A 56,201-nucleotide genomic window follows, 5' to 3' on the forward strand; every position below is an offset into this window, starting at 1 on the left:
TAGACAAGCCCTCCCCCGCCCGCCATGTCCCATTCCTTGATCTCCGACGTCTTTTGCGACAGCTACTACGCGCTGATCGGCTTTGTGGCGCGGCGCACCGGCAACCGGCAGACGGCGCAGGATCTGGTGCATGACGCCTGGCTGCGGCTGGCCGAGCGCGAGCGGCGTGGCGATGAAGGGAGCGAAACGGCATCGCGCGCCTATCTCTATACAGTGGCCGACAACCTCGCCATCGATCACCTGCGGCGCGCCGGGCGCACGGCCGAGCGCTTTGAAGGCAGCGGCAACATCGATGTGCCGGCTGCGGCGGCCGTGCGCGATATCGCCGACGGCCATCTGCACCGCGAGGCGCTGGCCGCCATCGATGCAGCGCTGGCGGCCTTGCCCGAGCGCCGCCGGGCGATCTTTCTGGCCGATAGGCTCGATGGCACGGCGCATGCGGTGCTGGCGCAGCAGCATGGCGTATCGGTCAAGACCATTGAACGCGAAGTGATGCGCGCGCTCGACGCGGTCGAGGCCGCGCTGCACCGCTGGCGCGGCGATGGCACGGCGCAGCGGCGCGGGCGCCGGCGCGCGCTGTCCACGCTGCTGGGCGTGGGCGGCCTGGGTCTTTTCGGCAGCACGGCCTGGCAGGCCTGGCGGCATCTGGTGCCGGGCTGGCAGATGGTGGTGGCGACAGCGCGCGGCCAGCAGCTGGAGCAGCCCTTGCCCGACGGCAGCCGCATCGCGCTCGATGCGCAAGGGCGCGCCGAAGTGCGTTACTACGCGGCGCGGCGCGAAGTGGCGCTGCTTGCGGGCACGGCCTTCTTCAACGTCACGGCCGACGCCGAGCGGCCGTTCATCGTCGAGGCCCTGGGCGCGCGCATCACCGTGGTGGGCACGCGTTTCGAGGTGGCCGTGGGCGACAGCGGCGATCTGCGCGTGATGGTGGAGCAAGGCCATGTGCGGGTGCAGCCGCCGGGCGCCGCGCAGCACGATCTGCATGCCGGCGACGCGCTGCGCTGGTCGCCTGACGACGGCGTGCAGCGCGCGCAGTCGCAGGGCGAAGTCGCGCCCTGGCGCAGCGGCTGGCTGGACTTTCGCCATGTGCCGCTGCATGAGGCCGTGCAGCGCCTGGCGCGCTACAGCCCGTTCGCGCTGCGCGTCGCGCCCGATGCGGCGGACCTCACGGTCTTCGGCCGCGTGCGCATCGCCGAGGCCGGCGCCTGGCTCAGGCTGCTGCCCGGCAGTCTGCCGGTGACGGTGCGCGAAGAGGGGCGCGGAGCTGAGCGCGCGCTGCTGATCACGCGGCGCTGAGGCCTTTTGCAGGCGATTGCCTGCGACGCCAGGGATTTTCGAAAAAGCGTGAGGGAAGTTGCGCGGTCGTTCGTTTCTACCTTGGAAGCCGCTTGTGTGCGCCCCAGGGCGCAACGCGGCCCCTTCGCTTCTTTCACCAAGGTTGTTCTTCGTATGCCACTGCATTCACTCCAAGCCCGCCACCACCTGATCGCCGCGGCAATCCTGGCGCTGGCCGCGCCCGCTGCCTGGGCCCAGCCCGCGGCCGCAGCGCCTGCCGCCACGGCGGCGCGCGCCTTCGACATTGCCGCCCAGCCGCTGGACGCGGCGCTGTCCGAACTCGCCCGCCAGGCCGGCGTGCAATTGCTGGCCCCGGCCGAGCTGGTGCAGGGCCGCGCGGCGCCTGCCCTGCGCGGCACGCTGGCGCCCGCAGCGGCCGTTGAGCGCTTGCTCGACGGCAGCGGCCTTGCCGCGCGCATCAATGGTTCCACCCTGGTGATCGAGCGCGCCGGCCCCACCGCTTCACTGGCCGAAGTGCGCGTGGCCGCGCGCCGCGCCAGCGACGGCACGACCGAGGGCACGGGCCTGTACACCAGCCGCGTGACCAGCATTGCCTCGAAGACCGACCAGTCGTTCCGGGAAATTCCGCAGTCGGTGTCGGTGGTCACGCGCCAGCAGCTCGATGATCAGTTGCTGCTCAACGTCAACGATGCGCTCAAGCAGATGCCGGGCATCACCGTCAATCGCGCCAATTTCAGCGCGTTTGACTTCTATGCGCGCGGTTTCCAGGTCACGAGCATGCAAATTGACGGCGGCGCTCCGCTGGCCCTGGGCTCCTACACCTACGAGCCGCAACAGGACATGGCGTTCTACGACCGTGTCGAAGTGATGCGCGGCGCTTCGGGCCTGCTGGGCGGCATGGGCGACCCTGGCGGCATCGTCAACCTGGCGCGCAAAAAGCCGTTGGCCGAGAACAAGCTGGTGTTCGAGCAGTCCGTGGGCCGCTGGGACAGCAACCGCACCATGCTCGACGCCACTGGCGCGCTGGGGTTCGACGGCCGGGTGCGCGGGCGCGCTGTCGCGGTCTATGAGAATCGCAACTATCACCTGCAGGACCGCAGCCAGGAAAAGCCCGCGATCTATGGCGTGCTGGAGGCCGACCTCACAGCCAACACGCTGCTCACGGTGGGCGCCAGCTACGGCAAGCAGCATGAAAACGGCTATGGCGACGGCATGCCGCGCTACAGCGATGGCCGACCGCTGGGCCTGGCGCGCAACACCAGCCTGACCCAGCCCTGGGCTTTCTGGGACACCAGGCACAGCGAACTGTTTGCCCAACTCGAGCACCGCTTCGCCAATGGCTGGAAACTCAAGACCAATCTGACGCAAGTGAAGGCCAACGCCAACTCGACCACGGCGTTCGTCGACGGCGCCATCGACCCGCAGACCCGCGAGGGAGCGTACTGGGGCGGCGGCCGGTATGCGACGTCCAGCCAGCAGGACATCGTGGATGTCAATCTGAGCGGCACTTTTGGTCTGCTCGGCCGAACCCACGAATTGCTGCTGGGTGCGGACTGGCAGCGCGCGCAGGGCAGCTGGGCAACAGGCAAACCGGTCGACAACTGGGCGGTTCCCGCAGACCTGTTCTCGGGCAATGCCTGGAACCCCGACATGAACATCCCGCTCAATTCGATCTTCGACCCCTGGAATCAGCAGCAAAAAGGCGCCTATGGCGTGCTGCGACTGCACCCTTCGGATCGCCTGCATGTAATCGCCGGCGCCCGGCTCAGCCGCTATGACTTTCTGCAGCAGATCTCGAGCGCCGATGCCGCGGGTAACCGCACCGTGACCTCGCGCACCGACTTCGGCGAGCCGACCAAGGTCACACCCTACGGTGGCGTGATCTATGACTTGGACTCCCAGTGGTCCACTTACGTCAGCTATGCCTCGATCTACAAGCCCCAGGCGCTGCTCAAGGCCGGCCCGCAACCCGGGACTTCTCTGTCGCCCGTCAAGGGAAAGAGCTATGAAGCCGGCTTCAAGGGCGAATTGCTCGACGGCCGTCTGAACGCCACCTTCAGCGTATTCAACGTGGAGCGCACCGGCACCGGCGTGGTCGATGGCCGCTATCCCACCAGCCGCGATCCCTGGGCGGGCAATTGCTGCTATCTGCCCCAGGGCAAGGTGACCAGCCGTGGCTTTGACGCCGAGATCGGTGGCGAAGTGCAGACTGGCTGGCAACTTGCCGCAGGCTACACCTTCAACCAGACCAGGGACCGGAGCACGGCCACCAGCTACAGCACCATCACGCCCAGGCATTTGCTCAAGCTGTCCACCGCCTATCGCCTCACTGGCGAATGGTCGAACTGGCAGGTGGGGAGTTCGGCTCATATCCAGAGCAAGACGTCGGTCAAGGGCTCGCTGTATGACGCCAACTTCAATGCTTCGCCCTACACCTTTGCGGAAAGTGGCTACGCAGTGGTGAACGCCATGGTGCAGTACCGCATCGATCCCCGGTGGACCTTGTCGTTGAACCTCAACAATCTGTTGGACAAGGTGTATTACGAGCGTGTGGGCACGGCATCTGGCGGCAACTGGTACGGCACGCCGCGCAATGCGGTGTTGACGCTGCGCGGGCAGTTCTGACGGCAGTCCTTGCTGCCAGGGCCGCGCGGCATTCATCCCCGTGGCCCCGGGCGTCATGACGCTCTCAAACGCCCGGGAGCGCGCACCCAGGCTACAAAACGAAAGCGAGCCCGCCCCCGGCGCCAGCCGGTCAGCGAGCGGGTTCGCCCCAAATCGCCAAAGCGCACCGCCTGAAGCAGCCCAGGGCGCCGTATGCCGATCCGGCGCAAAGGCGTACGGGCGTGCTCAGGAGCCTGAGCACGCCTTCCGAACGCACAGGCGGCCAGACGCAAGCCGCTGCTGCATGCTGCTTGTATCACCGTAAGTTCTGTATCGCAACGTTACAAAGCCTGCTACGCTCTTGTGAAATAGAAAGAACGTCCAAGGGCAACCACAGGCACCGCCCGCAATCATTGCCTGCAACCAAGGATATCCGGATGAAGCAATATGTCCGCCTCTGGGCGCCCCTGATCCTGGCGGCCATGGCCCCGTATGCCAACGCCGATGAAAGAATCGTCAACTTCTGGCGGCCGGGCCAGATGGGCAGCATGGCCGCGGTTCCTGCCGCGCCGGGCTGGAGCCTTCCGGTCGTCTACGTGAACATGGCTGTCGACACCACCGACTCGCGCAATCTCGCCCCCGGTATACGCCTCGACACGGACCTGAAATCGCGTGCCAATCTGGTCTTCCTCGCGCCCAACTACACGTTCGAACGCTCCCTGTGGGGCGGCAGGCCATCGATAGGCCTGGGCATTGGCGCCGGCCGCACGCGCACCACGGTCGATGCAGCGCTGCATATGCCTGGGGGCATCACCATCACGGGCATGGAGCGCGACGCGCTCACGGCACTTGCCGATGTCTTTCCGATCGGGAACGTCAAATGGAACGACGGTGCCCACAACTACATGGCCTATGTGTCAGGCGTGGTTCCCGTGGGATCCTATCGCCAGACCCGGCTGGCCAACACCGGCGCCAACCGCTGGGCCGTGGATGCGGGCGGCGCCTATACCTATTTCGACCTGAAGAAGCGCATGGAGTTTTCCATCGTTGGCGGGTTGAGCTACAAAGGCCGCAACGCGGACATCGACTACCGCAGCGGCACTGAAGCACACATCGACTGGACCACCTCGTATTTCATCTTGCCCAACGTGCATGCGGGACTGGCAGGCTACTTCTACCGCCAGCTGAAAGCCGACTCGGGCAGCGGCGCGCTGGTGCACGACGTCAAGTCGCGCGTCAATGGCATAGGCCCGCAGGCCGGCATGTACTTTCCGGTCGGCGGGCACATGTACTACCTCAACGCCAAGGCCTTCCACGAGTGGGGCGCGAAAAACCGCGGAGAAGGCTGGAACTTCTGGCTGTCCCTGATCGTGCCTCTCACCGGGAAATAAGCATGTGCCGCCGCAGGCACACCTGACGCGGCTTGCCCGCTTGCAGTCCGCAAGCCTGACGGCAAGCCCCAACCCAAAGATGCATCGCGGCCTCTGACGCCGGCCTTCAGACGGCCCGCACCGTCCCCATCTCGCGCAGCAGCATGGCGCCCAGTTCGGCGCGCCGCGCGGGCAGCATGCGCGGCTGTATCGAGGCGATGGAAATCGCCGCGAACGGCGTGCCGTCGGGGTGCGGAATCGCCATGCCCACGCCGCCCACGCCCGCGGTGATGGTGTCGAGCAGTTCGGAGTAGCCCGTGCGGCGCGTGCGGGCGACGGCGCGCGAGAACGCCGCCCCGCCCAGGCCGGCGGCGTCGAAGGCTTCGGCATGCTGGGCGTGGATGCGCTGTACGTCTTCATCGGCCAGTCCCGCAAGAATCGCCATGCCGCCCACACCTATGCCCAGCACGCGCGCATCGCCCACGCGCGTGCTGAACACTTTCACGGGATAGGGCCCGTCTTCGCGGTGCAGGCAGATGGTGTAGTCGCCCTGGCGCACCAGCAGGTATACGGTGTCGCCCGAAGTGCGTGCCAGGCGCTGCATCAGCGACTGGTATGACGCGACCAGTGGCGCGCGCCGCAGCGAGGCCAGGCCCATCTGCATGGCGTCGATTCCCAGGCGGTAGCGGCGCGTGAGCGGGTCGCGCTCGGCGAAGCGCTCTTCGACCAGGCAGGTCAGCAGCCGGTGCGCGGTCGAGCGCTCGAGCTGCGTCTGCGCGATGACATCGGTGACGCTGATGCCCTCTTCCTGATACCGGCCCAGCACGCGCAGCACCAACAGGGAGCGGCGCATATTCTGCGCCCCCGGAGTTTCACTAGTTTTGCTCACAATGTAGGATTTCCTGGTGATTAATCTCGCGAAGTGGACATCTTATCGAGATCATCGCGGCTCCACTAGCAGGATTCGCCATGAGCACAACCACCCTTTTGACCGAACAGATTGGCCCGGTCCACCGCATCACCCTCGACCGCGCCGAGATGCGCAATGCCCAGAGCCAGCAGATGCTCGACGAGCTCGACGCGGCGTTCGAAGCCGCGCGGCTCGACAGCGCGACGCGCGTGGTGGTGCTCGCGGCCAACGGCCCGCATTTCTCGGCCGGCCATGACCTCAAGCAGGCCCAGGCAGAGCGCGCCGAGTTCACCGTCGAAGAGCGCTGGGCCTATGAAGAGCAGCGCTACTTCGGCTACTGCATGCGCATCTGGGACTTCCCCAAGCCGACGATCGCCCAGGTGCAAGGCGGCTGCATCGCCGCAGGCCTGATGCTGGCCAATATGTGCGATCTGATCGTCGCTTCCGAAGACGCGTTCTTCTCCGACCCCGTGACCCACACCATGGGCGCGGCCTCGCTCGAAGTGCTGATCCACCCCTGGGTGCTGGGGCTGCGCCAGGCCAAGGAGATGCTGTTCACGGGCGAGCGCATCAGCGCCCAGCAGGCCAGGGAGTTCGGCATGGTGAATCGCGTGGTGCCGCGCGAGCGCCTTGAAAGCGACACCGAGGCACTGGCCCAGCGCATTGCCAAGGCGCCGCCGTTTGCCATGCAGTTGCTGAAGAAATCGCTGAACCGTTCGATGGACGTGCAAGGCATGCGCCAGGCGCTGTCGGCGCATTTCGACGTGCACCAGCTGAGCCATGTGACCGAGGAATACCGCCGCACCAAGGAGGCCGGCCTGGCCACCGCGATCCAGGGAGCCAAGGCATGAGCCACGCACTGACTCCCCTGCTCGCGCCGCGTTCGATCACGCTGATAGGCGCCAGCAGCAACCCAGGGCGCATCGGCGGCATGCCGCTCGATCTGCTGCAGCGCTTTGGCTATGCGGGCAAGGTGTTTCCCATCAACCCGAAGTACACGGAAATCTTCGGCAACCGCTGCTATGCCGATGTCGAGGCGCTGCCCGAAGTGCCCGATCTTGCGGTGCTGGCGATCGCCGCCGATGAAGTCGTGGCCATGCTCGAGCGCTGCCATGCGCGCGGCATAGGCGCGGCCATCGTCTACGCCGCGGGTTTCGCCGAAGCCGGCGAAAATGGCGCGGCGCTGCAGCGCGCACTCGTGGCCTTCGTGCAGCGCACCGGCATGTGCGTGGCCGGGCCCAACTGCATGGGCTTTGCCAACCTGAATCTGCACGCCTACACGGCGTTTGCCTCCATCTTCGTCAACGTGCCGCCGCAGACCGCGCCGGGCCGCGTGAGCGTCCTCACGCAAAGCGGCAATGTCTGCTCGGCGGTGTTCGGCCTGGTGCGCCGGCGCGGCGTGCCCGTGAGCCATTTCATCAACACCGGCAACGAGGCCACGCTGGAATATGCGCAGTACCTCGAATACCTCGCGCAGGACCCAACGACCGACTGCGTGCTCGGCTATGTCGAGCAGTTGCGCGACGGCGCGCGCTTCATTGACGCCGCGCTGGCGTTTGCCGCGCAGCGCAAGCCCCTGGTCATCTACAAGGCCGGCGAAACCGAGAAAGGCTCCGAGGCCGTGCAGTCCCACACCTCGGCGCTGGCCGGCGACCTGGCCATCTACCGCGCGGGCTTCGAGCAGCTCAATGTGATACGCGGCCAGGACTTCGCGCACATGGCCGACCTCGGGTATCTGAGCGGCTTTCGCCAGCGCCAGGGCGGCAGGCGCGTGGCCATCGTCACCATGTCGGGCGCGGTCGGCGCGATTCTGGCCGACAAGCTCACGCTCGCGGGCCTGGAAGTGCCTACGCTGCCCGCCGATCTGCAAGCCCTGCTGCGCGCGGGCGTGCCCGACTACGGCATGGTCAGCAACCCCGTGGACGTGACCGGCAACATCGTCAACGCGCCCGGCTTCGTGCGCACCGTGTTCGAGGCGCTGGCCCGCTGCGACGGCATAGACACCGTGGTGGTGGCCGCGCCCGGCTATCTGCTGGACCGCATGGCCGAGCCGCTGCTTGAAGTCTGCGCACAATACCCGCGGCTGTTTGTCGCCCTCGATACCGGCGAAGCCCAGTGCCGCCAGCGCCTGGCCGATGCCGGCGTGCCGGTGTTCGACGACCTCGCGCGCTGCACCCAGGCGCTCGCGCCGTTCTGCGTCTGGCTATCGCGCCAGGAGGCCACCGCACGCTGGGCCGCAATGCGCCAACGGCCACGAAGCACAGTCGCCGCGCCCGCCCTGCCCGCGCGCCTCAACGAGTACGACACCAAGCAACTGCTGGCGGCCCATGGCGTGCCTTCGCTCACGGGCCAGGTGGCGCGCGATGCCGACGCGGCCGCAGCCGCTGCCGCGCAGATCGGCTACCCGGTGGCGCTCAAGATACTCAGCGCCGACATCGCCCACAAGACCGAGGCCGGCGGCGTGCACCTGGAGCTGACTGACGAAGCCGCGCTGCGCAGGGCGGCCGCCAGCATTCTGTCGTCGGCCAAGGCCTATGACGCCAGCGCGCGCATCGACGGCCTGCTGGTACAGCCCATGGCCACGGGCGGCGTGGCCGAGCTGATTGCGGGCGTCACGCGCGACCCGGTGTTCGGCCCGGCGCTCACCGTGGGCCTGGGCGGCGTGCTGACCGAAATCTACCGCGACGTCGCCCACAGTCTGCTGCCCGTGGACGCCGGCATGGTGCGGCAGATGCTCGAATCGCTCAAGGCCTGGCCATTGCTCGATGGCTTTCGCGGCCGCCCCCGGGCCGACGTGGACGCCGCCTGCAACGCCATCGCCGCGCTGGCCGATGCCGTTACGGCCCTGGGCGAACAGGTGCTTGAAGCCGAGATCAACCCGCTGCAGGTGCGCGCACTAGGCCAGGGCACCGCCGCGCTCGATGCGCTGGTCCTGGTGAAGCCACAGCCCGAACCGGCCACCGCGCCGGCCACAGAATCCCATCCACAAGAGGAGACAGCATGAAAACCACCGTTTCTATCCGCCGCCTGGTCACCGCCGCGCTGGCCGCTGCCACCATGGCCAGCTTTGCGCCGGGCCTGGCCCAGGCCCAGGACTTCCCGTCCAAGCCCGTGCGCATGGTGCTGCCCTTCCCTCCAGGCGGCGTGACCGACCTGCTGGCGCGCGCGCTCGCCGAGAAAATGGCGACCCGCCTGGGCCAGCCGGTGATCGTCGACAACCGGCCCGGGGCGGGCACGGTGCTGGCCTCCGACACCGTCGCACGCGCGCCGGCCGACGGCTATACGCTGCTGATGGCCGCGTCGTCCATAGGCACGGCGCCGCTGCTCTACGACAAGGTCAACTACGACGCGATCAAGAGCTTCGCGCCCGTGACCCAGGTGGCTTCGGTGGTGCACATTCTGGCGGTGAATCCCAAGCTGCCGGTCAAGAACGTCGGCGAGCTGCTGGCCTATGCGCGCCAGAACCCGGGCAAGCTCAACTACGGATCCACCGGCATGGGCACCTCGACCCACCTTGAAATGGAATTGCTCAAGAACATGGGCCAGGCCTTCCTGGTGCATATCCCCTACAAGGGCAGCGGCCCGGCGCTGATCGACATGGTCGCGGGCCAGGTCGATGTGATGTTCGACGCCTGGGGCTCGTCGGGCCCCTTCGTCAAGTCGGGCAAGCTGCGCGCGCTGGCCGTGACCACGGCCCAGCGTTCGGCCGCGCTGCCCGACCTGCCCACGGTCGCCGAGTCCGGCCTCAAGGGCTACGAAGCCATGCCCTGGCTGGGCCTGATGGCGCCGGCCGGCACGCCGGCTCCGGCAGTCAACCGCATCCACCGCGAAGTCGCCGAAATCCTCAAGGAACCCGAGATGCAGGAGAAGTTCAGGAACTGGGGGCTGGACATCATTGGCAACACGCCCGCGGAATTCGCGAGCTTTCTGCGCAAGGACATCGCCCAGTGGGACAAGGTCATCAAGAGCGCAGGCATCAAAGCAGATTGATCACGGCATGGACTTCGCACTGACCGAAGAGCAGCAGATGATCGCCGACAGCGCAAGCGACTGGCTGCTGCACCACTACGACCTGCGCCAGCGCGCGGCCAGCCTGCAGCGCGACGGCGGCAACCCCGCGGTCTGGCAGGCCATGGCCGAACTCGGCTGGCTGGGCCTGCTATTGCCTGAAGACGCGGGCGGCATGGAACTGGGCGCGCTCGAAGCCGGTCTGCTGGCCCAGGCGATGGGCCGGCATCTGGTGGTCGAGCCCGTGCTCGACGGCTGCCTTGAAGCCGCACGGCTGCTGGCGCTCGCCGGGTCGCCAGCGCAGCAGGCCGACTGGCTGCCGGGCGTGGTCGCGGGCACGCAGCGCCTGGCGCTGGCCCATGCCGAAGGCAGCCGCCTGCCCTGGGATGCACCGCAACTGCGCGCGCGCGCCAATGGCGCGGGCTGGGTGCTCGACGGCAGCAAGCGCTGCATTGCATCGGCGCCCGGCGCGGCGCGCTGGATTGTCTCGGCAGTGCTGGCCGATGGCAGCACCGCGCTGTTTCTTGTCGATCCGCAGACACCGGGCATATGCATGGACGCCTATGACACCAGCAACGGCGGGCGCGCTGCTGACATAGCGTTCGACGCGGTGCACGTCGACGCTGCGAGCCGCCTGAACACTGGCAATGTACAGGCTGCACTGCAGCGCGTGCTCGCCGAAGGCCTGGTCGCGCGCTGCTGGGCCGCCACGGGCTGCATGCAGGCCATGCTGGCGCAGACCAGCGACCATGTGCAGCAACGCCAGCAATTCGGCCAGCCGCTGGCGCGCTTTCAGGTGGTGCAGCACCGGCTTGCCGAAATGGCCGTGCTGTGCGCCGAGGCCCAGGCCGCGTGCGAACTTGCATCGCTTTCGCTGGCCGGTGCAGACGCTGCAGACGCTGCACAAGGCCGCGGCCTCGCCAGTCTGTTGAAGAACAAGGTCGGCCGTGCCGCGCGCACGGTCGCCCAGGAAGGCGTGCAACTGCACGGTGCCATGGGCGTGTGCGAAGAGCTGCCCATCGCCAGCGCGTTTCGCGCATTGATGGCCTTTGCCCAATGGGGCGGCGACGGCGCCAGCCACGCGCTCGATGCCGGGAGCGCACTGCTTGCCGATGGCAGCTTCGCGCAAAGCCGCACACTGGGCCCTGCGCCCACCCACCTTGCCGCCCAAGAACCCGAGACCGTCGCATGAACCTCGCACTGAGCCCCGCCGACCAGGCCTTTCGCGCCGAAGTGCGCAGCTTTCTCGCCACCCACCTGACGGACACGCTGCGCGCCGGCCAGGCCGCCACCAGCGCCATGTACCCCGAGCCGGAAATCTCCGGGCCATGGCAGCAGGCACTGCAGGCGCGCGGCTGGCTGGTGCCGCTGTGGCCGCGCGAATGGGGCGGCACCGGCTGGACGGCGCTGCAACGCTTCATCTTCGAGACCGAATGCGCGCTCGCCGGCGCGCCGCTGGTCCACCCCATGGGCGCGCGGCTGGTCGGCCCGGTGATACTGCGCTACGGCACCGAAGCACAAAAGAAGTTCTACCTGCCGCGCATCCTGTCGGGCGCCGACTACTGGTGCCAGGGCTTTTCCGAGCCCAACGCCGGCTCGGACCTTGCCGCGCTGCAGATGCGCGCCGTACCCGATGGCGCCGACTATGTGCTCAACGGCACCAAGATCTGGACCACCCATGCCCACCACGCCAACCGCATGTTCGCGCTGGTGCGCACCAGCAGCGAAGGCAAGCGCCAGCAGGGCATCAGCTTTTTGCTGATCGACATGGCGCTGCCGGGCATCACGGTGCGGCCCATCGTCACCATTGGCGGCGACCACGACGTCAACGAAGTGCATTTCGAGAACGTGCGCGTACCGCAATCCGATCGCATAGGCGAAGAGAACGCGGGCTGGGAATGCGCCAAGTACCTGCTCGAATTCGAACGCGGCGCCGGCATCTTCAGCCCGCGCCTGCGCTCCCAGCTCAAGCGCGTGGCCGACGCGTTTGGCGCGCAGCAGGACCTGCCCGACGACCTGGTGCGGCGTTTTGGCGAAGTCGTCGCCGATATCGACACCTTCGAATGGCTGGAGCTGCGCACCATGGGCGGCCTGGCGCCCGGCGCCAACCCCGGCCCGGTGTCGTCCATACTCAAGCTGCGCGCCAGCCGGCTCAAGCAGGCGATTGCGGAACTGGGCGTCGATGTGCTGGGCCAGGCCGGCCTGCGCTGGCGCAGTGACGCGGCCGGCAGCGCGCTTCGGCCCAGTGTGCTGGTGCCCGAATACTGCAATAGCCGGGCGTTCACCATCTTTGGCGGCGCGGCCGAGGTGCAGTTGGGGTTGATTGCCCACACGGTGCTGGGCAGACAAGCGGCCATATCACCCCGATGATGGCAAGCGGTCTGGCATGGGCCTTGGCCGGCGCATGGCACATGCGGCCGGCCAGGGCCATCAGGCCACGGCAACCGGCTTTCCGTAGGTGTCGCGCAATACGTTCTTCATCACCTTGCCCATGGCGTTGCGGGGCAGCTCGGGCACGAAATGGACATGCTTGGGAACCTTGTAGTTGGCCAGCTGGCCCTTGAGGGCCTTGATGATCTGCTCGCCCGTGGGGCCGTCGTCCTTGCGCACGACCACGGCGGTCACGGCCTCGCCGAAATCCCGATCGGGAATGCCGATCACGGCGGACTCGCCCACGCCAGGCAAGGCATCGATGGCCATTTCCACCTCCTTGGGATAGACGTTGTAGCCCCCCGAGATCACCAGATCCTTGGCGCGGCCGACGATGGTCAGGTAGCCGTCGCTGCTGAGCGTTCCCTGGTCACCGGTGCGAAACCAGCCATCGGCGGTGAACTCCTCGACGGTTTTTTCCGGCTTGCGCCAGTAGCCCATGAAGACTCCCACCGCTAAACAGGCGTTATAGCGGGGGTTTCTTGGGTCAAAGACCAGTGCGCCGGCGTGTTGCCACCCCGGCGACTTACCCCAGTCTCACCAAGCGTAGGATGCATTTGAGCACCCGGTTCGGAGCCTTCCGCCCCTACCTTCTGTCTTGCGATCCGGCAGGTCTTCTTCTCCTTTTCGGCACTCTTGCCCGCCAGCAATTGCCTGACCCCGCGCCAGGCGATGACGCTTGCCGCGTTGTGGTCGGCATGTGCAGTGTGTCCACAGCTTTGACAGACAAACCCGGATTGGGAAACCCGGTTGCCCTGGTGAATGTGGCCGCAAGCGCCGCATTCCTGCGAAGAATAAAACGCCGGCACTTCTATCACCAGCTTGCCCTGGCGGCGCGCCTTGTATTGCAAAAACACTTTGGTCTGGCCCCAGGCAGAGGCCAGAATCGCTTTGTTGAGCCCGGACTTGGCCGCAGCCCCATTGCGCAGCCAACGGCCTTGCGCGTCCTGTTGGGGCTTGGCCTTTTGGGTCATGTTCTTGACCTTGAGCGCCTCAAAGACAAACAGCTTGTAGCGCGTGTCTGTCGCCAGGACATGACTGGTCTGGTGCGCCAACTCCCGGCGCACATCAGCGCCATAGCGCTGGTAGCGCGCCACCTTGCGCCTGGCCTTGACCCAGTTGCTGGAGCCCCTGGTTCTGCGGGCCTGGCGCTTTTGCCAGCGCTTTCTGTGTTTTTCCTGCGCTGCCAGCCGTTGGACCTGGACGGGCAAAAAGGAAAATTGCTGGCCGTCGCTGCCCGCCAGTGGCAGGGCCACGCCACGATCGAGCCCCAGGGTCATGGCGAGCAGCTCTGGCGCATCGAACTGCCTGAGCCAGGCCGTGGTTTCCTTGTCGCTGGGCTCCATCAGGCCATCGTCGCCATTGAACGAGACATGCCATTGGCCGGCATGGATGCTGATGTGCAATGAAGCGGGAGGCTGGTAGGCCCGGTGCGCCTTGAATGCCAGCACGCCCACGGGATGTTTTCTGGTGCCTATGCAGAGTTGGTGGCCGGTGATTTCTCCCGTAGCCCTGTCCACGACAGGCTTGAACTCGAACAGCTCGGACGTCAGCCAGACAGCCTGTCTGCCGTGTTTTTTGTGCATCGTGGGCCGGCCGCCGAGTTTTCGGAAATAACGGCTGTAGGCCTGCTTCCACAGCACCGCGCCATTGCGCAGAATCTGGCTGGGCACTTCGGACAGCCAAGGTGTGAGCTCGGTCTTGAAATGGCTGTACTGCTGATCGATGGGCGCGAACTGACCCGTGTGTGCCAGGGACTTGCGTGCAAAACGCCTGAAATACCGGTCTTCGCCCACCTTGGCGTTGTAGATGAAACGCTGGCAGCCTATCCATTGCAGCAGGATCTGTGCCTGCGCAGGCGTGGGATAGCAGCGAAAACGATGGCCGATCTGCATGTCGCCATGCTCGTGGAGAAATCAGTAAGGCGCCAGCATGAAAAGTAACAATCCTTAGAACGTGTTCACGATCTCAACGCGTCGCGTTGGGACGCAATCGGGATGAGTTCGAAGCGCTGGGGCGCAGCTTGCACCGGGGTGCAAGCAAGCTGCAGCGCGAAGAAATCGCCCGATTTCGTCCCAACCCTTCGGGACAGTGCCTTGGCGGGCGGTCTGCGTCGTTGCAGATCCTCGCAATAGCAGGGCTATTGCTGCGGTACTGCGCCTAGCATCCCATCCCGCCAAGGCGCTGTCGCGGCGCGAAGAGTTCGTGAACACGTTCTGAGCTCTCCCGCTGTTTTTAACATCGAGCTACACATCGTTTTTGTGACGAAATACCGGCACAAGACGCTCTCGCCCCAAGTGCTTGAGCTGATATTTCGGTGCTGATCAACAACCTCAAGACAGCCAGTGCCCGGCGCACCAGAAATCGCTTTGCCGCACATTTGGCGCATTTCTATAGCAAGCCCTTGTTTTGGCACCGGGCCTACTTTGTGGGGAGCGTGGGAGGCGCTACGGGCCTATGTGAACGCGCAGGGGACAGAAGAACATGCCCGCAAGTCTGCGGCAAAGGCTGGGGCTTTTACAAGAACCGACAGTCTGCGCTAGACCCCCTCCTAACGATTCTGCTTTGCCTTGATGCCGCTTCGCCTGGCAGGGGGAATGCGCGGATTTGGTGTTCATGCCCGGCAGGTCGGGAAACAGCGGCGAGCGCTCGGCCGGGGTCACCGCCAGCGGCCTGAGCTTGCCGGCCTGGACCAAGGGCATGACAGAAGGGGGGGCCGAAGGTCATGTCCATGTCGCCCGCGGCCACCGCCTGGATCGACGGCGCACCGCCCTTATACGGCACATGCAGCATGTCGATGTCCGCCGCGTGGGCAAAGGCAGCGCCGGCCAGATGCGTCATCACCCCTGCACGAAGCTGGCCTGCCGTGCGAAATCCGCTTCGAGGCCAGTTCAACGGCCTTGCTGTTCGCGGCGGTGATGGCGCAGCTGGGCGTGACTATCCTGCCCTGGAGCGCCGCGCATATCGAACTCAATGAGCGCAAGCTCAAGCTGGCCAAGGTCGACCACCGCCTGTTCTCGCGCGAGCTGTCGCTGTGCTGGCGCGATACGGCATTGCTGAGCAACGCCGTGCAAAAGGTCAAGGCGACCCTGCTCGAACTATTCGATGGCCCCGGAAAATGGCCGGAATGGGTGGCCTCGGATTAGCTTGAATAGCCGGGCGTTCACCATCTTTGGCGGCGCGGCGGAAGTGCAGTTGGACAACACCAATCCCGATACCTACGGTTCGATATTTCTTTCATCACGTATTTCACGATCCATACGAATCCTGCAGTGGTGAGAAATATAGATAGCAATAGACCCATGGAACATCGCATGCCGCCGAATCGGAAGAACGAAATTTCTCATTGGGCCATTTCCTTGCCTATCTCCTGCAGCCCCGCAGAATTAGGATATCGAAGAATCAATTCCTGCGCCCTCGCTTGGACTGCATTCCACTGGAGTTCTGCTTTCTGCGATTCATCAAGATTTTTTGCATAACCGCTAATTAGAAATGCCACCGATGCCCTTGGATCGGTGGCTGGATCAAGCAGCTTGCGCCCCATGAAATGCTCCACACTGACCCCACCGGATTGATGCTGCAAACGCGAAACCGCAATCAGCCACTGGCTATACATAATCGCATCAAAATAACCAAATGCGTCTGCAGCACCGCCAAATATGGGCTGATTGGTGTTCAAAAAACCCTGAAAATCGGCCACCTCCTGAGCCGAAAGCTGAATATCATCTTCATAGGCAATTCCCCCGGCAACAATATCCACCGCATATCTATTATGACTCCTTGAAATTTCATTGACGATCTCCCGCCTAACGTCGGGAGGCGTTTCCGGATAGAGATGCGCCAGCTCTCCGTAATAGTCATCAAAAGAAAGTACCTTGCGCTCGTAGGCACCCCTCAGATTAGGCAGCGTATTTTCATCGAAATAAAGTCTCGAATGACTCAAGGCAATTGCCCTTGCAACCTGCAGATCCTTCTCATGCAAAAGCGATAGAGTCAGAGCATCGGATATTTTCTTTTGAATATCCGCTGATCGAGAGTCGAAATACGCCTCATTGAGTTCCCGGGCTATCCGGATTCTCTCCTCCGCCCCTATCTCATCTTGAGTGGAATGCTCCAATTGACGAATGAGAGACTCAATCTTCTCCGTTCTCTGGCCCAAAGGCTCCTGCAAACGGGCAACAGCGCCATCGCGACGAGCCGCCGAATTGCTATCTTTCGAGGCCAGATGGCCTTCGGCAAGCGGCGCTTCATTGGGATCGCTGGCCACATACACCCAAAGAGCTATCGCCCATAACAAAGCAAAGAGCAAAAGAAAAAAAGGATTTTTCATCAGAAATTTCTAATTTTTTCCATTACCTTGGAGGGAAGCATTGTTGTAAAGCCATACAAACTCGAAACTTTACTCCGCCAGGAATGGTCCATTCCATAAATTTCTCGATAAGGAAAAATACCGGCGTTATCAATATCCGTGCTCGCACGAAATGCATCATAAACAAATGTATCGCACCGATACTTACCCCTGATAGCCTTCCTTCTCCACCTAGGATCGTTGTAGTCTTTCATAACTGGTTCGGCAGTAGTAAATCCTGCTGTTATGGTGTAGTCCGCTCCTATCATATAGACTTGAGTAGCTCTGTAGACAACAGCTTGTTGCGCAGAAACTTTCATCCCCGCGAAACGACTCTGATTTACATCACAATCATTAATCCAGCATGTTTTTATCATATGCCCAGGATATTTCGGATGAACAGTATCCCAGGCTTTCGAGCGAGACTTGAAGTTCTCCCAGCTATTTTTATAAACTTTATTATAACCTCGTTCATCAAGCACTTCTATTACAGAAGACCCATCCCACACACCTATATGCCCAGCCCAACCTAGAGACACATAATTTAAATCACGACCAACAATATCCCCAATATTTCTCGGGGGATTAACACCATCAGAAACACTTGAGAAATTTGCTGGAAAAGTACGGAGCGGAGTGGAGTTTCCGTTGTGATCAATGGAATACAAGATGACTTCGTGGACCTTACCATCTACCCATTCGGGCTTGCGTTCAATGTCCAGTTGAAAGCCATGAAACTGATGCGGACTGGCACATGTGGCGGGGACAGGGGTCTTGGAAGAACGATCTGCTATAACTCTGCCCAGAAACACTCCATCGTCACGCCTGGCCTGGACTTCATTTTGGTATCCAGGGGCAGAAGGATTACAGGCCCAACCTGAATAAGTCCATGCAGAAGTTGAATCGACACCCCCCATACCCAGTGCGTACGCACTGACAGGAGACACCATGAGCAATGACAAGAAAACCTTTCCAAATAGAATTTTGGTCGCTTCGGGGTTGCAATCAACACTTCGACGAACAAGGGGAACCAGGGAGGCCGATGCGGGGCTACCCGCCAAAGGCTTACGCCCAATCGTCTGGAATCTGCACTGCTCACGGCCTCGTCCGCGGGCATCGCTATGAAAATTGGAGGCTGTAAGCCTCAACGGACATTCTGATATCTGATACATGATGTTCTCCTTTGCTCTCATAAAGCACAGACAAGAAACAACTGGCATCGACCGGAACACATGGAAGATAATGTCAACCCGTCCCTTGACGATGCCGCGATCTGCGTGACCAGATACGGTTCCATGATAATTCCGGGAGCACCGCATTCATCCAGAAGACCATGTCACGGCGGATGGATCACTCTGGCGATTTAGTCTGCAAATATTTCATGCGTATCCGGGGCAAGAAACAGATAATTCTTTTTCATTCATTGACAGAAGCATTCATTCCCGGTCCGCGGGCCCGCCAGCGCCCGCTGGACGACACCCGCTACACACTCGACCACTTCCAGACCAAACTTTTGCGCCTGGCCGATGGCTTTCAGACCGCCGAAGGCGCACGCCGCGCGGCCCTGCGCCAGCAGCGCCTGCGCAACTTCTACGAAGCGTTTCCCAGCGATCTGGAGCATGGCTGAACGCGACATTTCCCAGTGCTGTTGTGAAATAACTTTTCCTCATCTCTGAGCAACCAAGTGGAAGGACTGAAAGCCGAAATTCCCCGCATCATTGGCCCAACTACCCAGAGGCCAGTCACACCATGAATTTCGAACTTTCCGAAGAACACCAGGCATTTGCCGATAGCGTCGCCCGTTTTGCCCAGGACAAGCTTGCGCCCGGGGCGCTCGAACGAGCCCATGCCAAGCACTACCCTTGGGAGACTGCGCAGTTGCTGGCCGAGCAGGGTCTGCTGGGCATTGCGTTTCCCGAAGAAGACGGCGGCCAGGGCGGTACGCTGATGCATGCGGTGCTCGCGATCCAGCAGATTGCGCTGGCCTGCCCGAAAAGCGCGGACATCGTTCAGGCCGGCAATTTCGGGCCCATCCGCACGTTTGTCGAATACGCGACGCCGGAGCAGAAGGCGCGTTTCCTGCCCGACCTGCTCGCCGGAAAAAAGCTCATTTCTCTGGGCATGAGCGAGCCCGATGCGGGTTCGGCCGCGACCGAACTCAAGACCAGTGCCGTGGAAGACGGCGACAGCTATGTGATCAACGGCTCCAAGGTGTTCTCCACCCACAGTCCCGAGGCCGAGCTGTTTCTGGTCTATGTGCGCTTTGGCCCGGGCGTCGGCGGCATCGGTTCGGTGCTGGTCGAGAAAGGCACGCCGGGCTTTGTCGTCGGCACGCCATCGGGCTTCATGAACGGCGAGCAATGGTCGCAGCTGTACTTCGAGAACTGCCGCATCCCCAAGGCCAATCTGCTGCTGGGCCCGGGCGGGTTCAAGAAGCAGATTTCGGGCTTCAATGTCGAGCGTCTGGGCAATTCGGCGCGCGCGCTGGCCCTGGGCCGCTATGCGTTCAACCAGGCGCGCGAGCATGCGCTGATCCGCAAGCAGTTCGGCCGCGAGCTGTGCGAGTTCCAGGGCTTGCAGTGGAAGTTCGCCGAGATGTGGATGAAGCTGGAGCAGGCGCAACTGCTACTCTACAAGGCGGCGCTCGAAGGCGAGCATGGCCTGCCTAGCGCGCAGAGCACGGCCATGGCCAAGCTGGCCTGTAATCTCGCGGGCTGGGAAGCGTCGAACGAGGCCATGCAGGTCATGGGCGGCATGGGCTTCAGCCAGGAAGCGCTGGTCGAGTACTGCGTGCGCCGCACCCGCGGCTGGATGATTGCCGGCGGCTCGATCGAGATGCTCAAGAACCGCATCGCCGAGGGCGTGTTCGGCCGGACTTTCTCCCAGCGCCCCGCAAAGGCCTGAACATGTACGCAGCGTCCGCCCCAGCCGTTCCCATCCCCCACAAGAAATCCGACATGCCTTTGCCTTCTTCCTCCTCCGCCTCCATATGCCAGGCACTGCTGTATCCCAAGAGCATTGCGCTGGTCGGCGCTTCCGATGACGTGAAGAAGACCGGCGGGCGGCCGCTGCAGTTCATGCGCCGCTCGGGCTTCGCGGGCACGATCTATCCGATCAACCCCAACCGCGCGCAGGTACAGGGAGAGAAAGCCTGGCCCAGCCTGGCCGCTCTGCCCGAAGTGCCAGAGCATGTGTTCGTGCTCTCGCCCACCGACTCCGTCGTGCCCACGGTGCAGGAATGCGCTGACCTGGGCGTGAAGCTGGTGACCATCCTGGCCAGCGGTTTTTCGGAGTCGGGTGCCGAAGGCGTGGCGCGTGAAGACGCGCTGCGCGCCATCGCCCGGAAATCCGGCATACGCATCCTGGGCCCGAGCAGCCTGGGCGTCGTGAACCCGGGCAATGGCCTGATGCTCACGGCCAACGCGGCGTTTGCCGAACCCGACATGCCCAGGGGCAATGTGTTTGTCGCCTCGCACAGCGGCAGCATGATTGGCGCGCTGGTGTCGCGCGGCAAGGCGCGGGGCGTGGGCTTTGCGGGCCTGGTGTCGGTAGGCAGCGAAGTCGATCTGAGCGTGGGCGAAATCTGCGCGGCCACGCTCGACGACCCGGCGATCCAGGGCTATGTGCTGTTTCTCGAAAGCCTGCGCCATGGCGATGCGATCCAGGCGTTTGCGCGCGAAGCCGCGAAACGCGGCAAGCCCGTGGTCGCCTACAAGCTGGGGCGCTCGAGCGCCGCCGCCGAAATGGCCGCGACGCACACCGGCGCGCTGGCGGGTGAAGACGATATCGCCGACGCTTTCCTCAAGGACCTGGGCGTGGTGCGCGTGGAAATGCTCGAAACCCTGTTCGAGGTGTTTCCGCTGGCACGCAAGATCCCTCTGGCGCAAAAAACCGGCAAGCGCGTGGGCGTGGTGACCACGACCGGCGGCGGCGCGGCGATGGTGGTCGACCAGCTCGGCATTCGCGATGTCACGGTGCAGCCGGTCTCGGCCGCAACGCTGGCCAAGCTCCAGGCGGCCAACATCCCCGGCAGCGCGGGCCGCGTGCTCGACCTGACGCTGGCCGGCACCAAGTACGAAGTCATGAAGAAGGCGCTCGACATCCTGCTCGAGGCACCCGAGTTCGACATGGTCGTGGCGGTCGTGGGATCGTCGGCGCGCTTCAACCCCGACCTGGCCGTCAAGCCCATCATGGACAGCGCCCACCACGCCAAGCCGCTGCTGGCCATGCTGGTGCCCGATGCGCCCGAGGCGCTGGCCCAGCTCACGCAGGCGCAAATCCCCTGCTTCCGTTCGCCCGAAGCCTGCGCCGACGCAATCGCTTCGGTGTTCGCGCGCCGCATGCCGGGCACACCAGCCACGGTGCGCGCGCCGGCAGGCCACGGCCAGACGCCCGCCCCGGCGCTGAACGAAGCCCAGGCCTACGAGCTGCTCGACACGCTGGACGTGCCGCATGCGCCCGCGGCGACGTTCGACATCGCCTCGCCGCCGGCCACGCTGGCGTTCGACTACCCCGTGGTCGCCAAGGTCTGCTCGGCGCAGATTCCGCACAAGACCGAAGTCGGCGGCGTGGTGCTGGGCATTCAGAACGCGCAGCAGCTGGCCGAAGCGTTTGCCACGCTGCGGCGCAACCTCGCCGAACGTGCACCGGGAATCCCCTGCGACCAGGTGCTGGTGCAGCCCATGCGCCGCGGCCTGACCGAAGTGCTGGTCGGCTACCGCGTCGACGCCGATGCGGGCCCCATCATCATGCTGGCCGCGGGCGGCATCTGGGCCGAAGTCATGCGCGACCGCAGCATACGCCTGGCGCCCGTGAGCGTGGCGACGGCGCGCGAGATGATAGGCGAAGTCAAGATGCTGCAGACGGTGTCGGGCCTGCGCGGCAAGGCCAGGGGCGACCTGGAAGCCCTGGCCCAGGCCATCGCCAACTTGTCCCAGCTCGCGCTGCGGCCCGAACTGCAGGTCAGCGAAGCCGAAGTCAACCCGCTGATGCTCATGCCCGAAGGCCAGGGCGTGATGGCCGTGGATGCATTGATCCTCAAGCACTGAGAGAAGGCCCTGCTGCGATGAACTTTCCTCCCGCTGAAGTCGAAGCCGCCGCCGCGCTGATCGCCGAGTGCGACAGCCGCGCAACCCACCATGTGCTCCAGCTGGGCGGCTGCGAAACGCGCTGGCGGATCTGGGGAGAAGGCACGCCGCTGCTGCTGATCCACGGCGGCCATGGCGCATGGACGCACTGGATACGCAATATCGAAGCGCTGTCAGCCCGGTTCCGCGTGATCGTGCCCGACCTTGCGGGCTTTGGCGACTCTGCGGACTTCGCCCAAGCCGCCCATGCGCCCGAACGCACGGAGCTGCTGATCGAAAGCCTGCGTCTGGGCGTGGAGCATCTCGTGCCCGAAGGTGGGATGCATCTCGCGGGCTTTTCGTTTGGCGGCGCCGTCGCCGGCCTGCTCGCGCCGCGCCTGCCCCGGCTGCAGCGCCTGGCCTTGCTCGGCTGCGGCGGCCACGGCGGCGCACGCCGCGAAAAAGCGCCCTTGCGCGACTGGCGCGCCCACGAAGGTGTGCCGCGCTGGCAGGCGCTGCAGCAGAACGTCGAGGCCTTCATGCTGTCGGGCCCCGCCGATGCGCTCGCGCTGTACGTGCATGGCCACGCCTGCGAGCGCACGCGCTTTCGCAGCAAGGCGATTTCGCGCAGCCCGCTGCTGCTGCAGGCATTGCAGGACTTCGACAAGCCGGTGCTGATGGTCTGGGGCGAGGACGATGTCACCGCCGTTCCAGCCGAAGCCGCGCAGACGCTGGCCCAGCACAAGCCCGCGCGCGACTGGACCATTCTTGCGGGCGCAGGCCACTGGGTGCAGTATGAACGGTCCGATGCGATCAACACGCTGCTGGCCAGCTGGCTACCCCGCATTCATTCGCCGTCGGGCACAGGACTCGATTCGCGCTGCACATAGTCCAGAAAATCCGCCTCCGAAAGCGGCTTGGCAAACAGGTAGCCCTGAAAGTGCCGGCACCGTTTCGCGAGCAGGGATTCATGCTGCGCGCTCGTTTCAATGCCTTCCGCGAGCACCTGCAGACCCAGGCTTTCACCCAGGGAAATAATCGTCGCGACAATCGATGCATCGAAGGTGCTCGTCACCACGTCGCGAATGAAGGATTGATCGATCTTGAGCTGGTCCAGCGGCAGGCGCTTGAGGTAATTCAGCGAGGAGTAGCCGGTGCCAAAATCATCCAGAGAAAAGTAGACTCCCATGGACTTGAGCGCTCCCATCTTTTCGGCAATTTCATCCGCATCCTGCGCGAAAATGCTTTCCGTGATTTCCAGCTCGAGCATGAACGGATTGATATGACTCGACTCGATGATGGCGATGGTCTGCGCGAGAAAATCAGGATGGTGAAACTGCTTTGCGCTGACATTCGCGGCCAGCCGCAGCTGTGACAGCTTCGCATCCTTGCTCCAGGCATGCAGGGTCTCGCAGGTACGCTGCAGAACCCATTGTCCGAGCTGAAAAATGAAGCCGCTTTTCTCGGCGATATCAATGAATACCGAAGGCGGGATCAGGCCCTTCTCCGGATGCCGCCAGCGGCACAACGCTTCGGCGCCTGTGACGCGGCCATGCATGTCGACCTGCGGCTGGTACACCAGATAAAACTCATCCGAGTACAGCCCGACACGCATATCGTGCTCCAGCCCCACACGCTCGGCAATCACTTTCTGCAACTGCCGATCAAAGAATTTATAGGTATTTCGTCCATCGTTCTTGGCGTGGAACATCGCGGAGTCGGCACCACTGACGATCTCATCCATGGACTTCTTGCTGGCATCGAAGAATGCGACACCGATGCTCGCGGAAACATAATGCTCGCGCGATGCAAACGACATGGGCGCGGAAATCTCGCGCAAAATGCGCTGGCAAATCCTCTCCGCCGCATTTCGGGCCAGCTCGAAATCCGTGCCCAGCCGGTTCAGGACGACGACCAGTTCATCGCCACCGAATCTCGCCACCATATGTTGCGGGCCTATGGCCTGGCTGGTCCGCGACGCCACGTGTTTGAGCACCTCGTCACCGCATTGATGACCCCAATGGTCATTGATGAGTTTCAGGTTGTCGATATCGATCATCAGCACCGCACCAAATCCGTCGAGCGCGCTGCATTGTTCTATCAGTCGCGGAGCGACCTCGAGGAAATTGCCGCGATTGGGCAGGCCGGTCAACACATCGAAATACGCCAGCTGATGGACCTGCTGCTCGGCGCGCGTTCGCTCGGTGATATCGCGCGACAAGACAATGAAATTGGGCGGCATTCCAGCCACGCGCTGCTTGCGCGCAACGGACAACTCGAAGCAGCGCGTGTCGCCGCCAACGTCTATCTTGATGCGATTGCCGGTACTGCGCCCCATCAAGTGCGCCTCCCGGATCGAGTCGTACAGCATTTTCGCGGCCTTGGGCGGCAGCACGTCCCAGACGGTCTTGTCCAGCACGTCGTCCACAGGCATGTTCAGGCTGGCCTGGTTGCTGGTCCGGACCGCGAGGTAGCGGGCATCGAGATCCATCTCGAACAACAGATCGGGAATGGCATCGAGCGTATCGTTGAGGTCCGCCGTGATTCCGCGCAGGTTGGCCGTCATTTCAACGGCCAGTGCCTTGGCACGCTCGCGCGACGTCAACAGCAAAAACAAGATGACGCCCAGAGAAAAGCTCAGAAGAATGCCGGTCGAAGCGATCCAGTGGTGGGTCGAAGTCTGGTTCCTGGCGACGTAGGCTTGCGTTGGCGTGATCCTGAAATACCATTTCCGCCCGCCGAAGTCGACGTAATCTGCCCGCGAAAATCTGGTTTCCTCGAGATGCCGGCCCTCGAGCATCGCGCCGTTGAGAAAGCGATGGGCGATCGCCGCGTCATCGAAGGCTTCCTTTTCGTAGAAAGCCAGCTCCAAACCCGGTGCGAGGTTTTTCGCGATGGGCTGGAACACATCGACCAGGCGAAACGGAAGGTCTACCCAGCCGCGCACCATCTCCTCGCTGCCGATGTCCATTCGGCCCGGCATGTAGATGGCCAGGTAAAGAACGAATCCCGCCACATTCTTGCCCGGCGCATCCTGCACCAGCGTCAATTTCTGCGAGGCGATCAGGTCCCCGGTCTCGCCGGCCAGCTTGGCGGAGTTCCTGGCCTCCTCCACGGAAAAAATATCAAATCCAATGGTTTTCTCATTGCCCTCCCTGGGCTCCATGAAGATGATGGGTGCATACACCGCCCTGGACCCCAGGGGTTTTATTTGGTAGGAATTGCTGCCTTGCTCGCTACGCAGCAGCGCCTTGGCGCGTGCTTCAGCGTTTTTTCCCGTGACCAGCCTGGCAAATCCGACGCCTTGCAGACCCGGGGAAATGGAGTGCAGATTCAAGGATGTCACGAAAATCTTGAATTCGTCCGAAGTGACATTTTCGGATCCATCGATAAATCCCTTGACGCTTCGGGCGATCAATTCAAAGCTGTTGAATTGATTTTCGAGCAGGTATTTGATGTGGCTGCTTTCGAGCGTGATCGCCGAACGCAGATCCTGATTGACCAGCTGATTTCTTGACAGCCAATAAAGCGCAGGAATAAGCGCCGCCACCAATGCCGCGAACACCGCGACAGCCAGCGCCTTGGCATTGAAAGCAGGACGGGTTTCGAAGAAATCCCCCCGGTCATTCTTTTTTTCGGCCCCCCTGTGTCTGGAAGCTGCTGCGCGAGATTTCACTGAGGGCATCCTCCCTGGTCAGACGATGGCTTCATGGCACCCGGCATGGCCCAATGTTTTCCGTGAAGCTCCATGTTAAGGGAATCCACCATATGTCCGTCATTTTGTTGGTGGCTTCTCGCTATCGGAGAATGATTTCTCATGCTTCAGGTAGTAGCCTGCACAACGTTGGTGCACGGCTTCACCGGATCGGCTTCAGATTGACCAGTTCCTGGGCGCGCAATGCCGTCATCCGCAGGTGGCATGCATTGGCCGCGACGCGCGCCAGGCTGCCGCCGTCCGGGTCGTGGTAGAAGTCGCAATTCGCGTCGCGGTACTGGATCCACAGCCGCTGTGCGGACTGCAGCTGTTTCCTGCGCGCCGGTGTGAGGTCTGACACCAGTGCCTGAAAAGCCGCATTGAGGCGCCGGTCCTGGCGGCCATGCTCGGCCACGATGCACTCGATCATCGGCAGCGTGACGCCGCCGGCCTTTTCCATGCAGGCCGCATATTGGGGGGACAGCTCGGGGTCTTGTGCCAGCGCGGGGAGTGCGCCGGCCGCACTGGCGAGCGCCGCAACGAGGAGGCGCAGTAAAGACAAGGTGGATCGCATAGGTAGCCCCAGTTTGACGGATATCCTGACCGCGCGCTGCAAGACATTGGCGCAAAATGCGCGGCAGGAACGCTGCGCTTCACGGCGGCGTCAGCGTGGCTTCGTGCACTTCGACGCGGTTGCGGCCCTGGCGCTTGGCCTGGTAGAGCAGTTCATCGGCAATTTTCAGCACCCGCGCAACATCCGGTGAGCTGCCGGGCCAGTGGGCGATGCCGGCCGAAATCGTCACATGGTGGACCGGCACCATATCGGCGCGCTCGACCTGCTGGCGCAGGCGCTGCGCGACCTGCTGCGCAACGAACAGTCCCGTGCGCGGCAGAAGAATCAGGAACTCTTCGCCGCCGACGCGGCAAAAGACATCGTCTTCGCGCGCGCATTCCCGCATGTGCTGCGCGAGCTGGCGCAGCACGCCGTCGCCGACGTCATGCCCGAAGCTGTCGTTGACCTGCTTGAAAAAGTCCACGTCCACGCTCACCACCGAGAACGGCGTTTTCTCCATCTCCCAGGTCTGCAACGCATTCTCCAGCGTGCGGCGGTTGCCCAGCCCGGTCAGCGGATCGGTATGCGCATCCTGGCGCAAGCGGTTGATGTTCTTCTGCAAAAGCCCTATGCCCAGCAGCATGGCTTTCTTCAGTTCCGCGGACTCGTAATACCAGGACCGCACGCGCTGGATTTCGTCCGCCGTCGCCGGGTTGTCCATGGTCCTCGCGCCACTGGCCAGTTGCTTGAGCGGGCGCGCAATCATGCGCGCACACCACAAGATCAGCAGCAGCGAAATCGCCGCCACCGGCAGGGAATTGAGCAAGACCCGCCACATCAGGACGTCGAGCGCTGCGAGCGTCGCCTGCTTGGGCCTCTGGGCCACGATGCCCCAGCCGCTCGAGGGAACGACGGCGTAGCCGGCGAGCATTTCCACGTTCCGGCTGTTCAAGACCTGCTTCTTGCCCGAAACGCCGCTGATGACTTCCTCTATCGCGGCGTTGCCTTCAACCACCGTTCCCACTCTCTCGTTGAGTGGGTGATAGATCAGGCGCCGGTGCTGGTCCACCACATAGAGGTAGGAGCCGTCCTGGTAGAAGTGCGAAGCGAGCAGGCGGTTGAGGAAGTTCTCGTGCTTGAGATAAATGGTGCCGGCAATCGCTCCGAGGTAGTTTCCATGGACATCGCTGACCGGGTGCGAAATGAAGACCACCAGATTGCCGGCGGTTGAAAGATAGGGCTGGCTGATCAGCGGCTTGCGGCTGGTGATGGCTTCGGTCGCGCCCAGCGTCTGCAACTGCTTGCCCACCAGATTCAGGGTTTGCGGCGAGGTCGCGAGCACCTCGGCCCGGCTGTCGATGACGGCGATCGAATTGAAGCTGTCGGTCTGCAGGAAAAGCCGCTCGGTCTCGGCCGCGAGAAAGGCCATATTGGTGAAATCCGCGGAGATCACCTGCGCGGCATAGCCCAGTTGCTGCTGCACCGAATCAAAGAAATCCTCGGTGCTCGCGGCAAGCTTGGTCGCATAGGCGTGGTTGCGCTCGAGCGCAGCGTCAATCAGTTGCTGGCGTTGTACCTGGTAGCTGGCGTAGAGCGTATTGGCCAGTGAAATGAGCGCGCTTGCAATCGTCAGGGCAAGAATCAGGCGCCTCAGATCCATTTTGGCGATGGATTTGAAATTCATTGGCAAGGGCTTGATCGGGGCGGAAGGGGGAAATTCAGCATGGTTCTGGCGCGGTTCTGGGCGCTGTGTCGGCATATCGGGTCCGGCGCACGCGCAGCCGCGATTGTCGGGCCACTTGCGCCGGATTGGTGCGCCAAAAACAACACCGGCGCCACGCAGCCCCGGCACCCCGACGACGACGCCGCTGCCGGGCGTCTGCGCCGTACCGTGTAGAGAGTCTCTTTGCTCATGACGAAGGCAGCGGATCGCGCCGTCGATGAGCGTTGAACTTGACGGAATTTAGCCATGTCAAGTCAATAGCATCAACCCCATGAGACATTCCAAAAATTCATAACCAGAAGAGCAAATATCCAGGCCTGCAGCCCACCTTCTCGATAAATTCGATGCCAGATAAAAGGAGACAAAATGAAGATCGGATTTATTGGTTTGGGTCGAATGGGCTTTGCACTGGCCCGTTCGCTGCTGAAGAACCAGCGCCAAGTGGTGGTCTATGACACCAACGCCGAAGTGATGCGCCAGCTCGAAAAGCAAGGCGCGGTCGTGGCGCAGGATGTGGCCAGCCTGTGCCAGCAGGTCGACATGGTGTTCACCATGCTGCCCGGCCCGGCCCAGGTCAAGGCCGTCGCGCTCGGAGAAAACGGCATCATCGCCCACCTCAGGCCCGGCGCGATCTATATCGACATGAGCACCGTTGATGTCGACACCGTCGATCTGCTGGGCGAATCCTTTGCCCGGGCAAACATCATTTTCGGCGATGCGCCGGTGGGCCGGCTCGCGATGCACGCCGACAAAGGTGAATCGCTGTTCATGCTGGGCATCGATGTTCAGCATCTTCCCCAGGTCGAGCCCATTCTCTACCGCATGGGCACGACCATCCACCATTGCGGCCCGGCCGGCAGCGGCACGCGCACCAAGATCATCAACAACATGATGGTGCTGTGCTACTGCCAGATCAATTCCGAAGCGCTGGTGCTCGCAAAATCGCTGGGGCTGGACATCCAGAAAACGTTCGATGTACTCACCAGCACCACGGCCAGCAACGGCCAGCTCAAGGAGAAATGGCCCAAGAAGGTGCTGGCCGGGGATCTGACGCCGGGCTTCGACATCACGCTGGGCTACAAGGACATTTCGCTGGCCGCCAATGCCGGCGCCGCACGGCAGATCGCGCTGCCGGTCTGCGACACCACGAAGAACATCTTCCGCATGGCCCTGGCCGCGGGCAAGGCCGGTCAGGACACATCGTGCCTCACCGACTTCTGGGCCGAAGCCAACGCCATCGAAAAAATCCGACTCTGAGGACACGACATGCCAATCCAACGCCGCTTCGCCCTGAATTGCGCCGCCGCCCTGCTGGGCGCCAGCAGCCTGCTGACCGCACCGCTGGCTTTTGCCGCCGGCTACCCGACCAAGCCCGTCACCATCTACGTGGGTTTTGCCGCGGGTGGCCCGACCGACGTGGTCGCGCGCATCCTCGCCGACAAGCTCGGCCAGAAACTCGGCCAGAGCTTCATCATCGAGAACCGCGCGGGCGCCAGCGGCGCCGTCGCCGCGGCGCTGGTCAAGAAGGCGCCGGCCGATGGCTACACCTTGATGATAGGCAGCAGCAGCACGCTGTCCATCCTGCCCCATGTGCAAAAAGGCCTGCAGTACGACGCGATCAAGGACTTCACGCCCATCGGCCTGGTCGCGAGCTATCCCTACTACCTCGTCGTTCCCGCGAGCTCGAGCTTCAAGAAATACGATGACCTCATCGCCTATGGCCGCGAAAAGGACAAGAGCCTGAGCTATGCCTCGGCGGGCAATGGCGCCGTCAACCACCTCGCGGGCGAGTGGTTCAAAAGCGAAACCCGCATCAACGCGCTGCACGTGCCCTACAAGGGCGACTCCGCCGCGGTAAGCGACCTGATCGCGGGCCGTGTCGATTTCGCGTTTCTCGCCGGCGTGGTCGCGATTCCACAGGATGCCGCTGGAAAGATGCGCATCCTTGCTTCGGCAGGCTCGTCGGCCGACAAGAGCCTCAAGGGCGCGATGGTGATCGGCCAGGAAAAGCTGCCCGGATTCTCGGCCGAACCCTGGAACGGTCTGATGGGCCCGGCCGGCATCGCGCCCGACATCGTCGCGAAACTCAACACCGCACTCAACGAGATCATGACCGCGCCCGACGTCAAGGCCAGGCTGCTGACACTGGACCAGTACCCATTCACGCGCACGCCCGAGCAGTTCAAGGAACATATCCAGAAGCAATCCGCGAACTGGGCCGGGATCATCAAGACCGCCAACATCGTTCTCGAATAAGGCCAGGCAGACAATGAAGTACTCCCAATTCATCGCCGGCGAATTCGCCGACGGCAGTTCCGCGCAGCGCCTGCAGGTGCTCTCGCCCTCGACGGGCGAATCCCTGGGCGACTACGCCATGGCGTCCAGCGACGATGTGCAGCGCGCGATCGCCGCCGCCCAAAAAGCTTTCGGCCTCTGGAAGCAAAGCGGCGCCCTGCAGCGCTCGGACCTGCTGCGCCGCATCGCCAGCGAAATGCGCGCCGACCGCGACGCCATCGCCCGGCAGATCAGCGCCGAACTCGGCAAGCCCCATGGCGAAGCGCAAAAGGAAGTCGATACCGCGGCCGAAATGTTCGAGTGGTCGGCCGAGGAAGCGCGGCGCCTCTATGGCCGCGTGATTCCCGCACGCTCCCCCGGCATACGCCAGACCGCGCAGTTCGAGCCCTGCGGCGTGGTCGCAGGGTTCTCCGGCTGGAATGCACCGGCGATCACGCCGTCGCGCAAGATCAGCGCGGCGCTGGCCGCGGGCTGCACCATCGTCATCAAGCCGTCCGAGGAAACCGCGGGCGTGGCGCTCTTGATCGCCCAGGCCATCCAGCGCGCGGGCGCGCCGGCCGGCGCCGTGAACATGCTGTTTGGCGACCCCGCGCAGATTGCCGACCAGCTGTGCCAGTCGCCCGATATCGCGATGATCACATTCACCGGCGGCACCGAAGTCGGCCGCCAGCTCGGCGCCAAGGCCGCCGCGACCATGAAGCGCGCCACGCTGGAGCTCGGCGGCCATGCGCCGGTGATCGTCTGGAACGATGTCGACATCGACCAGGTCGCGGCGAACTGCGTCGCCACCAAGTACCGCAATGCGGGCCAGGTCTGCACTTCGCCCACGCGTTTCCTGATCCACGAAAGCATCTACGCCGACTTCTGCGCCAGGTTTGTCGAGCACACGCAAAAACTGCGCGTGCGCGACCCGTTCGATGCGCAGGCGCAGATGGGGCCGCTCAAGAACCGGCGCCGCCGCGACGCCATCGAGCGGCTGGTCGCCAATGCGCTGGAATCGGGCGCGCAGCTGCTGACCGGCGGCAAGGCTTTGGCCGGGCCCGGCTTCTTCTACGAACCCACGGTCCTGGCGCTGCGAGACCTGCGCGCCGATGCCGCGCATATCGAGCCTTTCGGCCCGGTCGCGCTGCTGATTGCAGTCAAGGACGCCGACGAAGCGCTGCGCGAAGCCAACCGCCTGCCGTTCGGGCTCGCCGCCTATGCGTTCACGCAGAACATGCAGCTCGCCCACCGCTTCGCCAATGAAATCGAAAGCGGCGTGGTCTGCATCAATGAACTGCAGGCCTCGCTGCCCGAAACGCCGTTCGGCGGCTACAAGGACAGCGGCCTGGGCTCCGAAGGCGGCATCGAAGGCCTGCGCGAATTCCTCAAGGTGAAGTGCGTGCGCCAAGGAGGCCTGGCATGAGGACGACCCTGGGTTTCATTGGCGTGGGCGCGATGGGCGCTGGCATGTGCCGCAACCTCGCGCGCAAATCGGGCTGCACGGTGCTTGCGGCCGATCTCGACATGGGCAATGTGCACGCGCTTGCCGGCGACGGCGTGGTCGCAAGCAGCATCGAAGAGATAGCGCGCAGCGCCGACATCGTGTTCCTGTCGCTGCCGGCGATCGCGCAGGTCGAAGCGGTCTGCACCGGGCCCGGCGGCCTGCTCGCGAACGTCGACGTAAAGGCAAAGGCCTTGCACACCATTGTCGACATGAGCACCAGCGATGTCGCGCGCACGCGCACCCTTGCCCAGCGTCTGCAGGAGCGCGGCATCGCGCTGGTCGATGCGCCGGTCGCGCGCAGCCGCGAAGCCGCGCAAAAAGGCACGCTCTTGATCACCGTCGGCGCCACCGACACGCAGTTCGCGGCGCTGCAGCCCCATCTCGCCTGCATGGGCAGCGATGTGCTGCATTGCGGGCCCACGGGTACGGGCCAGGTGGTCAAGATCATGAACAACATGGTGCTGATCAACACCGTGCATGCGCTGGCCGAAGCCTGCGCGATTGCCGAACGCTCGGGGGTGTCCAAGGACTTGCTGACCCAGGCGCTGGGCCTGGGCTCGGCGGCGTCGTTCGCGCTGCAGCTCACGGGCAGCCAGTACCTGGCCAAAGACGTTTTCCCGGAAAAGATGTTTTCCGCGGCCTATGCGCATAAGGACTTGCAGTTGGCGCTGGCGCTGGCGCGCAATGTGGGCCTTGCCGATGAACTCACCGAATGCACGGCGCAGCAGCTGCGCAAATCCATGGACCGCGGTTATGCGCAGAACTATTACCCGGTGATGTACCGCGTGATTGCGGGGAAAGGCGAGAACCCATGAACAGCATTCCTGTGCTCGATGACTGGCTCGTGCACCGCGGGCGCTTCGTGAATCTCGTGTTCATGCTGCAAAGCGGCGAAAAGGAGTGGCTGGTCAAGATCCACAACGGCGCGATCGAAAGCCTGCAGCCGGGCCCGTTCGTCATGCCGCGCTGGACGTTTCGCCTGATCGCAAACAGCGAATCCTGGGAAAGATATTACGCGGCCACGCCCACGCCCGGTTATCACGACCTGATGGCGATGTGCAAGTTCAAGCATTTGCGCATTGAAGGCGACCAGCACGGCTTCATGTGCAATCTGCTGTATTTCAAGGATTTGATCAAGGCGCTTTCAGGAGTCGTGCTATGAGCCATATCGAGAAAATCTCCGGCGGCTATGTGCATTTCGACATCCAGGGCAAAAGCCACCGCGTCTATTTTGAAACCGCGGGCGCGGGCCCGGTGCTGCTGTGCCTGCATACCGCGGGCAGCGATTCGCGCCAATACCGCGGCATTCTGAACCGGCGCGAAATCACCGAGCGCTTCCAGGTGGTCTGCTTCGACCTGCCCTACCACGGCAAGTCCTCGCCGCCCGAAGGCTGGGAGCAGCGTGAGTACCAGCTCACTTCGAAACTCTATGTGGACACCATCATCGGCTTCATGCAGGCCATGGACATCGAGCGCCCCCTGGCCATGGGCTGCTCGATCGGCGGGCGCGTGGTGCTGCACCTGGCGCTGCAGCATCCCGAGAAGTTCAGGGGCCTCATAGGCCTGCAGTCGGGCGCGCATGTGAACCCTTACTACAACCTCGAATGGCTGCACCGGCCCGATGTGCAGGGCGGTGAAGTCTGCGCCGGCATCGTCTCCGGGCTGATAGGCCCGCACGCGGCCAGCGCCGACCGCTGGGAAACGCTGTGGCATTACATGCAGGGCGGCCCGGGCGTATTCAAAGGCGATCTGCATTTCTACAAGTCCGAAGGCGATCTGCGTGCGCTGGCCCACCAGATCGATACGCGCAAATGCCCGCTGCACCTGCTCACCGGCGAATTCGATTATTCATGCACACCCGATGATTCGCGCGATCTGGCCCAAATGATTGCCGGCTCCGAACTGAAGATCATGCCGGGCCTGGGCCATTTCCCTATGAGCGAGGCGCCCGGGGAATTCATCGCCCATCTGCTTCCCGTTCTGCAGAAATTTCATTGACAGACCAACAACCATACTGGAGACAAGAATGAAATTCAAAAGCCCCACCGCAGTATTCCTGACCGCGATCGCGCTGGCCTGCGGCGCGCAGGCGCAAGGCAGCGGCGCGAAGATCTCCGACGGCGTGGTGCGCATCGGCGTACTCACCGATATCAGCGGCCCGTTCATGGACAACGTCGGCCGGGGCTCGATTGCCGCGACCGAAATCGCCATCGAGGAATTTGGCGGCAAGGTGCTGGGTTATCCGATCGAGCTGGTATCGGCGGACCACCAGAACAAGGCCGATATTGCCTCGACCAAGACGCGTGAATGGTTTGATCGCGACAAGGTCGATACCGTGACCGAACTGGGCAACAGCGCCGTGGCACTGGCTGCAATGCGCATCGCCCAGGAAAAGAACCGCATTTCCATCGTCACCGGGGCGGGCGCGGTGCGCATCAGCGACGAGGACTGCACGGCCAACAATGTGCACTGGGTCTACGACACCTATGCGCTGGCCAACGTGGGCACCAAGTCGCTGGTCAAGCGCGGCGTCAAGACCTGGTACTACCTCACGGCGGACTACGCTTTCGGCCATTCGCTTGAAGCCGATGGCAGGAAGTTCATCGAGGAAGCCGGCGGCAAGGTGCTGGGCGCCTCGCGCTATCCGTTCCCGGGCAACGACTTCGCGTCCTACATTCTCAAGGCCAAGGAAAGCAAGGCCAATGCCGTGGCGATCGCGACCGCGGGGCTGGACCTGCAGAACGCAATCAAGCAAGGCCGCGAATTCGGACTGGGCGCGGGCGGACAGGCCAGCGTCGCGCTGCTGATGAGCATCATGGACGTGCACGGCCTGGGCCTGCGCAACGCCGGCGGCATGATGTTCGCCGAGACCTTCTACTGGGACCTGGACGACGCTTCGCGCCAGTTCGCCGAGCGCTTCTTCAAGAAGATGAAGAAGATGCCCACGGCGCTGCAGGCCGGCCAGTACTCGGCCGTGCGCACCTATCTCAAGGCCATCGAGCAGGCGCGCAGCGACGATGTGGGCCAGGTGATCCAGGCGATGAAGAGCATGCAGATCAACGATGCGTTTGCGAAGAACGGCGTGCTGCGCGCCGATGGCAAGATGGTGCACGACATGTACCTGGTCCAGGTGAAGACAGCCGCCGAGTCGAAGAAGCCCTGGGACTACTACAAGATCGTCGAGACCGTGGCCGGCAAGGACGCGTTCGCGGGCCTGAACGAAAGCAAGTGCCCGCTGGTCAGGAAGTAGGCCGCGCAATGAACGCCTACGAGGTGTATGCGATCAAGTACGCGTCGGTCGACCGGCTGCGCCAGAGCAACTTTCTCGAGCCGGTCGATGGCGACCCCGCGGCCGAAATGGCGCTGGATTTCTTCGTCTGGCTCGTCAAAGGCCATGGCCAGTTGCTGCTCGTCGACACGGGATTCAGCCAGGTGTCGGCGCTGGCGCGCCAGCGCCGCTTCCTGCTTTCGCCGGTCGAATCGCTGCAGCGGCTGGGCGTGCAAGCGGGCGATATCCGGCACATTGCGATCACCCATCTGCACTACGACCACGCGGGCAATGTGCATCTGTTCCCGAATGCGCGCATCTGGCTGCAGCAGCGCGAGATGGCGTATGCGACAGGCCAATGCATGTGCGACGCCAGGCAGAACCATTTCTTCGCGCTGGACGACATCGGCGTGGTGCTCAAGCGGCTCTATGCGGGCGATGTGCAGCTGATCGACGGCGACCATGCATTTGCGCCCGGCATAGACTTTCATCGCATTGGCGGGCATACCGATGGCCTGCAGGTGGTATCCGTGATGACGGCCCGGGGCCGGGTGGTGCTCGCGTCCGACGCCGCCCACTATTACGAGAACCTGCAGCAGCGCAACCCGTTTCCGGCGATACACAGCCGCGAGGACATGATGGCCGGCTATGACCGCATCGAGGCGCTCGCGGGCAGCGCCGACCTGATCATTCCCGGCCATGACCCGCTGGTCTGCGAACGCTTCGAGCGCGTCGCTGTGCCGGGCGCGCATATCTACCGCATTGCCTGACGCGGGCGGCGTGTCAGGGCCAGGCTCAGCAGCAGGGCCAGCGCCGCCAAGCCCCCCGCAAGCCACAAGATGGCGGGCAGGCCCAGCGCATCGACGACGCGGCCTCCGGCCCAGGCGCCCAGCGCGATGCCGACATTGAACACGGCCACATACAAGGCCGTGGCGATCTCCACCGCACGCGGCGCGGACTGCATCATCCAGGTCATCAGGCCTACCGATACGCCGCCATAGGCCAGCCCCCAGAGCAGCAGTGCCACGCCCGCGCCCGGATGCGAGCCGCCCAGGGCCAGGAACAGCCAGGGCGCGAGCAGCAGCCCCAGCGCAATCGCCGCCACGGTGGGCGCCGTGCGCCGCGCGGCGCTGATGCCGACGAGGAAATTGCCGGCAATGCCTGCGATGCCATAGGCAAACAGCAATGCGCCCAGCCATTGCGCATCGAACTGCGCCACCGACAGCAGCAGCGGGCGCCCGAAAGTGAAGGCCATGAAATGCCCGGCCACGAGCAGCAGCGTCAGCAGCAGTCCGGCCTGCAGCCGGGGGTTGAGCAGCTGTTCGCCAAACTGGCGCAGGCGCAGCCGCGTCGAAGGATGAACGGCCCGCGCTCAAAAAATAGCCCCCACGCTTGCCTCACTGCGTGTGGCGGCCTGGGGGGCAAAGCCCCCCATGGTTTTTGTCTTGGGGCGGCCCGGCGACAAAAAATCGCCTGTGCCAAGGGTCAGTTGCCCGCAACCATCGTGAAACTCGCCGTCTGCCGCACGATGAGGCCATTGGACACGACGAACGTGTCGGTTCCAAACTCAACTTTTGACGTGGCAGACTTGCATGCCCATTCCACGTAAGCCAAGTCTTCGTGGATCACCGCCACGTCGGTGCGCCATGTTGCGTCAGGGAGATCATTGATCAGTTTGGCATACATCAACGCGATCTCTCGTGGCCCAAGGTAGGTGTCCCCATTGACGATGACCACGGCGTCCTTCGCATAGTGGGTTGATACTTTGACAGCATCCTGTTCACCGAGAGCGGCTTCGTGGCTGGCAAGAACCTGTTCAGTAGTAGGCATGATGATGATGCTTCGTGGGCCCTGGCGGGAAGAACCCGCCAGGGCGTACTTTGATCAGGAAACCGAAATCACCACTTTCCCGCGGAGAGGCTTGCCATCAACCTCACCGCGCTCCAATGTGGCGTGGGCTTCCGGGATCTGGGCCAGCGAGAACTTGGCGCCAATGATTGGGCGGATGCGACCGTTCTCAAGCAGCGTCTTGAGAGCCTGCAACTTGCCCCGGTTCTGGCGAGTGAAGACAAAGTGATACTCGGCGTTCACGCCCCATGCCGCTATGAGGTTCTGTGGCGTGGCCAGATCGACCAAAGTAACGACTCGGCCGCCGTCGCTGAGTACGTGAGGTGACTGGCTCAGCGTCAGGCCTCCAATCGTGTCGAACACCACATTCACGCCCTTGCCGCCCGTCAAGCTGGCGATCTCTTCCACGTAGTTCTGGGTGGTGTAGTCAATGGCGTGGTCTGCGCCCAACTCGCGTACGAACTCCAGATCAATGCCCCGGGCGGTCGTATAGACGGTTGCGCCCATTGCCTTGGCCAGTTGAATCGCGATGGACCCAACGCCCCCCGCCCCACCGTGAATCAGCACGGACTCCGCCGGACCCAGCTTTGCGCGCGAGACGAGGGATTCCCAGGCGGTTCCGCCCACGAGAGTCATGGAAGCAGCCTCTTCGTGCGACAGATTCGCAGGCTTGTGCGTCACCAATGCTTCGGGGACGACGTTGTACTGGGCGTAGGAGCCCCCCTTGGGGCCAAAGATCTTGGGCGTGTAGAACACCTCGTCGCCCACCTTGAAGTCAATCACCCCGGGCCCCAGCTTTTCGACCACGCCCGAGACGTCATGGCCGGTGATGGCGGGCAGGGGAACATACTCCGGATAGTCGCCCCGGCGAATCTGGTAGTCGAGAGGGTTGATGGCAGTGGCGATCACGCGCACCAACAGCTCACCGGCATCCACTTCAGGAATTGCCACATCCTGCAGCTCAAAGCTGTCAGGGCCACCAAACTTCTTAAGAATCATCGCTTTCATTTCAATCCTCACTTCTATAAAAAGGGATATCGAGAATTCTCGATATCCAGTGGTAAAAAATTACAGCTCTTTCCCTATGATGTCGGCAAGAGCACTGATGGTTGCTTCGTTCCGCTTGTAGTAGGTCCACTGACCAATGCGCCTGACTTCGACCAAGCCCGCGCGTTGCAGCGTTGCAAGATAGTCAGACACCGTTGACTGCGATAGCCCGACGCCTTCTTGAATACTGCTGACGCAGACGCCCACCGTAAGAACGTCCCCTTCATCCTGCGCAGGGAAATTGTTCGCCGGATCCTTCAAACCTTTCAGGATTTCAAGGCGCGTACGGTTGGAAAGGGCTTTGAATATTTCGAGCAAATCCATGACTGCATCATATCGGAATTAAGCGATATGTCAATACGGAAGTGCGCCGTCAGAGGCAGCCCGGTGTATCGAGATACGGCGCTGTCCAGCGAACTACCGGGCTGGTAGTCATCGTGAAACAAAAAAAGCCCCCACGCTTGCCTCACTGCGTGTGGATGCCTTGGGGGGCATAGCCCCCCATCGTTTTTTGTCTTGGGGCGGCCCGGCGACAAAAAAATGCCACGTCCGGCGCCGTATCCAACGTCCAAAGCTGCCTTGAAATCCGCTCCAGCGCCTCGGCCCCCAGCACCGGTCCGGCAAACTCCACGAGCTTGGACTGCAGGTCATCATCGCTCAGCGGCATGTCGGGGTCACCCTTGCGTGTGGGCTGCAGGAAGCGGTGCTGCGTGCCGTCGTGCAGCGTGATGGCCACCGCGGCCGCGCGCTGGCCCGGGAACTGCCGGTCGAGCACGGGATCGACTTCGAGCACCACGCGCGCCATCAGCGCGCGCAGCGTGGAGTCGGCCAGGCGCGCGTCGTCGAACGCCGCCAGGCGCACGCTGCCGAACAACAGCGCCGTCGCGACCACATAGGGAATGCTGAAGCGCGCCTCGGCGGCCGTCGTGGGCGTGGCATTGCCCGCGACGGCCAGCGCCGGGGCATAGGTGGAGACGCGGATTTCGGCAATGTCTTCGGCATGGATGCCATGGGCCTGCTGCAGGGCGAGCGCACCGTCGATGGGCGCAAACGTGTGGCCGCAGCAGGTATGGTTCTTGAACGTCATCGCGCAGATGTTGAACACCTCGCCCAGGTCGGCCAGCACCGGCCCCCAGTCAGGCGCATTGCCCATCGCCACGCCCATGCCCATCTTGCCTTCGAACACGTCCAGCGAGCCGGTCACGCCCTGCTGGGCCATGGCGGCTGCGGCCACGCCGGCTTCGGCGGCGCGGCCCGAATGCAGGGGCTTGGACATCGAATCCATCTGGAAGGCCTGCTGCAGCCCGGCCGCGAACGTCGCCGAAGTGCACAGCGCGTGCGTGAACTGGGCGCTATCCAGGCGCAGCAGGTAAGCCGCTGCCGCGGCCGCGCCGAACGTGCCCACGGTGCCGGTGTTGTGCCAGTACTGGTAATGCGCGCGCCCGAGGATCTGGCCTATGCGCGTCGACACCTCATAGCCGACGATCACCGCCCTGAGGAACTGCTCGCCGCTGGCCTGCTGCTGCTGGGCCACGGCCAGCGCCGCGGAAATCGTCGGCGCACCAGGGTGGTAGATCGCGTGCTTGAAAATGTCATCGACTTCCGCCGCATGCGAGGCCGTGCCGTGGATCAGCGCCGCGGCTTTGACGGTCGCGCGCCGGCCCAGCACCAGGCGCGCGGGGCCGCGGTCCAGGTCTTCGGCCATGGCTTTTTCGAGCAGCGGCGTCGGGTTCATGCCATAGCCGGCGATCAGCGCCGCATACCAGTCGACGACGGCGCGCTTGGCGTGGTGCATGACTTCGGCAGTCACGGGCCGGGAGTGGAAGCTGGCGCCGAAATGGCCAAGGGTTTCGCTGACGTACATGGATGTGGCTCGGGCAATGGTGGCGCACCACCGAGGGATTGCGGATGAGCAAAGGATATGTCTGGCATGACGGGCCAGACATATCCTTTGCTCATGTCATCCTGCGCAATTGGAACAACTGGCAGGCCCTTGCACGACCGAAGATTCAGCCGTTCGCCACACAACAAGACCGATTCCTCCAGGAGACAGACAATGCAACACCGTACCGCAATCACCGCCCTGCTGGCCCTCGCGGGCCTGGCCCTTGGCACAGGGGCTGCCGCCGCCGACAAATATCCATCGAAACCCGTCAAGATCGTCGTGGGCTTTCAGGCCGGGGGCCCTACCGACGTGGTCGCACGCCTGGTCGCCAAGGCCTTGGGGGACGAACTCAAGGGCGCGTTCGTGGTCGAGAACAAGCCCGGCGCGACCAGCAACATCGCCTCCGAAACCGTCGCCGCCGCCCAGCCCGACGGCTATACGCTGCTGCTCGCGGCCGCGCCGCTGACGATGAACAAATTCGTTTTCCCCAAGCAGAAGTTCGACCCGCTCAAGAGCTTCGAGCCGATTTCCAAGATTTCCTCGGCGCCCGGAGTCCTCGCCGTGAGCCCCAAGACGCCGGTCAAGACCTACCAGGAATTCGAGGCGCTGGCGAAGAAAACGCCCAACGCGCTGAGCTACGGCACGACCGGCGCCGGCGGCACCCAGCATATGGCGACGATGCGGCTCGAACAGCTCGCGGGCATAGACATGCTGCACGTGCCCTATTCGGGCGGCTCGGGCGTGATGAACGACCTGATCGCAGGCGTCGTCGACTCGGCGTTCATGACTTCGACCGGCGCCATGCCCCATCTGCAGGCCGGCAAGGTGGTGCCGCTCGCGGTCGCCGGCCCGGTTCGGCTGCCGGGCCTGCCCAATGTGCCCACGTTCGCCGAAATCGGCTTGCCGGGCATGATCTCCGACTCCTGGAACGGCCTGCTCGCGCCGGCCGGCACGCCCCAGCCTGTGATCGACCGCTTGGCCAAGGCCGTCGCCAAGGCGGTGCAGTCCAAGGAGTTCAAGGACGCGCTGATCCCTCAGGGCGCGGTGCTGATCGGCAACTCGCCGGCCGCCTTCAAGGCCGAACTGCAGGCCGAAGTGATCCACTGGACCGAGCAGTTCAAGAAGGTCAAGATAGATTAGCCCTCCCTGAGCCGCTTACGCCCTGGGGGCCCCCCGGATGGCCGGGCCCCATTTGCTGAACTGGCCCAAAGACCAGACGCAAACTTCCCGTGGCTCAGATCACCAGCCGCGAATAGCCCACGCCCCCGCCCTTCTCCACCCGGATCTGCGCGGGAATGCGCTGCTTGAGCGCGTCGACATGGCTGATGATGCCAATCATCTTGCCGCTGGCGTTCAGCGCATCGAGCGCCGTGAGCGCGACTTCCAGCGTATCGGCGTCGAGCGTGCCAAAGCCTTCGTCAAGGAACAGCGAGTCGATCGAGGTCTTGCGGCTCACCAGGTCCGACAGCGCCAGGGCCAGCGCCAGGCTGACCAGGAACGACTCGCCGCCCGACAGCGTGCGCGTATCGCGCGCCACGTCACCCTGCCAGCTGTCGACGATGTCGAGTTCCAGCGCCCCCGTGGGCTTGCGCACCAGCAGGTAGCGGCCGTGCAGCCGCAGCAAATGGCGGTTGGCAAGGTTGAGCAGATGGTCCAGCGTCAGGCCCTGGGCGAACTTGCGGAACTTGTCGCCCTTGGCCGAGCCGATCAGGCCGTCGAGGTGCTGCCACAGGTCGCAGTCCCGGGCCTGCAGCGCGATCTGTGCCAGCAGCGCCTGCTTGCCGGCACGGCGCTGCGCATCGTCGTGCAGGCGCGCGCTGGCCGCGCCGCGCTGCGCGCCCAGGTGCGCACGTTCAGCTTCGAGCGACTGCAGGCGTTGCAGCACCACATCGGGCGCGTCGCCCGTCAGCGCCTGGGCCAGCAGCTGCGCATGGCCCTGCGCGGCCGCGGCCTGCAGCACCTGTTGCTGCTGCACCGCCTCCTGCAGGCGCTGCTGCATCGCGGCGAGCTGCGCGCGCTCGGCGGGTGGCAGCAGCGCCTGGAGATAGGCATTCTCATCGGCAAACGCGCTCGCGCGCAGCGCCTGCTGCCATGCGGTTTCGCAGTCGGCGGCTTCGATGCCCTGCGCGTCCAACGTGGCCTGCGCCTGCAGCGCCTGGCCTTGCAGGCCCGCGAGCTGCTGCGCTCCCTGCTCAATCAGTACCAGGCATTCGGCAAGATCCCGGGCCAATGCCGGGGCCGGCCCGGTGGCCAGCGCTTCGTGTTCGCGCCAGCGCCCGGCCCACAGCAGCGCCTGGGCCTGCGCCGCGTCGCGCACCGGCAGCAGTTGGGCCATGGCCTGCGCGAGCTGCTGCAACCGCGCTTCGCCGGCCTGCCATTGTTGCCAGGCGCTTTGCTGGGTCTGCAGCCATTGCGCGGCCACGTCGGGGGCGGGCAGCTGGGCATGGCCAGCCTCCAGCAGCGCGGCCTGCAATTGCGCTTCTAGCGTTTCGCGGGCCTGCACCAGCTCTTGCAGCGCGGCTTGCGCGGCCTGCGCGCGCGCCGTCGATTCCTGCAGCGTTTGTTGCGCCAGCGCCTGGGCATTGCGCGCCGTGAGCAGCGCGCGTTCGGCCTCGCCTGCCTGGTCCTTGGCGTCGCGCAGCCGCCGCTCGCCGCGCTCCACCGCCTGCAGCGCTTCGCCCAGCGCACCCAGCGACTGTGCGCACTGCGCCTGCGACTGCGCAAGGCGATCGGGCTGCTGCCAGCCGTCGACTCCGGGCGACTGCGCGGCCGGCAATTGCGCGCACAGCGCCGTCCAGGCCTGGGACCAGCGTCCGGCGAGATCGCGCTCCAGCGTTTCGCGCTGCGCCTGCAAGGCGCGCAGGGTGCTTTCCATGCGCGCGAGCTCTGCGGTCGCGGCTTCGCCCTGCTGGCGCAGTGCATCGAGTTCGCCGCGCCGCTGCGCGAGCTGCTGGCGCGTGGCCGAGGCATCGAGTGCCTGGTAGCTTGCGATGGCCGGGTGTTCGAGCGCGCCGCACAGCGGGCAGGCTTCGCCGGCTTGCAGCGCCTGGCGGTGTTCGGCCAGGCTCTGGATCAGTTGCTCGCGCTCGAGCAACTGCTGCTGGCCCGTGACCAGCTCGCTCGTGAGCTTCCATTGGCTGCGCAACTGCGCGCGCACCGTGCTTTGCGCCTGCTGCCTGTCCGCTGCGGCGCGTTCGCCCTGCTGCAGCGTGCGCAGTTGCAGCTCCTGGCCCTGACGCTCCTGCGCACGCTCCTGCAGGCCTTGCCAGGCATGCGCCTGCGCCTGCAACTGCTGCCAGCGCGCGCGCAGCGTGGCGCTGTCGCCCTGGCCATCGAGCAAGGTCTGCAGCGCGGCGCTGGCCGCCTGGGCTGCGGCGCCGGCCTCGGTCCGGGCCTGCAGCGCGGGCGCGATGCGCGCCGCCGTGGCCGTGGCCTCCTGCTGCGCGCGCTCCACCTGCTGCTGCAGCGCGGTCTTACTCTGCTGCTGCGTCCGGTGTTTCTGCTGCAGTTCGCCGCGCTGCGCGAACTGCTGGCGCCAGCCGCTCAGCAGCTCGCCGAGCCGGGCATGGGCGGCGTGCGTGCCGCGGTACTGCTGCAGGGTCTGCTGCTCGGTGGCCATGCCCTCGAGCTGCTGCTGCGCGGCATCTGCGACCTGCGCGGCCAGTTGCCGGGCCTGGCGGTGGTGGTGGGCCTGATCGCTGCGCAACTGCTGCTGGGCGAGCGCGAGCTGGGTTTGCTGCGCCTGGCTTTCGCTGCGCGCGGCCAGCGCGCGCTGCCATGCCTGGTGCAGCGGTTGCAGCGCCTGCGCGGGCGCGCCCAACGCCAGCCGTTGCAGTTGCGGCGCGGCATCGGCCAGCGCCTGGCGGGCCTGGGCGCAGGCGCTGTCGGCCGCCTGTTGCGCCTCTTCGGCCTGGGCCAGTTGCTGCAGCCATTGCTGCTGGGCCTGGGCCGTGGCATGGTCTTGCTGCACCCGGGCCAGCGCCGCCTGCAGGCGCTCGTCATCGGCCTGCAGCGCTGCACGCTCCTCATCCGACAGCAGTTGCACGCCATCGGCCTGGGCCTGGTGGCGCGCCAGCGTCTGGCGCGCTTCGCGTGCGCTTTCAAACACCGCCACCGAGATGTCGCCGTAGATTTCCGTGCCCGTGAGTTCTTCGAGCAGCTCGGCGCGCTCGTTGGCGCTGGCCGTGAGAAACGCCGCGAAGCCGCCCTGGGCCAGCAGCATGGACTTGGTGAAGCGCGCGAAGTCCAGGCCAGTGATCGCGGCGACGCGCTTGAGCTTGTCGTTGCTCTGGCTGCTCAGAATGACGCCTTCGCGCGTCGCCAGCTCGACCTTGGGCGCCTGCAGCGCGCCGTCGACGCGGTCGCGCGCACGCCGCTGGCTCCAGTAGGCACGGTAATGCTGGCCCTGGACTTCGAATTCGACTTCGGCCAGGCAGTCGGTCGTGTGCCGCGTCATCAAGTCGTTGGCCGACGCGCTGAGGCTGCTCAGGCGCGGCGTCTCGTGGTACAGCGCCACGCAGATGGCGTCGAGCAGCGTGGACTTGCCGGCGCCCGTGGGGCCGGTGATCGCGAACAGGCTGCTTTCGGTGAACGGCGCCTGGGTGAAATCGATCTTCCACTCGCCCTTGAGCGAGTTGAGGTTCTTGAAGCGCAGGCTGTTGATCTTCATTGCGCATGCCCTTCGGCTGCGGCGGTCAGGCGCGCGAGCACGCCGCGATAGCGTTCGCTGAGTGCGGCCTGGAGTTCGGGCGTGAGTGTTTCCTCGGCCAGCCGGCGCGCGAACACTTCATCGGGCGTCAGTTCATCGAGCGACTCGCTGCCCTGGGCCGTGAGCTGCGCCGCCTGCGGCCCGCGCTGGCGCTTGATGCGCAGCGTCTCCAGCGGCAGCCCCTGCAGCAGGGCCTCGACCCGGGCAGCGAGGTCGTTGAGGTAGTCGTCGTCCTGCACCGTGACTTCCAGCCACACCGGGCGCTGCGCCGTGCCGGCGCTGGCGGCGGACTGCAGCAATGGGGGCAAGCCGGCAAGGCTTGCGCTGACCGCGGCCAGCGGCTGGAACACCGGCACCGTCAAGGCCGTGACCGCTTCGAGGCCCGGCTCCCCCAGGTCGACCAGCAGCACCTGCTTGGACTGGCGCGCTTCATCGAAGCCCAGCGCAATCGGCGAGCCGCAGTAGCGGATGTGCTCGAAGCCACCGACTTTCTGCGGCTTGTGGATATGGCCCAGCGCGATGTAGTCGGCCGCGGGAAACGCATTCGTCGGGAAGGCTTCGAGCGCGCCCACATAGATTTCGCGCACCGACTCGTTGCTGCTCGCGCCCACCGTGGTGAGGTGGCCGGTGGCGATGATGGGCAGCCTGCGGCCCAGCGACGCCTGCAGTTGCGCCTGCAGCAGCAGCGCCTGTGCATGCACCGCCTGGTAGGTGGCCTGGATCGCGCTTTGCAGCGCCTGCTGTTTTTCCTGCGCGGTCTGGCCGGCCTGGCTTTGCACCACGTCTCGCGCGCGGATGAAAGGCAGGGCGCAGACGATGCAGCCGGGCTCGCCCGTACGCGCAGGCAGGGTCACGACATGCGCATCCACCGCGCCCACGGCCGCGATCACCGTGGTGTTGAGACACGCCAGCAGCGCGTGGTTCTCTTCGAGCACGCTGACCGAATCATGGTTGCCGCCCAGCAGCAGCAAGGCCACGCCCGCGGCATGCAGGCGCGCGACCAGCTGGCTGTAGAGCGCACGCGCATAGCTGGGCGGCGCGCCGGTGTCGAAGATATCGCCGGCGATCAGCACCGCGTCCACGGCATGGGCCTGCACCTGCTCGAGCAGCCAGGCTATCAGCGCCTGGTGCTCGGCTTCGCGGCTCTTGCCCATGAAATGCTGGCCCAGATGCCAGTCGGAGGTATGAAGAATGCGCATAGGTGGTGGGGGAAATGGGCTCTGTCGGCGCTCTTGCAGGCCCGGCGCCGAAGATGTGCCTATTGTGCCGCCGGGCAGGCACCGCCCCATGGGCGCCGGGCAATCTCCGGGAAAAAACCCCTGGCTACGCCCCCACCACGGCAATGGAAGCCAGGTCCCCGCGGCCAGGACCCCATTGCAGGGACTGGCGGGTGCCATGAAGCATTCGCTGCGCTGACCAGACCGCAGGCCGCGAGCCGCGGCTCTTCAGCCGCTGAAACCCCGGCCATTGCGGTAGGCATAACCCGCCGCATCCCGCCCGCCGCGCGGGATTTCCCCGACCGCGACCCGTGCCCGGTACCGGGCGATCTCCAGATATTCGTGCAACGCGACATCGGCGACGGCGAAATTATGTGACTTCGGCAACGGTGATTTCTGCGCGTGCAGATAGTCCGCGCGCACCTGCTGGGCATCAATGCCGAAATGCGAGAAATACAGCTGGCTGCGCCGCAGATGCACGCTAGACGACACCAGTACCACATGATCGGGCGCAAAGTCGTGCAGCACATCGCTCGTGAGTCGCGCGTGCTGCCAGGTGGTCCAGCTGTAGGGCTCGATCAGCACATCGCTGCCCGCCATCCCCAGCGTGAGCAATGCGTTCCTGTAGACCTGCGCTTCGGATACACCCGTGCGCTGCGCATCGCCGCCGCTGACGATGATCTTGCATTCCGCGCCCGTCTTGCGGCAATCGCGCTGGAGCGTGGCCGCTTCCACGATGCGTGCATAGGAGCGAATGCCCGGTTCGACGCAGCCGCTGGCCGCGATTTTTTCCGTACCTCCGCCCAGCACAACAATCGCATTGCGCTGCGCCCAGGCATTCACCGGCTTCACGTCATAGGCCGCTTGCAGGTTGCCCAGCAGCCACGCAGGAATATAGCCACAGCCCACCGCCAGAAACAGGACCGCACAGAGCGCATACAGCGATCGACCCAGGCGCCGCCAGCGCCCTGCGCAACAGGCTGCGGCCAGCACGGCGAGTGCAATCAGCAGACCGAGCGTCATGCGCGCCTCGCGGGCGCAGCGCGCAAAGCCATGGGGAAGATGGGCCCGCAGGGGCCCGGTCGGGTAGAAAGTTCTCGCACGGTGATTCCTTGGACAGGGAATGGAAGGACGTCAGCAGCCGGCTGCGCCTGGACATATCCAATGATAGTTAAAAACTATTTATTTATCAACAACAATAGCTTTCGGTGCAGAATACGGCAACTCCCTGCACCGCACGACCACGCTTCAGGACAATTTGAGCAGCAGCACGCCAATGACGATCAGCGCAATGCCCACGCAACCCCGGCGCGCCAGCGCCTGCTGGAAGAAGACCCAGCCGGCCGCGGTGGTGAGGACAATGCCCATGCCGCCCCACAGCGCATAGGCCACCGACAGGTCGATGCCCTGCACGGCCTGGGACAGCGCGGTAAAGGACGCAAGAATGCAGGCAATGCCCAGCACGCCCCAGGTCTTGCGCCGCCAGCCGGCCGAGGACTTGATGAAGATATTGGCTGCCACTTCCAGCAGCACCGCGAGCCCCATATAGGCGTAGTGGATGAACTGTGCGTTTTGCATTCTTCACTCCCTGGCCATAGGACCGCCGGTGTTGACCAGCACCACGCCGGACACCAGCACGGCCATGCCCAGCGCCTTGAGCGGCCCTATGCTTTCGCCGAAGAAGCGATAGCCGATGAAAGCCACGGCCGTCAGGCCCAGTGTTTCCCAGGTGGCATAGGTCACGGCCATGGGGATATGCTCCATCGCCACCGCGAGCAGGAAGAACGACAGGCCGATCATGGCGTACATGAACAGCAGCGCCGGCCAGGCCGCGTGCTGCGACACCAGCTTCATGACGCTGACCCCGACGATTTCCGTGGCCACCGCCGCAAGCAAAAAGATCCAGGGGCGCAAAGCCATGGCAATCCTTGGGTTGAAAAAAACATGAAGGGGCGGACCCCTTCGCGGGGTGCAGCGCAGAAAAATGCTTTTTCCTGGGCTGTGATGCCATTATTCAAGTACTCTTCGGATTGAAAAAGTCAACATCCATCTGTTTTATTGATATAGCAACGCCATGCATTGGACCTTGGACCAACTCCGGCAGTTCGTGCTGACCGCGGAAAGCGGCTCCTTCAGCGAGGCCGCGCGCCGTCTGGGGCGGGCGCAGTCGGCCGTCAGCACCGCCATCGCCCTGCTCGAAGCCGACCTGGGGCTAGAGCTGTTCGACCGCTCGCGGCGCAACGCCCAGCTCACCGATGCGGGCGAACTGCTGCTGCTCGAGGCGCGCGAGCTGCTGCGCCAGGCGCAATCGCTGGAGCAGCGCGCGCAGTCGCTGAGCGCGGGCAGCGAAGCCAAGCTGTCGCTGGCGCTTGACGAAGCCCTGCCCTATACGGCGGTGAGCACGCTGATCCGTGAAATCGCCCAACGCTTTCCCGACCTCGAGCTGACACTGCTCAACGGCACGGCAACCGAAGTCGCCGAGTATGTCGACCAGCAGCGCGCGCAGGTGGCGATCCATTTCGTGCGCGGGGCGATTTCCGCGCGCTTCGACCAGCGCCATATCGGCACCGTCTCCCAGGGCCTGTTCGTGCCCGCCGGCCACGCGCTGACCCGGCGCCAGCCCGTGCAGCGCAAGGACCTCGTGCCCTATCGCCAGCTGATCCTGCACGCCGAAGACGTGCACGAGACAGCGTACAGCCCCAAGGTCTGGCGCGCCGACAGTTTCTACAGCCTCGCCGAAATGGTCGCCGATGACCTGGGCTGGGCCATCCTGCCGGTCAACATCGCGACCGACGAGACCTACCGCAAGCCGCTGCAGCAGCTCGATTGCCCGTCGCTGGCCCTGCCCCAGCTGTCGGTGCGCGTGCTCTGGTGCCAGGGCTGGCAACCGGGCCCGACCGCCGACTGGGTCCAGGCCCGTTTCACCGAACTGCTGCGTTCAGGCGATTGAACCGAGGGCCTAGCGCCGCTGGCTGGCAGTCTTGGGCAGGAAGGCCGTGGCCAGCCCCAGCAGCGGCAGATACGCGCATTGCTGGTAGACCCAGACGATGCCGTGGATGTCGGCCAGTTGCCCCAGCCCCGCGGCCGCCATTCCCGCGATGCCGAACATCAGGCCGAACATGATGCCCGACACCATGCCCACGCGGCCCGGCACGGCTTCCTGGGCATAGACCACCAGCGCCGCGAACGCCGACGACATCACCAGGCCGATCACCACCGCCAGCGCTGCGGTCCAGAACAGATTCGCATGCGGCAGCGCCAGCGCGAACGGCGCAACGCCGAGGAACGACACCCAGATCACGGCCTTGCGACCGATGCGGTCACCCACCGGGCCGCCCGCGAACGTGCCCAGCGCGACGGCCGCGAGAAACACGAACAGATAGAGCTGGCTCTCGCGCACGCTGGTGCCGAAGCGCTCGATCAGATAGAACGTGAAGTAGTTGGTGAACGCCGAGATATAGACGAACTTGGCGAACATCAGGATGGCGATGACCCCCATTGCGCGAATCACTTCGGGCCGCTCCAGCCCCTGGGCATGGTGGCGGGCCATGCTTTTGCCCTGGGCTTGGGCGTGGCGCAGCGTCCAGCCGGTGATGCGCCACAGCACCCAGATGGCGAGCAGCGCGACCAGCATGAACCAGGCGATCGCCGATTGCCCGAACGGCACGACGATGGCCGCGGCCAGCAGCGGCCCTATCGCCGAGCCGGTATTGCCGCCGACCTGGAACGTCGACTGCGCGGTGCCGAAGCGCCCGCCCGACGCCATGCGCGCCACGCGCGAAGCTTCCGGGTGGAACGTGGCCGAGCCCACGCCGACCACGCAGGCCGCCACCAGCAGCATCGGGTAGCTGCCTGCCGATGCGAGCATGCCGATACCGATCAGCGTCACGACCATGCCGGCCGGCAGCAGATAGGGCTTGGGGTGCTTGTCGGTATACAGGCCTATCCAGGGCTGCAGCAGCGAGGCCGTGATCTGGTAGGCCAGCGCGATCCAGCCGATCTGCGCGAAGCTCAGCGCGAAATCGGTCTTGAGCATCGGGTAGATAGAAGGCAGCAGCGCCTGGATCAGGTCATTGAGCAGATGCGCGAAGGCCGCGGCGCCGACGATGCGGTAGGCGAAACCGGAAGGCGGGGAATGGGGCTGCGTATCGACAGCCACAGCAGCGCTGGAGAGGGACATGGGACAGGAACCTTGCGAAATGGCGACCTCGCCCCGCAGAAAGGGCAGGGCAATCGGTGCGCGCCGGAGCCGATTCTAGAAATGGCGATAAAGTCTGTCTCGCGCCATTTGGTGAGCAACCATCGCAAAAAGGACATGCGCCATACGCCCGAGACCCCTCTCCATCCGCAGGCCCTGGCCCAGGTCGAAAGCAGCGACGCGGCCGTGACCTGCCTCGCGACCGACTACCCCGCGGGCTGGAACATTCCGCCGCATGCGCACGGCAAGCACCAGCTGCTGCATGCAATCCAGGGCGTGATGGTGGTGCACGCCGACGCCGGCCAGTGGATAGTCCCGCCCAGCCGCGGGCTCTGGATGCCCGCGGGCATGACCCATTCGCTGCGCTGCATTGGCGAAGTGCAGATGCGCAGCCTGTTCGTGCAACGCGACGCCGCGCCGCAGTTGTTCGCCAGCTGCCAGGTCGTGGGTGTCTCGCCGCTGCTGCGCGAACTGATACGCGCCGCCGTCGACGTGGTGCCGCCGTCGCTGCCCGATTCGCGCGATGCGCGCCTGCTGCGGCTGCTGCTCGACGAGCTGCACGCCCTGCCCGTGCTGCCGCTGCACCTGCCCATGCCGACCGACCCGCGCGTGCTCGCCATCTGCCGACGCCTGCAGCAGCGGCCCGACGACACCTCGACGCTGGCCGACTGGGCGGCCCAGGCGCAGATCGACGGCAAGACCATACAGCGGCTGTTCGCCGCCCAGACCGGCATGACGTTCGGCCGCTGGCGCCAGCAGGCGCGGCTGCTGCGCGCGCTCGAACTGCTCGCGGGCGGCGACAAGGTCATCGACGTCGCGCTGGCGCTGGGCTACGACAGCCCGAGCGCGTTCGCGACCATGTTCCGCAAGCACTTCGGGCAGACGCCGAGCCAGTTTTTCCAAGCCTAGGGCGGCGCCGACGCAGCGGGGTGTGACCTGGCCCATGGGCATACCGCAATTTCCGGAAATCGCCCTGGAAAAACAGGGAACGCAGACATGCGCCCGGTTACTGACCTGTCACATGTGCGAAGAAATCGCCCCGCCCGTTTTTCCAGGAGATTCCATTGACCCCAGACCAACGCCAACAACTTTCCCAGGAAATGCAAGTCGCCATCGACGAAGCACAACAGGTGCTGGACGCAGCGCGGCGCTTTCATGCAGACCATGGCCTGGCCCCCGAAAACGCACGCACTTTTCTGGAAAGCCAGATGTCGCCAGAAGACATTGCCCAGGTACATGCCGAGGTCGACGCCAAGATGCAGGAAATCGAGCGCGACGCCCGCTTCAACGCGTCCCCCTCCTCGGGCAAGCCGTCGCAGCGCCTGCACCGCCACCAATCCATGATTTGAACCGTGGCGATCGGCCCGGTACGGGCATGTGATCCCGCACTTCTTCCTCCGTCCTACTTTGAAAGCGCAAATCCCATGAGCATCGGTGGAATCACCCCCTTCAATTCGGCCGCTGTTTCTCAGACCCAACTGAACGACACCCAAGGCACGGCGCCGCTCAACCGCCAGTTGCTCAAGAGCGTGCTGCTCGCGGATCAGATGAGCGGCAAGATTGCGAGTGTCAGGGAACAGCAGAAACAGCATGGACTGTCGTCCAGCCCCATCGACCAGCAGTTGGCCAGCTTCTGGCAAGGCCGGATAGACACGTTCGAAGAGCGCGAAGGCGTCGAACTGGTCCAGTACGAGCACAGCCGTGACGCCTCCTTTCTGCAATCCAAAGGAGGCCAATTGAGGGCAGAAGTCGAAAAAATGCCGGCCGGGCCCGAAAAGGATGAAGCCAAACAGAAACTGGAGTCATTCCTGAAATCCAACTCCGACAAGATAGAAGCGCGATACCAACAGGGGATGGCCAGGGAGACAGGCTCGCTTCCCGCGCGTGACCCTTTCAAGAACGTGAAATACATCACGCTGGACCAGGCTGCGCCCTCGTTCGCTCCGACAGGCATAATCCAGTCGGATCTGGCCCAACTCAATCATTTGAAGGATCTGTTGGCCAACAGCACCAGCATCCGGTGATCACTGCGCTGCCGCACGCACGGCGGCAGCGCATCACTCCATGGCCGTCGCCTCGCGCTCGGCCTTGGCGCACCATGCCCGCAGATTCCACAGCATGCCATCGACGAGGCGCACTTCGTCGCGCACATAAGCACCCTCGGCGTTCTTGCGGAAATAGTCGTGGAGGGTGAGGCTGTGCGTGCCGTTGCGCAGGCGCAGCACCAGGTGATTGCCCGAGCGGCTGGTCACGATATCAGTGGCGCCCACGCCAAGCGTGCCGGCACCGCGCCAGTCAGGGCCCTGGCTGTTGATGCCCGCAGCGCCGTCCTGGCGCAACTCACCCGCATTCTCCATTTTGATTTCCCCTCGCGCTTGGCGCCTACGGTCGGCGTTGGATTGAAAGAATTCAATACTCTTATCAATATATAAAAATCAAAAGTTAAAAACTATCAATTTTCCAGATGGTGGCGCAATCGGGTGGGGCGACGAAGGCAGAGCGCGTCCTACAGGGTTTTCAGGGAATGCGCCGGCCATTGATCGCCAGGTCGGGCGGAGGATAGAGCGCTGCGGCGCACCGCTGCTGCATTTACCTGACCCATTGAGGAGCCTGCCGCCATGAACCACCGCCCCCTGATTTCCGCCCACACCGCAGCGCTTTGCACGCTGGCGCTGTTTCTCGGCGGCTGCGCCGCAAGCCGCGACCACGGCTTGCACGGGTCTTCGTCCCACTCCGCGCCTGCGGCGCGGGTGGCCCTCGTCACGGCCAGCGGTGCGCCCGCGGGCCAGGCCACGCTGCGCGAGCTGCCCGGCGGCGCAGGGGTGGAAATCGCGATTCAAGTCCAGGACATGGCCCCGGGCCCGCATGGCTTTCATATCCACGCCGAAGGTGTCTGTGCGCCCGGCCCCGACGCGGCCACCGGGCAGACCGTGGCGTTTGGCGCGGCCGGCGGGCACTTCGATCCGTTCATGACGCGCAAGCATGGCCGCCCTGGTCAATCGGCGCACGAAGCCCATGCGGGCGAGGCGCCCAACATCCTGGTGGGCGCGGACCGTCAGGGCAGCCTGCGCTTCACCAACCCCAACGTGACGCTGCAGCCTGGCCAGACCTCCGTGATGGGCCGCACGCTGGTCGTGCATGAACGCGAAGACGATTACGCGACCAACCCCGCGGGCAACTCCGGGGGCCGCATCGCCTGCGGCGTGATCACGCCCGCGCCGCGTTCTTGAATTCTGGCGCGACCTGGATTTCGACTGACTGGACAAGCACCGCCACTGGCGCGCGCCATCGCCGACCTGGGGTTGACCCGCGCCTGACTCGACGGCGAAAGCGCGGCCACGCCCAGGACCACGCAGCAGACCATCACCCCGGGCCTCGAGATGCTGCGACAAGGCGCGCGTGAATGGTTTCGGCGGCCTGCAGGCCTGTGAGGTAGGCCCCGCCGCAGGTCTGTGCCAGCTCGGTGGCACAGGCTTCGCCCGCGAAGTGCACGCATTCCGTGCCCGCGCGCGCCAGCACCTTGCGCGCATCGCCGCCGCGCGTGCGCAGATAGGCATAGCTGCCCTGGAACAGCGCATTGCGCGACCAATCGGTCGCGGCCCCGGTTCCGAGCCGGCGCCCTGCCAGCCCCCCGACGCATGCGCGCAGCCGCGACAGCACGTCCTGGACCGCGTCGCGCGCGGGGGCGCACGACAGCGCGCGGCCATAGGCGCCACCCGCGAGCGCAACGACCAGGGAAGAACCAAAAGGGTTGACCAGAAAAGCCAGGGCCTTGGCCGGCTGGAACGAATGGCCTTCGCTGAGCCAGTCGCCGGGCGCAAAGCCCGCCAGCGGGCCGTCGAGTTCCAGGATCACCTTGTTGAAGTGGCCCATGGGCAGGGCGTCGAGCGCCGCGAGCGCCGCAGGCGAAAGCCCCGGCGTGAAGCGTATGGTTTCGCTGCGCAGCACGCCCGTGGACACCGTGACCAGGCAGTGCGCGGCCGTGACATCGCCCGTGGTGGTCGCGACCTTGACGCTGCGCGCGCCCTGCACGATGGCCGTCACGCGCTGGCCCAGGGCGATCTTCAGGCCCCGGCCCAGCGATTCGACGATGCGCCCCATGCCCTGCTGGACCAGCCAGTTGGGCGCGCTGCTGCCTTGCGCGCGCAGGCCCAGCACCGAAGTGTCCTCGGCATCGCCCCCCGCATCGAGTTCGGCCATGCTGCGCACCGCGCGTTGCATGGCCGCGTCGCAGGGTCCGGCAATCAGGGACGCAAGCGCACCGTCGGCCGGCCCCACCCGGCCCATGGCCTGCGCCAGGCGTTCCTCGGCCGCGAAGATCGCCGCGCGCTGGTCAGCGCCCAGAGGAATGCCGGCATCGAGAAAATGCCGGGCCGCGCCGTCATGCGCGAGCAGCGTGAAATCGAGCGCCCGCGCGATGGGCGTGAGCGGATTGCGCACCGCCTGGTGCAGCCAGCCGCAGCCCAGGTCGATGGGCACGGCAAAAGAACGCGCATCGGTCCAGGCGCGCCCGCCTATGCGCTGCGCGGCTTCGAGCACCAGCACGCTGCGCCCGCGCGCCTGCAGCCGCCGCGCCGCGGCGAGTCCTGCCACGCCCGCGCCGACGATCACCACATCGACCTGCGTCACAGCCGGCCAGGCCGTTGCATGCCAGGGCAGGCCGGCAGCGCCCAGTGCCAGAAAGCGGCGCCGTGACAGGGAATGCAGGACGGAATATGCGGCCATGCCGACAACTGTCGTACGCTTGTCCGCAGGCGTGTTCCTCCAAAACCCGGCAGCGGTCAAGGCGCCACAGCCCTGCGCTAGCTGCGCGGCGCCGCGGCAAAGGCGCGGCTCAGATAGCGCGAGCCCTTGAGCCCGAAACGCCAGGGAACATCCATTGCCTTGGAAATGCCGATGCGCGGCCCAAGCACGATCTCGACGCCCGCCGCCGCATCCGGCGCCAGCAATTCAAACGGCGGCAAGGCCAATGGCTGCGCATTGAGCCGCGCATCGATGCCCAGCGCCTGGGCCAGGCGCCCCGGGCCGGCACACAGCAGGCGCAGCTCCTGCAGGCCGCGGCGCGCGCGCATGGTGGCAATGCCATGCGTGGGCTCGAGCGCGCGCAGCAGCACGCCGGCGCCATGGCCGGCTTCGCGGCATACCGTGTTGAAGCACCAGTGCAGGCCATAGGAGCGATAGACATAGGCATGGCCCGGCGGCCCGAACATCGCGCCATTGCGCGGCGTCTGCCCGCCAAAGGTATGCGAGGCCGGGTCGGACTGGTCATAGGCCTCGGTCTCGACAATGCGCCCGCCCACGCCATCGACCAGCAGCGTGGCACCTATCAACTGGCGGGCCACTTCATGGGCGGGCGCGGAAAAATCTATCAAAGTCATTGACCAGCACCTTCATCGCCGTCTGCCCCGTTCAATGCTTCTTGGGCAATGCGCTGGGCTTCATCGAGCACTTGCGGCAAGCAGCCCTTGCCCACGAACATCTTGCGTTTGCTGGCAGAAAGCACGCCCTGGTTTTGCACCAGCAGCCGTGACAGCAGGTTCATGAGATTGTTGTTCATATCAATCTCCCGGTTGAGGCGCGCATAGACACGGTCGAAACGGTGCAGGAACTGGACTTCCTCGTGCAAGTCATGCTGCAGAGCTTCCTGGGCCATTTCCAGCCCGAACTGTACGCAGGAGCTTGCATCCCAGTAGTGATAGATCTCCGGTGCCCCTTCGAAGCTGCAGTCGAATTCCATGTCCGAGACCTTGGCTACGGTCCATGCCTCTCGCGCCAAGGCCGAAAAAGAGCACAGTGCCTGGAGATAACGGTCTTCATGGCGCGCCATGGCCATGGAAATGGGCAGCACGAGGCCGTTGGGCAACAGGGCATCGCGGCAAGCAATCTTGTGGAACAGAAAGCGCGACAAACGACCATTGCCGTCCATGAAGGGGTGGGCAAAGACAAAGCCGAAGCTCACCAGCGATCCCAGCACCAGGGGGGGAATACCGGTGTCTCTTTGATTGGCAAGATCCAGCAATCCGTCCATGACAGGCAACAGATGCTCGGGCGTCGGCGGAAGCATGCTCGGGCACTTGAAGGCAGTCTGCCAGGCGTACAAACTTTTGCACCGGGTAGACCCGGGCCGGGCACGCGGGTTCAAAGGCTGCAGTCCGCAGGGCCTGGCGCAGATGGGCATAGCCCACTTTTCGATGATGTGCCATCTCGTCCTCGGAAAACTTTGATTTTTGAACCGTGCGATTCGATT

At 64.3% G+C, this 56,201-nt stretch carries 49 protein-coding genes and 3 pseudogenes; 28 read left to right on the forward strand and 24 right to left on the reverse strand.

Annotated elements, in window-relative coordinates; all coding sequences use genetic code 11:
• Positions 1 to 24: 24 nt before the first annotated feature.
• The 3 genes from GVL12_RS20705 (at position 25) to GVL12_RS20715 (ending at position 5,291) form a co-directional block, all read left to right on the forward strand.
• The gene (locus tag GVL12_RS20705; RefSeq protein WP_159917457.1) at positions 25 to 1,296 is read left to right on the forward strand and encodes a sigma-70 family RNA polymerase sigma factor; all 1,272 of its coding nucleotides are present in this window, start codon (positions 25 to 27) and stop codon (positions 1,294 to 1,296) included.
• 153 nt (positions 1,297 to 1,449) lie between these two features.
• On the forward strand, positions 1,450 to 3,921 hold the full coding sequence (locus GVL12_RS20710) for a TonB-dependent siderophore receptor (RefSeq protein ID WP_159917458.1): 2,472 nt from the start codon (positions 1,450 to 1,452) through the stop codon (positions 3,919 to 3,921).
• A gap of 416 nt (positions 3,922 to 4,337) precedes the next feature.
• Positions 4,338 to 5,291, forward strand: a complete 954-nt coding sequence (locus GVL12_RS20715) for a transporter (protein WP_159917459.1) — start codon at positions 4,338 to 4,340, stop codon at positions 5,289 to 5,291.
• A gap of 106 nt (positions 5,292 to 5,397) precedes the next feature.
• Here the strand turns inward: GVL12_RS20715 and GVL12_RS20720 are convergent, their stop codons facing one another.
• Entirely contained in the window at positions 5,398 to 6,123 is a 726-nt protein-coding gene (locus GVL12_RS20720; protein WP_159917460.1) for an IclR family transcriptional regulator, read from the reverse strand.
• A 116-nt stretch (positions 6,124 to 6,239) separates the two neighbouring features.
• Between GVL12_RS20720 and GVL12_RS20725 the strand changes: the two genes are divergently transcribed.
• The 5 genes from GVL12_RS20725 to GVL12_RS20745 are packed head-to-tail and all read left to right on the forward strand — an operon-like array spanning position 6,240 to position 12,558.
• The gene (locus GVL12_RS20725) at positions 6,240 to 7,031 is read left to right on the forward strand and encodes an enoyl-CoA hydratase (RefSeq protein ID WP_159917461.1); all 792 of its coding nucleotides are present in this window, start codon (positions 6,240 to 6,242) and stop codon (positions 7,029 to 7,031) included.
• Entirely contained in the window at positions 7,028 to 9,184 is a 2,157-nt protein-coding gene (locus tag GVL12_RS20730) for an acetate--CoA ligase family protein (protein ID WP_159917462.1), read from the forward strand. The genes GVL12_RS20725 and GVL12_RS20730 overlap by 4 nt, the downstream gene beginning before the upstream one ends.
• On the forward strand, positions 9,181 to 10,170 hold the full coding sequence (locus tag GVL12_RS20735; RefSeq protein WP_159917463.1) for a tripartite tricarboxylate transporter substrate binding protein: 990 nt from the start codon (positions 9,181 to 9,183) through the stop codon (positions 10,168 to 10,170). Before GVL12_RS20730 ends, GVL12_RS20735 begins: the two co-directional genes overlap by 4 nt.
• Before the next feature lie 7 nt (positions 10,171 to 10,177).
• Positions 10,178 to 11,380, forward strand: coding sequence for an acyl-CoA dehydrogenase family protein (locus GVL12_RS20740; RefSeq protein ID WP_159917464.1), 1,203 nt, complete (start codon positions 10,178 to 10,180; stop codon positions 11,378 to 11,380).
• A complete protein-coding gene (locus tag GVL12_RS20745; protein WP_159917465.1) occupies positions 11,377 to 12,558 on the forward strand; it encodes an acyl-CoA dehydrogenase family protein in 1,182 nt (393 codons plus the stop codon). The genes GVL12_RS20740 and GVL12_RS20745 overlap by 4 nt, the downstream gene beginning before the upstream one ends.
• 60 nt (positions 12,559 to 12,618) lie before the next feature.
• Here the strand turns inward: GVL12_RS20745 and GVL12_RS20750 are convergent, their stop codons facing one another.
• Together GVL12_RS20750 and GVL12_RS20755 are read right to left on the reverse strand one after the other, a co-directional pair.
• Entirely contained in the window at positions 12,619 to 13,059 is a 441-nt protein-coding gene (locus GVL12_RS20750) for an AMP-binding protein (protein WP_159917466.1), read from the reverse strand.
• Positions 13,060 to 13,073: 14 nt separating this feature from the next.
• On the reverse strand, positions 13,074 to 14,513 hold the full coding sequence (locus GVL12_RS20755; RefSeq protein WP_159917467.1) for an RNA-guided endonuclease TnpB family protein: 1,440 nt from the start codon (positions 14,511 to 14,513) through the stop codon (positions 13,074 to 13,076).
• A 422-nt stretch (positions 14,514 to 14,935) separates the two neighbouring features.
• On the opposite strand from GVL12_RS20755, the gene GVL12_RS26680 reads away from it, so the two are divergent.
• Positions 14,936 to 15,295 (forward strand): transposase, encoded by a 360-nt coding sequence (locus tag GVL12_RS26680; protein ID WP_235033932.1) that lies wholly within the window; start codon positions 14,936 to 14,938, stop codon positions 15,293 to 15,295.
• A 56-nt stretch (positions 15,296 to 15,351) separates the two neighbouring features.
• Here GVL12_RS26680 and GVL12_RS27075 read toward each other — a convergent pair.
• Positions 15,352 to 15,459: pseudogene (locus GVL12_RS27075) on the reverse strand (tripartite tricarboxylate transporter substrate-binding protein); the annotation flags it as partial.
• On the opposite strand from GVL12_RS27075, the pseudogene GVL12_RS27080 reads away from it, so the two are divergent.
• Positions 15,432 to 15,764 (forward strand): annotated as a pseudogene (locus GVL12_RS27080) (LysR substrate-binding domain-containing protein); the annotation flags it as partial. The pseudogenes GVL12_RS27075 and GVL12_RS27080 sit on opposite strands and share 28 nt — an antisense overlap.
• Positions 15,765 to 15,961: 197 nt before the next feature.
• Here the strand turns inward: GVL12_RS27080 and GVL12_RS20775 are convergent.
• Together GVL12_RS20775 and GVL12_RS20780 are read right to left on the reverse strand one after the other, a co-directional pair.
• Positions 15,962 to 16,948: a hypothetical protein gene (locus tag GVL12_RS20775; protein ID WP_159917468.1), complete on the reverse strand. Its 987-nt coding sequence runs from the start codon at positions 16,946 to 16,948 to the stop codon at positions 15,962 to 15,964.
• Positions 16,948 to 18,138, reverse strand: a complete 1,191-nt coding sequence (locus GVL12_RS20780; protein ID WP_159917469.1) for a hypothetical protein — start codon at positions 18,136 to 18,138, stop codon at positions 16,948 to 16,950. Before GVL12_RS20780 ends, GVL12_RS20775 begins: the two co-directional genes overlap by 1 nt.
• Positions 18,139 to 18,389: 251 nt before the next feature.
• Here GVL12_RS20780 and GVL12_RS20785 point away from each other — a divergent pair, with 251 nt between their 5' ends.
• The 4 genes from GVL12_RS20785 to GVL12_RS20800 all read left to right on the forward strand — a co-directional run bounded on the left by GVL12_RS20785 (position 18,390) and on the right by GVL12_RS20800 (position 22,922).
• Positions 18,390 to 18,593 (forward strand): hypothetical protein, encoded by a 204-nt coding sequence (locus GVL12_RS20785; protein ID WP_159917470.1) that lies wholly within the window; start codon positions 18,390 to 18,392, stop codon positions 18,591 to 18,593.
• A gap of 122 nt (positions 18,594 to 18,715) precedes the next feature.
• Positions 18,716 to 19,870 (forward strand): acyl-CoA dehydrogenase family protein, encoded by a 1,155-nt coding sequence (locus GVL12_RS20790; protein ID WP_159917471.1) that lies wholly within the window; start codon positions 18,716 to 18,718, stop codon positions 19,868 to 19,870.
• A gap of 53 nt (positions 19,871 to 19,923) precedes the next feature.
• Positions 19,924 to 22,014, forward strand: a complete 2,091-nt coding sequence (locus GVL12_RS20795) for an acetate--CoA ligase family protein (RefSeq protein ID WP_159917472.1) — start codon at positions 19,924 to 19,926, stop codon at positions 22,012 to 22,014.
• 17 nt (positions 22,015 to 22,031) lie between these two features.
• Entirely contained in the window at positions 22,032 to 22,922 is an 891-nt protein-coding gene (locus GVL12_RS20800; protein WP_159917473.1) for an alpha/beta fold hydrolase, read from the forward strand.
• Here GVL12_RS20800 and GVL12_RS20805 read toward each other — a convergent pair.
• The 3 genes from GVL12_RS20805 to GVL12_RS20815 all read right to left on the reverse strand — a co-directional run bounded on the left by GVL12_RS20805 (position 22,880) and on the right by GVL12_RS20815 (position 27,963).
• Complete coding sequence (locus tag GVL12_RS20805) at positions 22,880 to 25,708, reverse strand: EAL domain-containing protein (RefSeq protein ID WP_159917474.1); 2,829 nt, start codon at positions 25,706 to 25,708, stop codon at positions 22,880 to 22,882. The genes GVL12_RS20800 and GVL12_RS20805 overlap by 43 nt on opposite strands.
• A 181-nt stretch (positions 25,709 to 25,889) precedes the next feature.
• Positions 25,890 to 26,288 (reverse strand): lysozyme inhibitor LprI family protein, encoded by a 399-nt coding sequence (locus tag GVL12_RS20810; RefSeq protein WP_200843960.1) that lies wholly within the window; start codon positions 26,286 to 26,288, stop codon positions 25,890 to 25,892.
• Between the two features lie 91 nt (positions 26,289 to 26,379).
• Entirely contained in the window at positions 26,380 to 27,963 is a 1,584-nt protein-coding gene (locus tag GVL12_RS20815; RefSeq protein WP_159917475.1) for a sensor domain-containing diguanylate cyclase, read from the reverse strand.
• A gap of 405 nt (positions 27,964 to 28,368) precedes the next feature.
• Here GVL12_RS20815 and GVL12_RS20820 point away from each other — a divergent pair, with 405 nt between their 5' ends.
• Genes GVL12_RS20820 through GVL12_RS20855 form a run of 8 tightly spaced genes read left to right on the forward strand, consistent with a single transcriptional unit; the run spans position 28,369 to position 35,821 of the window.
• A complete protein-coding gene (locus GVL12_RS20820; RefSeq protein ID WP_159917476.1) occupies positions 28,369 to 29,259 on the forward strand; it encodes an NAD(P)-dependent oxidoreductase in 891 nt (296 codons plus the stop codon).
• 9 nt (positions 29,260 to 29,268) lie between these two features.
• Positions 29,269 to 30,258, forward strand: coding sequence for a tripartite tricarboxylate transporter substrate binding protein (locus GVL12_RS20825; RefSeq protein WP_159917477.1), 990 nt, complete (start codon positions 29,269 to 29,271; stop codon positions 30,256 to 30,258).
• Positions 30,259 to 30,271: 13 nt separating this feature from the next.
• Entirely contained in the window at positions 30,272 to 31,702 is a 1,431-nt protein-coding gene (locus GVL12_RS20830) for an NAD-dependent succinate-semialdehyde dehydrogenase (RefSeq protein WP_159917478.1), read from the forward strand.
• Positions 31,699 to 32,598 carry an NAD(P)-dependent oxidoreductase gene (locus GVL12_RS20835; protein ID WP_159917479.1) on the forward strand — a complete coding sequence of 300 codons (900 nt, stop codon included), beginning with the start codon at positions 31,699 to 31,701 and terminating at the stop codon, positions 32,596 to 32,598. Before GVL12_RS20830 ends, GVL12_RS20835 begins: the two co-directional genes overlap by 4 nt.
• Positions 32,595 to 32,945: a hypothetical protein gene (locus tag GVL12_RS20840; RefSeq protein WP_159917480.1), complete on the forward strand. Its 351-nt coding sequence runs from the start codon at positions 32,595 to 32,597 to the stop codon at positions 32,943 to 32,945. Before GVL12_RS20835 ends, GVL12_RS20840 begins: the two co-directional genes overlap by 4 nt.
• A complete protein-coding gene (locus tag GVL12_RS20845) occupies positions 32,942 to 33,781 on the forward strand; it encodes an alpha/beta fold hydrolase (RefSeq protein ID WP_159917481.1) in 840 nt (279 codons plus the stop codon). The genes GVL12_RS20840 and GVL12_RS20845 overlap by 4 nt, the downstream gene beginning before the upstream one ends.
• Before the next feature lie 28 nt (positions 33,782 to 33,809).
• Positions 33,810 to 35,033, forward strand: a complete 1,224-nt coding sequence (locus GVL12_RS20850; RefSeq protein WP_159917482.1) for an ABC transporter substrate-binding protein — start codon at positions 33,810 to 33,812, stop codon at positions 35,031 to 35,033.
• A gap of 8 nt (positions 35,034 to 35,041) precedes the next feature.
• The gene (locus GVL12_RS20855; protein ID WP_159917483.1) at positions 35,042 to 35,821 is read left to right on the forward strand and encodes an N-acyl homoserine lactonase family protein; all 780 of its coding nucleotides are present in this window, start codon (positions 35,042 to 35,044) and stop codon (positions 35,819 to 35,821) included.
• Here the strand turns inward: GVL12_RS20855 and GVL12_RS20860 are convergent.
• The 5 genes and pseudogenes from GVL12_RS20860 to GVL12_RS20880 form a co-directional block, all read right to left on the reverse strand.
• Positions 35,806 to 36,390: pseudogene (locus tag GVL12_RS20860) on the reverse strand (MFS transporter); the annotation flags it as partial. The gene GVL12_RS20855 and the pseudogene GVL12_RS20860 overlap by 16 nt on opposite strands.
• Before the next feature lie 146 nt (positions 36,391 to 36,536).
• Positions 36,537 to 36,881 (reverse strand): nuclear transport factor 2 family protein, encoded by a 345-nt coding sequence (locus GVL12_RS20865; protein WP_159917484.1) that lies wholly within the window; start codon positions 36,879 to 36,881, stop codon positions 36,537 to 36,539.
• A gap of 54 nt (positions 36,882 to 36,935) precedes the next feature.
• A complete protein-coding gene (locus tag GVL12_RS20870) occupies positions 36,936 to 37,907 on the reverse strand; it encodes a zinc-dependent alcohol dehydrogenase family protein (protein WP_200843961.1) in 972 nt (323 codons plus the stop codon).
• A gap of 60 nt (positions 37,908 to 37,967) precedes the next feature.
• Positions 37,968 to 38,270: a helix-turn-helix transcriptional regulator gene (locus GVL12_RS20875; RefSeq protein WP_159917486.1), complete on the reverse strand. Its 303-nt coding sequence runs from the start codon at positions 38,268 to 38,270 to the stop codon at positions 37,968 to 37,970.
• Between the two features lie 142 nt (positions 38,271 to 38,412).
• A complete protein-coding gene (locus GVL12_RS20880; protein ID WP_159917487.1) occupies positions 38,413 to 39,810 on the reverse strand; it encodes an MmgE/PrpD family protein in 1,398 nt (465 codons plus the stop codon).
• A gap of 192 nt (positions 39,811 to 40,002) precedes the next feature.
• Here GVL12_RS20880 and GVL12_RS20885 point away from each other — a divergent pair, with 192 nt between their 5' ends.
• Entirely contained in the window at positions 40,003 to 40,971 is a 969-nt protein-coding gene (locus tag GVL12_RS20885) for a tripartite tricarboxylate transporter substrate binding protein (protein ID WP_159917488.1), read from the forward strand.
• Between the two features lie 94 nt (positions 40,972 to 41,065).
• Here the strand turns inward: GVL12_RS20885 and GVL12_RS20890 are convergent, their stop codons facing one another.
• From GVL12_RS20890 to GVL12_RS20910, 5 genes are all read right to left on the reverse strand, one after another.
• Positions 41,066 to 44,500: an AAA family ATPase gene (locus GVL12_RS20890; protein ID WP_159917489.1), complete on the reverse strand. Its 3,435-nt coding sequence runs from the start codon at positions 44,498 to 44,500 to the stop codon at positions 41,066 to 41,068.
• Complete coding sequence (gene sbcD, locus GVL12_RS20895; protein WP_159917490.1) at positions 44,497 to 45,738, reverse strand: exonuclease subunit SbcD; 1,242 nt, start codon at positions 45,736 to 45,738, stop codon at positions 44,497 to 44,499. The genes GVL12_RS20890 and sbcD overlap by 4 nt, the downstream gene beginning before the upstream one ends.
• 246 nt (positions 45,739 to 45,984) lie before the next feature.
• Positions 45,985 to 46,779, reverse strand: coding sequence for a YdcF family protein (locus tag GVL12_RS20900; protein ID WP_159917491.1), 795 nt, complete (start codon positions 46,777 to 46,779; stop codon positions 45,985 to 45,987).
• Between the two features lie 225 nt (positions 46,780 to 47,004).
• Positions 47,005 to 47,334, reverse strand: a complete 330-nt coding sequence (gene mdtI / locus GVL12_RS20905) for a multidrug/spermidine efflux SMR transporter subunit MdtI (protein WP_159917492.1) — start codon at positions 47,332 to 47,334, stop codon at positions 47,005 to 47,007.
• 3 nt (positions 47,335 to 47,337) lie between these two features.
• Positions 47,338 to 47,676 carry a multidrug efflux SMR transporter gene (locus GVL12_RS20910; RefSeq protein ID WP_159917493.1) on the reverse strand — a complete coding sequence of 113 codons (339 nt, stop codon included), beginning with the start codon at positions 47,674 to 47,676 and terminating at the stop codon, positions 47,338 to 47,340.
• A gap of 154 nt (positions 47,677 to 47,830) precedes the next feature.
• Here GVL12_RS20910 and GVL12_RS20915 point away from each other — a divergent pair, with 154 nt between their 5' ends.
• The gene (locus GVL12_RS20915) at positions 47,831 to 48,706 is read left to right on the forward strand and encodes a LysR family transcriptional regulator (protein WP_159917494.1); all 876 of its coding nucleotides are present in this window, start codon (positions 47,831 to 47,833) and stop codon (positions 48,704 to 48,706) included.
• A 9-nt stretch (positions 48,707 to 48,715) separates the two neighbouring features.
• On the opposite strand, the gene GVL12_RS20920 is transcribed toward GVL12_RS20915, so the two are convergent.
• Entirely contained in the window at positions 48,716 to 49,936 is a 1,221-nt protein-coding gene (locus tag GVL12_RS20920; protein ID WP_159917495.1) for an MFS transporter, read from the reverse strand.
• A gap of 135 nt (positions 49,937 to 50,071) precedes the next feature.
• Between GVL12_RS20920 and GVL12_RS20925 the strand changes: the two genes are divergently transcribed.
• The 3 genes from GVL12_RS20925 to GVL12_RS20935 all read left to right on the forward strand — a co-directional run bounded on the left by GVL12_RS20925 (position 50,072) and on the right by GVL12_RS20935 (position 51,978).
• Positions 50,072 to 50,863 carry a helix-turn-helix transcriptional regulator gene (locus GVL12_RS20925; RefSeq protein WP_200843962.1) on the forward strand — a complete coding sequence of 264 codons (792 nt, stop codon included), beginning with the start codon at positions 50,072 to 50,074 and terminating at the stop codon, positions 50,861 to 50,863.
• 155 nt (positions 50,864 to 51,018) lie between these two features.
• Positions 51,019 to 51,303 carry a hypothetical protein gene (locus tag GVL12_RS20930; protein ID WP_159917497.1) on the forward strand — a complete coding sequence of 95 codons (285 nt, stop codon included), beginning with the start codon at positions 51,019 to 51,021 and terminating at the stop codon, positions 51,301 to 51,303.
• 75 nt (positions 51,304 to 51,378) lie between these two features.
• On the forward strand, positions 51,379 to 51,978 hold the full coding sequence (locus tag GVL12_RS20935; RefSeq protein ID WP_159917498.1) for a hypothetical protein: 600 nt from the start codon (positions 51,379 to 51,381) through the stop codon (positions 51,976 to 51,978).
• 33 nt (positions 51,979 to 52,011) lie between these two features.
• On the opposite strand, the gene GVL12_RS20940 is transcribed toward GVL12_RS20935, so the two are convergent.
• On the reverse strand, positions 52,012 to 52,311 hold the full coding sequence (locus GVL12_RS20940) for a hypothetical protein (RefSeq protein ID WP_159917499.1): 300 nt from the start codon (positions 52,309 to 52,311) through the stop codon (positions 52,012 to 52,014).
• 261 nt (positions 52,312 to 52,572) lie between these two features.
• Here GVL12_RS20940 and GVL12_RS20945 point away from each other — a divergent pair, with 261 nt between their 5' ends.
• The gene (locus GVL12_RS20945; protein WP_159917500.1) at positions 52,573 to 53,184 is read left to right on the forward strand and encodes a superoxide dismutase family protein; all 612 of its coding nucleotides are present in this window, start codon (positions 52,573 to 52,575) and stop codon (positions 53,182 to 53,184) included.
• Between the two features lie 133 nt (positions 53,185 to 53,317).
• Here the strand turns inward: GVL12_RS20945 and GVL12_RS20950 are convergent, their stop codons facing one another.
• The 3 genes from GVL12_RS20950 to GVL12_RS20960 all read right to left on the reverse strand — a co-directional run bounded on the left by GVL12_RS20950 (position 53,318) and on the right by GVL12_RS20960 (position 56,018).
• Positions 53,318 to 54,679, reverse strand: a complete 1,362-nt coding sequence (locus tag GVL12_RS20950) for an NAD(P)/FAD-dependent oxidoreductase (protein WP_159917501.1) — start codon at positions 54,677 to 54,679, stop codon at positions 53,318 to 53,320.
• Between the two features lie 77 nt (positions 54,680 to 54,756).
• Positions 54,757 to 55,332 (reverse strand): DNA-3-methyladenine glycosylase, encoded by a 576-nt coding sequence (locus GVL12_RS20955; RefSeq protein WP_159917502.1) that lies wholly within the window; start codon positions 55,330 to 55,332, stop codon positions 54,757 to 54,759.
• Positions 55,329 to 56,018 (reverse strand): Fic family protein, encoded by a 690-nt coding sequence (locus GVL12_RS20960; protein WP_200843963.1) that lies wholly within the window; start codon positions 56,016 to 56,018, stop codon positions 55,329 to 55,331. Before GVL12_RS20960 ends, GVL12_RS20955 begins: the two co-directional genes overlap by 4 nt.
• Positions 56,019 to 56,201: the final 183 nt, after the last annotated feature.

This window comes from Pantoea sp. 18069, from assembly GCF_902706035.1.
Taxonomy (GTDB): Bacteria; Pseudomonadota; Gammaproteobacteria; order Burkholderiales; family Burkholderiaceae_C; genus Comamonas.

What these genes read in the sequence shown, in the direction of transcription:
- GVL12_RS20705 (WP_159917457.1), top strand. Translation starts at nt 25, where the DNA reads ATGTCCCATTCCTTGATCTCCGACGTCTTTTGCGACAGCTACTACGCG.
- GVL12_RS20710 (WP_159917458.1), top strand. Translation starts at nt 1,450, where the DNA reads ATGCCACTGCATTCACTCCAAGCCCGCCACCACCTGATCGCCGCGGCA.
- GVL12_RS20715 (WP_159917459.1), top strand. Translation starts at nt 4,338, where the DNA reads ATGAAGCAATATGTCCGCCTCTGGGCGCCCCTGATCCTGGCGGCCATG.
- GVL12_RS20720 (WP_159917460.1), bottom strand. Translation starts at nt 6,123, where the DNA reads ATGCGCCGCTCCCTGTTGGTGCTGCGCGTGCTGGGCCGGTATCAGGAA.
- GVL12_RS20725 (WP_159917461.1), top strand. Translation starts at nt 6,240, where the DNA reads ATGAGCACAACCACCCTTTTGACCGAACAGATTGGCCCGGTCCACCGC.
- GVL12_RS20730 (WP_159917462.1), top strand. Translation starts at nt 7,028, where the DNA reads ATGAGCCACGCACTGACTCCCCTGCTCGCGCCGCGTTCGATCACGCTG.
- GVL12_RS20735 (WP_159917463.1), top strand. Translation starts at nt 9,181, where the DNA reads ATGAAAACCACCGTTTCTATCCGCCGCCTGGTCACCGCCGCGCTGGCC.
- GVL12_RS20740 (WP_159917464.1), top strand. Translation starts at nt 10,178, where the DNA reads ATGGACTTCGCACTGACCGAAGAGCAGCAGATGATCGCCGACAGCGCA.
- GVL12_RS20745 (WP_159917465.1), top strand. Translation starts at nt 11,377, where the DNA reads ATGAACCTCGCACTGAGCCCCGCCGACCAGGCCTTTCGCGCCGAAGTG.
- GVL12_RS20750 (WP_159917466.1), bottom strand. Translation starts at nt 13,059, where the DNA reads ATGGGCTACTGGCGCAAGCCGGAAAAAACCGTCGAGGAGTTCACCGCC.
- GVL12_RS20755 (WP_159917467.1), bottom strand. Translation starts at nt 14,513, where the DNA reads ATGCAGATCGGCCATCGTTTTCGCTGCTATCCCACGCCTGCGCAGGCA.
- GVL12_RS20775 (WP_159917468.1), bottom strand. Translation starts at nt 16,948, where the DNA reads ATGAAAAATCCTTTTTTTCTTTTGCTCTTTGCTTTGTTATGGGCGATA.
- GVL12_RS20780 (WP_159917469.1), bottom strand. Translation starts at nt 18,138, where the DNA reads ATGTATCAGATATCAGAATGTCCGTTGAGGCTTACAGCCTCCAATTTT.
- GVL12_RS20790 (WP_159917471.1), top strand. Translation starts at nt 18,716, where the DNA reads ATGAATTTCGAACTTTCCGAAGAACACCAGGCATTTGCCGATAGCGTC.
- GVL12_RS20795 (WP_159917472.1), top strand. Translation starts at nt 19,924, where the DNA reads ATGCCTTTGCCTTCTTCCTCCTCCGCCTCCATATGCCAGGCACTGCTG.
- GVL12_RS20800 (WP_159917473.1), top strand. Translation starts at nt 22,032, where the DNA reads ATGAACTTTCCTCCCGCTGAAGTCGAAGCCGCCGCCGCGCTGATCGCC.
- GVL12_RS20815 (WP_159917475.1), bottom strand. Translation starts at nt 27,963, where the DNA reads ATGAATTTCAAATCCATCGCCAAAATGGATCTGAGGCGCCTGATTCTT.
- GVL12_RS20820 (WP_159917476.1), top strand. Translation starts at nt 28,369, where the DNA reads ATGAAGATCGGATTTATTGGTTTGGGTCGAATGGGCTTTGCACTGGCC.
- GVL12_RS20825 (WP_159917477.1), top strand. Translation starts at nt 29,269, where the DNA reads ATGCCAATCCAACGCCGCTTCGCCCTGAATTGCGCCGCCGCCCTGCTG.
- GVL12_RS20830 (WP_159917478.1), top strand. Translation starts at nt 30,272, where the DNA reads ATGAAGTACTCCCAATTCATCGCCGGCGAATTCGCCGACGGCAGTTCC.
- GVL12_RS20835 (WP_159917479.1), top strand. Translation starts at nt 31,699, where the DNA reads ATGAGGACGACCCTGGGTTTCATTGGCGTGGGCGCGATGGGCGCTGGC.
- GVL12_RS20840 (WP_159917480.1), top strand. Translation starts at nt 32,595, where the DNA reads ATGAACAGCATTCCTGTGCTCGATGACTGGCTCGTGCACCGCGGGCGC.
- GVL12_RS20845 (WP_159917481.1), top strand. Translation starts at nt 32,942, where the DNA reads ATGAGCCATATCGAGAAAATCTCCGGCGGCTATGTGCATTTCGACATC.
- GVL12_RS20850 (WP_159917482.1), top strand. Translation starts at nt 33,810, where the DNA reads ATGAAATTCAAAAGCCCCACCGCAGTATTCCTGACCGCGATCGCGCTG.
- GVL12_RS20855 (WP_159917483.1), top strand. Translation starts at nt 35,042, where the DNA reads ATGAACGCCTACGAGGTGTATGCGATCAAGTACGCGTCGGTCGACCGG.
- GVL12_RS20865 (WP_159917484.1), bottom strand. Translation starts at nt 36,881, where the DNA reads ATGCCTACTACTGAACAGGTTCTTGCCAGCCACGAAGCCGCTCTCGGT.
- GVL12_RS20870 (WP_200843961.1), bottom strand. Translation starts at nt 37,907, where the DNA reads ATGAAAGCGATGATTCTTAAGAAGTTTGGTGGCCCTGACAGCTTTGAG.
- GVL12_RS20875 (WP_159917486.1), bottom strand. Translation starts at nt 38,270, where the DNA reads ATGGATTTGCTCGAAATATTCAAAGCCCTTTCCAACCGTACGCGCCTT.
- GVL12_RS20880 (WP_159917487.1), bottom strand. Translation starts at nt 39,810, where the DNA reads ATGTACGTCAGCGAAACCCTTGGCCATTTCGGCGCCAGCTTCCACTCC.
- GVL12_RS20885 (WP_159917488.1), top strand. Translation starts at nt 40,003, where the DNA reads ATGCAACACCGTACCGCAATCACCGCCCTGCTGGCCCTCGCGGGCCTG.
- GVL12_RS20890 (WP_159917489.1), bottom strand. Translation starts at nt 44,500, where the DNA reads ATGAAGATCAACAGCCTGCGCTTCAAGAACCTCAACTCGCTCAAGGGC.
- sbcD (WP_159917490.1), bottom strand. Translation starts at nt 45,738, where the DNA reads ATGCGCATTCTTCATACCTCCGACTGGCATCTGGGCCAGCATTTCATG.
- GVL12_RS20900 (WP_159917491.1), bottom strand. Translation starts at nt 46,779, where the DNA reads ATGACGCTCGGTCTGCTGATTGCACTCGCCGTGCTGGCCGCAGCCTGT.
- mdtI (WP_159917492.1), bottom strand. Translation starts at nt 47,334, where the DNA reads ATGCAAAACGCACAGTTCATCCACTACGCCTATATGGGGCTCGCGGTG.
- GVL12_RS20910 (WP_159917493.1), bottom strand. Translation starts at nt 47,676, where the DNA reads ATGGCTTTGCGCCCCTGGATCTTTTTGCTTGCGGCGGTGGCCACGGAA.
- GVL12_RS20915 (WP_159917494.1), top strand. Translation starts at nt 47,831, where the DNA reads ATGCATTGGACCTTGGACCAACTCCGGCAGTTCGTGCTGACCGCGGAA.
- GVL12_RS20920 (WP_159917495.1), bottom strand. Translation starts at nt 49,936, where the DNA reads ATGTCCCTCTCCAGCGCTGCTGTGGCTGTCGATACGCAGCCCCATTCC.
- GVL12_RS20925 (WP_200843962.1), top strand. Translation starts at nt 50,072, where the DNA reads ATGCGCCATACGCCCGAGACCCCTCTCCATCCGCAGGCCCTGGCCCAG.
- GVL12_RS20935 (WP_159917498.1), top strand. Translation starts at nt 51,379, where the DNA reads ATGAGCATCGGTGGAATCACCCCCTTCAATTCGGCCGCTGTTTCTCAG.
- GVL12_RS20940 (WP_159917499.1), bottom strand. Translation starts at nt 52,311, where the DNA reads ATGGAGAATGCGGGTGAGTTGCGCCAGGACGGCGCTGCGGGCATCAAC.
- GVL12_RS20945 (WP_159917500.1), top strand. Translation starts at nt 52,573, where the DNA reads ATGAACCACCGCCCCCTGATTTCCGCCCACACCGCAGCGCTTTGCACG.
- GVL12_RS20950 (WP_159917501.1), bottom strand. Translation starts at nt 54,679, where the DNA reads ATGGCCGCATATTCCGTCCTGCATTCCCTGTCACGGCGCCGCTTTCTG.
- GVL12_RS20955 (WP_159917502.1), bottom strand. Translation starts at nt 55,332, where the DNA reads ATGACTTTGATAGATTTTTCCGCGCCCGCCCATGAAGTGGCCCGCCAG.
- GVL12_RS20960 (WP_200843963.1), bottom strand. Translation starts at nt 56,018, where the DNA reads ATGCTTCCGCCGACGCCCGAGCATCTGTTGCCTGTCATGGACGGATTG.